This window comes from Streptomyces sp. SID3343, assembly GCF_009865215.1.
Taxonomy (GTDB): Bacteria; Actinomycetota; Actinomycetes; order Streptomycetales; family Streptomycetaceae; genus Embleya.
Genome location: NZ_WWJX01000336.1, coordinates 1 through 57,671 on the forward strand (window position 1 = coordinate 1; position 57,671 = coordinate 57,671).

The following is a 57,671-nucleotide window of genomic DNA, read 5'->3' on the forward strand; positions in this document are numbered from 1 at the left end:
GCACCGACGGCACCGACGACGCCTCCCCGGTGCTCACGCCGCCTCCTTTCGGCGCATCCCGGCCGGGTTGCCCGCGAGGTACTCGCGGCAGAAACGAGCCAGCGGACCGCGCGTGCGCTGCCCCGGCGGATCGCCCCGCTCGCCGGCCGCCGCGAGTCCCGCCTCGGGCCGCAACTCCCCCGCCAGCGGCAGCCCCAGGCCCCGCGCGACGGCCTCGGAGCCCAGCCCCGAGGGACTCGGCTGCCGCACCACCACCCGCACGTCCCGAAGCAACGGCCGGATCCGCTCCACGGCCTGAGTGGCGGCCGCGAGCGCCCGCACTTCCGCCGGCACCACGAGCAGCCCCGTGTCGCATTGGCGCAGCGCCTCCTCGCCGACCGGATCGGTGTGTCGAGGCACGTCCAGGACGGCCAGGCCGTGTCGTCGGCGCACCGCCCGCACCACCGAGCGCATCGTCTCCGGAGGGATCCGGGCCGGTGGTTCGCGATCCCACGACAGCACGGTCAGCCCGTGCAGGTGCGGCAGCGCGTCGGACAGCGCACCACCGTCGATCCGGCCGCGCGCCCCGGCCAGGTCGGCCCAGCGCAGCCCGCGCTCGTCCTCGCCGCCGAGCAACACATCCAAGCCCCCGCCGAGCGGGTCGACGTCCACGAGCGCGGTGGCGAACCCTTTGCGCACGGCGGTCATCGCGAGCGCACACGCCAACGTGCTCGCACCGCTTCCGCCGCAGCCCCCGACCACCGCGATCGTGTGTGCGTCGGGCCCGGTGCCCTCGGCCACGTCGCCGAGCCGGTCCACGATCCAGTCCTGGGCGTCGGGCAGGAAGACCACGTGATCGGCGCCCGCCTCCACCGCCCGCCGCCACACGTCGCCGTCGTCCAGGTCGTCGCCCACCAGGACCACATCGGGCCGGCGCGGTATCGCGCACCGAGCCAGTCCCGCGGTCACGTCGTCGCCGACGATCACCAGGGCCGCCTTCGACCACGCGGCCCGCGACGCGCCCGCGTCGGGCTGTACCTCCGGTTCGATCCCGGCCACCGCGCACAGCCGCAGAAGTTCGTCGAGCAGGACGGGATCGCCGGTCACCAACAGCGGGCGACCCGGTCGTGGCGACGGTGGTGAGGACGGCGAGGGTGGCGAGAGCGCCGGCACGGAACCTCCAGGGGTCGGGGAGGTCGGTCGACGCCGGTCCTCCGAAAACTGACCCCACCGTCGCGGTCGTCGCGGACTCGGCCGAGCGGGTGGTTCATGCCTGTGGACAAGGTGGTGGTTGTGGATGGGGGATTCACTCGTGCGAGGGACGACAGGAAGGTTTGTGTCCGATTCGCCGGCATGATTCGACCGATTCACGCCTGCGTACGCGGTGTTTTGAAAGTGGGTACCCATACCCGGCCGGCGATCCCGACCCCGGATCACCGCATGTACGCGCGTAGTTCCCGTCCCGAGCCCGCGCGATCCGAAGAGTTGCCGCGTCTTCTTCACGACCTCCGCGCGCGAAAAGTGGAAAAAGCGATACCGCGACATTCTTGGATTGCCCGTTCAGGCCGGGCGCGCGGCTTTCGGATTCCATCGCACGAGGGGCGAGAGAACGACACGGCAGTTGCCGGAACGGCCTCACCGGAGTCGAAGCCCGGCGTGAAAACATGGCCATGAAGGTCGAAATCAGGCCGCTCCCGGAGAACATCACGGGAAACGATCGCCGCGGCGGTTAGCCGGACAAAGACCGACGCGCGCCCGCACATGGGTACAAAAAAAGCCCCGGGACAAGCGACGACCCCCGCCGGGGGGGAGAGCGGGGGTCGTCTCCGCGGCCGACTCGGGGGGGGAGGAGTCGGACCGGGTTAGCACGGTCGCGAACGATCCGTGACTTCCAGGATGTACCCGAGAGGGTTCTCTAGCAAACCCACGGCGTGGGGTTTACGCCGAATGGCTGCCCTTATCCTCGTGAACTGTGGAAACCCAGGCGCCGAAGCGGACCGCAGCCTTCTTCGACCTCGACAAGACCATCATCGCCAGGTCCAGTGCGCTGGCGTTCAGCAGATCCTTCTACCACGGCGGACTCATCAATCGCCGCTCCGTGCTCAAGAGCGCCTACGCACAGTTCGTGTTCCTCGTCGGCGGGGCGGACCACGATCAGATGGAGCGTATGCGCGAATACCTCTCGGCACTGTGCCGAGGCTGGGACGTGCAACAGGTGCGCGAGATCGTCGCGGAAACCCTGCACGACATGATCGACCCGATCATCTACGACGAGGCCGCGTCGCTGATCGAGGAACACCACGCGGCCGGCCGCGACGTCGTGATCGTCAGCTCGTCGGGCGCGGAGGTGGTCGAACCGATCGGCGACATGCTCGGCGCGGACAAGGTGGTCGCGACCCGCATGGTGGTCGAGGACGGTCGCTACTCCGGCGACATCGACTTCTACGCGTACGGGCCCAACAAGGCCGCGGCGGTCAAGGAGTTGGCCCGTACCGAGGGCTACGACCTGACCGCGTGCTACGCGTACAGCGACTCGATCACCGACTTGCCGATGCTCCTGGAGGTCGGCCATCCCTACGCGGTCAACCCCGATCGCGGGTTGCGCCGCGAGGCCACCGGTCGGGGCTGGCCCGTCCTCGTGTTCAGCCGCCCGGTCGCCTTGCGACAGCGGGTGCCGTCGCTGTCGGTGCCCTCGCGCCCGGTCCTCGCGGCGACCGCGATCGGCGCGGGGGTCACCGCTGCCGGCTTCGTCTGGTACCTCGCCAGGAAGCACCGCTGACGTGCGACGGGGCGCGCGCCGGGGTCGTCCGTACGACGAGCCACGCCGGCCGTCGGCCGCAAAAGCCGACATAGGCGAAAAGTAAAGATCTTGGGACAGGGGTTCCGCCGGCCGTGGCAAGCCACTAGAAAAGGGATCAACGGCCCGTACGGCCCTCGCTTCGGCGGACGGCCCATCGGGACCGAGCACGACCGCCGGGAACCCACGTGCGACCGACCCTCGTAGGGGTCGAACGCGTCGGAGCACCGGGGATGTTCGTCCCCCCGTGGACGCGCATGCTCGGGCCGACCGTCATATCGGTGCACGCCTTGGTACCCCGATGGGAGTGACAAAACGGCGGCGTCCCCACGGGCGCCGCCGTCTCGTGTCCGAAGGTCCGAAAGGTTCGAGGGTCCACGGATTCACGAGCCCACACATGCGCGGATGTCAGATCCCGCGCATGACCGCCTCGCAGACCGCGACGCTCTCGCGCGCGCCCAGCGTGGTCGCCTCCGAACAGTGCACGATCCACCGCGCGACCCCGTCGGCGGTACCGCTCGTGTACGCGCGCAGCGCCTCGTCGTACGCCTCGCGCCCGAGTTCCAGGTGACCCACCTCGGGCACGGCCGCGCCCTTGGGGTCCAGGCCGCGGCCGATCAGGACCATCCGCTGGGCGGCACGGGCGATCAACCCGTTGCCCCACCCGAACGGCCGGACGGCCAGGATCTCCGCGTGCGTCACCGCGGCCACCACGAGCGCGGGCGCGGTCGAGGGGGCGGTCAACAACCGGGCCAAGCCGTCGAGTCGGGCCGCGACCTCGTCGGCCGACGGAAGGTCCCCGGGCAACTCGCCGTCGCGACGCGGTCGGCCGAGCGCCTCGGCGGGCACCGAGTCGGCCGCGGCCACCACGTGCAGGCGGGCGAGCACCTGCAACGGGCTGTGCGCCCACGTACCCGTCAGCGGACCGATCTCGGCGGACAGTCGCAACGCGCCCGCGACCACCGCGCCGCCGTCCTCGACCGAGGACGAGTAGTCGGTGCGCCTGCGGATCTCCTCCAACGACCAGTCGGCGCCTTCGAGCGCCGCGCTCGCGCGGGCCCCACGCAGCGCGGACTCGGCACTGACGTCCTCGCTTCGCCGGCGCATCGTGCGGTGGCCGAGCAGCTTGTCGACGGCCTTGCGGGTGTCCTCGACGGACTCCCGCACACCGGGAAGAGCGGCCAGCACGGCAAGGGGATCGGTAGCGGTACTCACCCGGCCGACCCTACGCCGACCCCGATCCGGGCACCGCCCCGACCTTGTCGCAGCCCACCGAAGCGCGTGCGTGATTACTGTGCGACTTGACGCGCGCACGGTGAGCGACGGATGATCGTATCGAAAACGATTGTCAAACCCGTCAAGAGGGGACCGCCCGTGAAGATCGCCTTCGTCGGCAAGGGAGGCAGCGGCAAGACCACCCTGTCCTCGCTGTTCATCCGCCACCTCGCGACCACCGGCCGCCCCGTGGTCGCGGTGGACGCCGACATCAACCAGCACCTCGGCGCGGCCCTGGGCCTGGACGAGGACCGGGCCGCCGCACTACCGGCCATGGGCGGGCAACTCCCGGCGATCAAGGACTGGTTGCGCGGCGACAACCCCCGCATCGGGTCCGCCGCCGAGATGGTCAAGACCACGCCGCCCGGGCGCGGTTCGCGCCTGGTCCGACTCGGCGACGACAACCCGATCCACACGGCGTGCGCCCGCGAGGTCCCGGGCCTGCCCGGCCTGCGCCTGATGGCGACCGGGCCGTTCGAGGAGTCCGACCTGGGCGTGGCGTGCTACCACTCCAAGGTCGGCGCCGTGGAGATGTACCTGAACCACCTCGTCGACGGCGCCGGCGAATACCTCGTGGTCGACATGACCGCCGGTTCCGACTCGTTCGCGTCCGGCCTGTTCACCCGTTTCGACATGACGTTCCTGGTCGCCGAGCCCACTCGTCGTGGCGTCGGCGTCTACCGGCAGTACCGCGACTACGCGCGCGACTGGGGCGTCTCGCTCGCCGTCGTGGGCAACAAGGTCCAGGGTCCCGACGACGTCGAGTTCCTGCGCGAGCACGTCGGCGACGACCTGCTGACGTGGACCGGGCAGTCCGAGTTCGTGCGGGCCCTGGAGAAGGGCCGCTCCCCCGCCTTCGAGTCGCTGGAGCCGACCAACCGGGCCGCGCTCGACGAACTCGTGCGGGCCGCCGACGCGACCTACGAGCGCCGCGACTGGGAGCGATACACCGCGCAGATGGTCGAGTTCCACATCAAGAACGCGCACAGCTGGGCCAACGCCAAGGCCGGCCGCGATCTCACCGAGCAGGTCGACTCCGCCTTCGTCCTGGGCCCGCACGCGATCTCCGCGTCGGTCTGAGCCCCGCCCCGAACACCCGACCGAGCCGCCTGACCCTGAGCCCGGGCCCGGCGCCCGACCCCAAGGCCCGGCCGCGGCGCCCGACCAAGCGCCCGACCGACCTCGACCCCGAGCACGCCGAAGGGCGGCCCGCCCACCCGGGACGGACCGCCCTTCACCCACGCCCGGCGCGGCTCAGTCCTGCGAGCCCGCCGACTTCTGCTCCGACGAGATCTGGTCCATCACCGACGAGTCGGTCAGCGTCGTGACGTCGCCCAGGGTGCGCCCCTCGGCCATGTCGCGCAGCAACCGGCGCATGATCTTGCCCGAGCGCGTCTTCGGCAGCTCGGTGACGACCTGGATCCGCTTGGGCTTGGCGATCGGGCCGAGCACCTTGCCGACGTGGTCGCGCAGTTCGGCGACCAACGCGTCGGAGGACGCGCCGGCCGAGCCGCGCAGGATCACGAATGCCACGATGGCCTGACCGGTGGTGGCGTCGGTCGCCCCCACCACGGCCGACTCGGCGACCTTCGGGTGCGACACGAGCGCCGACTCGACCTCGGTGGTCGAGATGTTGTGGCCCGACACGAGCATCACGTCGTCGACCCGGCCGAGCAGCCAGATGTCGCCGTCCTCGTCCTTCTTCGCGCCGTCACCGGCGAAGTACAGGCCCTCGAAGCGCGACCAGTAGGTGTCCTTGAACCGCTGCTCGTCGCCCCAGATCCCGCGCAGCATCGACGGCCACGGCTCGTCGAGCACCAGGTAGCCGCCGCCACCGTCGGGCACCTCGGTCGCGGTGTCGTCGACGACCTTCGCCGAGATGCCCGGCAGCGCACGTTGGGCGGAGCCCGGCTTGGTCGACGTCACGCCCGGCAGCGGGCTGATCATGATCGCGCCGGTCTCGGTCTGCCACCACGTGTCGACGATCGGACACGTGCCGCCGCCGATGTTCTCGCGGTACCAGATCCACGCCTCGGGGTTGATCGGCTCGCCGACGCTGCCCAGGACGCGCAGCGAGGACAGGTCGAAGCCCGCCGGGATGTCGTCGCCCCACTTCATGCAGGTCCGGATCGCGGTGGGCGCGGTGTACAGGATGGTGACCCCGTACTTCTGCACGATCTCCCACCAACGGCCCTGGTGCGGCGAGTCGGGCGTGCCCTCGTACATGACCTGCGTCGCGCCGTTGGAGAGCGGACCGTAGGTGATGTAGGAGTGCCCGGTGACCCAGCCGATGTCGGCCGTGCACCAGTACACGTCGGTCTCGGGCTTGAGGTCGAACACCGCGTTGTGGGTGTAGCTCGCCTGGGTCAGGTAGCCGCCGGACGTGTGCAGGATGCCCTTGGGCTTACCCGTGGTGCCCGACGTGTACAGGATGAACAGCGGGTGCTCGGCGTCGAACGCCTGCGGCTCGTGCTCGTCGGACTGCGCGTCGACGAACTCGTGCCACCACAGGTCGCGACCCTCGGTCCACGCGACGTCCTGGCCGGTGCGCCGCACCACGAGCACGTTGCGCACGTCCGGGCACGACGTCACCGCCTCGTCGATCGCGGGCTTGAGCGCCGACGGCTTGCCGCGCCGGTAGCCGCCGTCGGCGGTGATGATCACCCGCGCGTCGTTGTCCACCACACGTGAGGACACCGCGTCCGCGGAGAAGCCGCCGAACACCACCGAGTGCGGTGCGCCGATACGCGCGCACGCGAGCATCGAGATCACCGCTTCGGGGATCATCGGCAGGTAGATCGCGACCCGGTCGCCCGCTTCGACGCCGAGCGCGGTCAGCGCGTTGGCCGCCTTGGAGACCTCCCGCTTGAGGTCGGCGTAGGTCAACGTGCGGGTGTCGCCGGGCTCACCCTCGAAGTGGATCGCCACCCGGTCGCCGTTGCCCGCGTCGACGTGCCGGTCGACGCAGTTGTAGGCCACGTTCAGCGTGCCGTCGGCGAACCACTTCGCGAACGGCGGGGTCGACCAGTCCAGCGTCTCCTGCGGCTCCCGCACCCACGACAGTCGTCGGGCCTGCTCGGCCCAGAAGCCGAGCCGGTCGGCCGACGCGTGCTCGTACGCGTCGGCCTTGACGTTGGCGTCGGCAGCGAGCGCCGGCGGGGGTGCGAAGCTTCGCTCCTCGCGCAGCAGGTTCGACAGTGCCTCGCCGGCCTGACCCCCGGTGTTCCGGTCTGCGTTGCTCACGCGTTCTCCTCCGTGCTGCCGCTGCGGTGTTGTCTTCCGCCGTAGCTCATCAGGGACCGGACCGAGCCGGCAAGAGGAGGACGGGGAATGGTTTAGACCACTTGTGCGAATCGAGCACATCATGGCCGACCGCGCGATCGTATGGGGACCTACCCCGCGTTGAGGGCCGGAAAAGTGTGATCTTCGGCGCCCGGCGCGGGAGCCCCCGATTCGGCCCGTTCGGCGTCCACCGGTCCGAAGTCGCCGCGCACCGCGTCGTACAGGTACATCCGAGCGGACGCGAGATCGAAGTACAGCCCGAACAACCGCAGCCGCCCCGCGGCGACCGCGTGCGCGACCACCGCGTGGTCGAGCAGGTTGTCGAGTTGCTGGACCACGTTGGTCAGGCACAGTTGCTCGGCGGATGAGACCTGATGACCCGTCAGCGTCGGGACGGGACCGGTCGTGAAGCGCGCGAGCGACGCGTCGCCGTGGCGCAACCAGCGATCGAGGTGTGGCGTGCCGCCGTGGACAGCGGCGCCGTCGGCCCGGGCCGCCTTGTCGAGCAGTGCGCTCATCGCGCCGCAGCCCGAGTGCCCGCACACCGTGATGCCGCGCACACCGAGGACGGATACCGCGTACTCGATCCCGGCGCCCACCGACGCGTCGTCGGTGATCGAGTCGGCGGGTCGGGCCCCGCCGCGCGGTACGAGGTTGCCGACGTTGCGGACGGTGAACAGGTCGCCGGGGCCGCTCGCGGTGATCAGGTTGGGCACCACCCGCGAGTCGGCGCACGTGATGAACAACTGCGCGGGCCTTTGCCCTTCGAGCGCGAGCCGTGCCAGGAACGGTTGGACCAGTGGCGCGGTGCGCCTGCGGAACTCGCGGTCGCCGGCGACCATGGCCTGCGACGCGGTGTCGTCCTCGCGCGGACACTCGCGCTGCCAGTGCCACCACGGCGCGAACCAGCGCGGCGACGGCGTGAGCCGGGACCGCCGCGGTCCCGGCATGCCACCGGCGGCCCGCTCGTAGCACCCGTCGTGGATCTCCTCGATGTCCACCCGCCCACCGCGCGCGACGTAGCCGGCGCGCCACGAGTGCACGGCCTCGAACGCGGCCTGGTCGAGATAGTCCACGGTCATGTCGACCACGATGTGCTCACCGGGCGGCAGTTTGCCGAGCACACGCGAGAGCCGCGGCACCGACAAGAACGTGAGCGACCCGTGCACCTCCACGTGCAGCACGCCGGCACCCGGGTACACCCGCACCGTGCTGCGGCTGAGCCGATACAGGGCGGTGCCGAGGGCGACCACGACGCCGACCAGCACGCCCTCCAGCACACCCGCCAGGATCACGCCCGCGATCGTCGCGGCGTAGGCGGCGAACTCGCGGTGGCGGTGTACGTGTCGGATGTGCGCGAGGCTGACCATCTGCAACCCCACGACCATCACGAGCGCGGCGAGCACCGCGAGCGGGATGCGCTCGACGAAGGAGGCGAGCAGGCCCACGAACAACATCACCCACACACCGTGCAGGATCGTCGAGGCCCGAGTGGCCGCACCCGCGCGGACGTTGGTGAGCGAGCGGATCGCGACACCGGTGACGGGATAGCCGCCGATCGCCCCGGAGACCACGTTGCCCACACCCTGCCCGATCAGTTCGCGGTCGAGCCTGGCAGGGGGCCCGTGGTGCAGCCGATCCGCCGCGGTGGCCGAGAGCAGCGACTCCATGCCCGAGACCAGAGCCACGCTGACGACGCCGACGAGCATCGCGAGCCACGCGCCGCCGGATGGCAGCACAGGAGTCACGAACGTCACCGAGGACAGGTCGACGCGGGGCGCGTCCAGTTGCAGCACGCTCGCCGTCACGGTGGCCGACGTCACCGCGACCAACGCCGCGGGCACCTTGCGCAGCGCCGCGAACCGGCCGGGCAGCCGACCGACCACGGGCCACACCAGCACGAGTACGACGGTGATCACACCCACCGCGACCGCCGGGGCCCGCAGATCGCCGACCTGACTGGGCAGTTCGCGCGCGTTCTCCCAGGCCGACCGCTGTGGCGCGCCGCCGAGCACCACGTGCAGTTGGGCGAACGCGATCACCACGCCGATGCCGGCGACCACGCCGTGCACGATGGCCGGCGACAGCGCGAGCGTGGCGCGCGCGACCTTGGCCACACCGAGCAGGATCTGAAGCAGGCCGGAGCAGACCGTGACGAAGCACGTGACCCGCCAGCCGTAGGTCTGCACGAGCCCGGCGACGATCACCGTGAGGCCGGCGGTGGGGCCGCTGACCTGGAGCGGGGCGCCGCCGAGCAGGCCGACCACGATGCCGCCGACGACGGCGGAGATGATGCCCGCGCTCAGCGGCGCGCCGGCCGCGAGCGCGATGCCGAGCGACAACGGCACGGCGACCAGGAAAACCACGAACGAGGAGCCGAGGTCCGCGCGCAGCGAAGCCGTTCGAGACGGCGCCGCGGGCGGGGCAGGCGTGATGACAGGGGCAACGGGCATGTCCGTGTCCTCCGGGGTCAGTCATGTCAGTCATGTCATGGCGGGCATGGCTGCCGCGAGGGTGGCGGCACGCGCTGGGGTCGGACCTGGAGTAATCGGCCGGATAGGCCAAGTTCACTCTAAGTGTTTGTCTTGTTACGGTAAGGCTATCCTCTTCGGAATGTAAAAAATGCACCCACATGGGTGATACGGCATATTCACATCCAACATCTTCCGCACTGTGTGTGATGACCCGTAACCTCCCCGGAGTGGGGGTGGTGCCGTGCAGGTGCTCACGCTGTTCGCGACCGGGCTGGGGGCGGGGTTCGTCGCGGGCGGCGCGTCCTGCGCCGCCGTGCAGGGCGGTCTGCTCGCGGGCGCGGTCGGCCCGTGTGGTGAGCCGACCGCCGACTGCGGCACGGCGCGCTCGCGCGAGCCGGTTCCCCGAGCTCTGGCCGCCTTTCTGGGCGGCAAGCTCGTCGCCCACACCCTGCTGGGTGCGCTGCTCGGTCTGCTCGGCGCCGCGGCCCAACCCACGCCGAGCGCCCGCGCGATCCTGCTCTTGGGCGCCGGCGCCCTGATGGCGCTGTTCGGGCTCGCGATGACGGGTGTGCCCGGGGTCGGCCGCCTGCTCCCGCGCGGTCTTGCCCGCGGCGCCGGGCGTGGGCCGGTCCTGCTCGGCGCGGCCACCGTGCTGGTTCCGTGCGGGGTCACGCTCGGCATGGAGTTGGTCGCGGTCACCGCCGGGGACCCGTTCGGCGGCGCGGCGGTGCTGGCCGGCTTCGTGATCGGCACGATCCCGCTGTTCGCGGTGCTGGGCGTGCTCGTCGGCGCGTCGGGGCGGGTTCTGCGCGGGCGACTCACCGTCGTGGTGGGTGTGTTGGTGCTCGCGATCGCCGCGTGGACGATGGTCTCCGGGCTCCGACTGGCCGGGTGGTGGACCCCGGCCGCGACGGGCGCCGTCGACCATTCGGCCGCGTCGACGGGACCCGATGGAGTGCAACGCGTCCTGGTCCGGGTCGGGGACCAGGGCTATCACCCGGCCCGCGCGCTGGCCCGCGCCGACGTGCCCACGGTGTTGATCCTGCGCACCCGCGACACGAGCGGGTGCACGCGCGGCTTCGTCCTGCCCGCGCGTGGCGTGCAGCGCGTACTGCCCGTGAGCGGCGAGACGCGGATCGACCTGGGCACGCCACACGTCGGCACCATCACGTGGACGTGCTCGATGGGCATGTACGGCGGCCGGGTGGAGTTCCGCGCCGACCCCTGAGCGATCGCTCCCTCGTACCGGTGCCCGATCGTCCGCGACACCCGGAGCCCTCTACGGTGATGTGTCCGCGCTCACGCGTCCCGGACGATCCCTCGGCGGATCCGATGGGAAAGCCGTCCGGGGAGGCACGCAACCGGGTGCCGCCCGCGTGCGTATGTATCGACAGGGAATACATCCGGTCTCGCATGTCCATGGGAAGAGGTGAACTGTGCGAACTGTCCGCGGCGCTGCGGTGCTCGTCGTTGTCGCAGTCCTGGCCGCCATCGGTTTCGTGGTTTTCGCAAAGGACGGGAAAGATTCCGGCAACTCCTCTGCAAAAAACCCCGGCAACGGAACTCCGAGCACTCCGGGCAAGAGCAAGGACCCGGACAAACCGACAGGCCCGGTGAAACTCATCGGCGACGGGTCGACCAGCGACACGGGTCCGCAGCCGAACCAGCCCAAGGTGGAGAAACTCAAGCCGGGTGAGAAACCGCCACAGTTCGTCGTGTTCTCGTGGGACGGCGCGGCCGAGGACGGAAACAAGCTGGTCTCGGAGTTCCTCAAGCTTTCCGAGGAAAACAAGGCCCAGATGACGTACTTCCTGAGCGGCATCTACACGCTTCCGAAGGCCAAAAAGGCGCTCTATACCGGACCCAAGCACTCGCCGGGCGCATCGGACATCGCCTACATGTCCGATGAGACCATCCGCAACACGATCATCATGATGCGCGAGGTCTGGCTCAAGGGCAACGAGGTCGGCACCCACTTCAACGGCCACTTCTGCAACAGCGCCACGAGCGTGGGCAAGTGGAGCCCCGAGGAGTGGAAGACCGAGACCGACGAGGCCGTCAAGTTCGTCCAGAACTGGAAGACCAACACCGGTTTCAACGATCTCCAGCCACTGCCTTTCGATTACACGCCCGGCAAGGAACTCATCGGCGGCCGGGCACCCTGCCTGGAGGGCCAGTCCAACCTGATGCGAGCTGGCAAGACGATGGGGTTCCGCTATGACGCGAGCTCTCCCGGTGGTTTGCAGGTGTGGCCCAGGCGCGGTAAGGAAACCGGTATCTGGGACTTCCCGCTCCAGTCGCTGCCGTGGCCCGGTAGCCCCACCAAGTCGCAACTCTCGATGGATTACAACATCAAGTTCGAGCAGGAAGCGATCCACGGGAAGTACGACGAATCCAAGAAGGCCGACTGGGAGAAGGAAGCCCACGAGTTCTACATGGGCGGTTTCGAACGCGCCTACACGACCAACCGCGCCCCGCTGTTCATCGGAAACCACTTCGAGGACTGGAACGGCGGCATTTACATGAATGCCGTGCGGGACACGGTGAAATCGGTCTGCACAAAGCCCGACGTGCGCTGCGTGAGCTTCCGTCAGATGACCGATTGGATGGAGGGCCAGGACCCCGCGGTGATCGCCAAGCTGCAGACGCTGGGCGTGGGCCAGGCCGTCCCGGACTGGAGCAAGGTCGTGATCGCTTCGGCGGAGGCTCCCAACGCCCCTGCGGCCGGGCGGCCGTTGAACGCCGAGCCGCAGGCCGTGCTGCCGCGCCGCCGGAGCTGATCCGACGCGGGCGGCCCGATCGAGTCGCGGCCCCGGATCGGTGGGCGGATTTCTTTGCCCACCGATCCGGGGCTTTCCTCGTCGTCACGCGTCGTGTCGATACACTGAAGGAGATCGGGGCGTTTTTTGCTGCCCCAAGGATCGTGGGTCCTCCGCAAGAGGACATGCCGGGAAGTCTGGTCGGCGCTGTTTTGTCGTTTTCGCACAGCGGTATACGCGTGCGAACCGCAGCCGACCAGGAGGTCTCGTGGGTGCCGAATCCGCACCGCGCAACAAATACTTTCGGCGCCCGTCCAGCCTGGCCGAGCGGAATTTCATCGCCGACGCCCTGCGCACCGAGACCGTGGGCGGCGCGCTGCTGTTGATCGCGGCCGTGGTCGCGGTCGTCTGGGCGAACACCGCGTGGAGCGACGCCTACAACGATCTGCGTGATTTCCGGATCGGCCCCGAGTCGCTGCACCTGCACCTGTCGCTCGGTGCGTGGGCCGCGGACGGGCTGCTCGCGATCTTCTTCTTCGTCGCCGGCATCGAACTCAAGCGCGAACTCGTGGTCGGCGACCTGCGCAACCCGGCCCAGGCCGCGTTGCCCGTGGTCGCCGCGGCGTGCGGCATGATCACGCCCGCGCTGTTCTACTTCGCGGTGAACTCCACCGGCGGCTCCCCCGACGGCTGGGCGATCCCCACCGCGACCGACATCGCCTTCGCGCTCGCCGTCCTCGCGGTGATCGGCACCAACCTGCCCAGCGCGCTGCGCTCGTTTCTACTCACCCTCGCGGTCGTGGACGACCTCGGCGCGATCCTGATCATCGCGATCTTCTTCACCGACAAGGTCGACTTCCTCGCGCTGGCCGCGGCGGCCGCGCTCCTGGTGGTCTTCTACCTGCTCCAGCGGTTCCGGGTGCGGGGCTGGTGGTTCTACCTGCCACTCGCGTTGGTGACCTGGGCACTCGTACATCAAAGCGGCATCCACGCGACCGTCGCGGGCGTCGCGATGGGCCTGCTGATGCGCGTGGTCCCGGACGAGAACGAGAAGACATCGCCGGCCGAGCACGTCGAACACCTCGTTCGGCCCATCTCCGCGGGCCTGGCGGTGCCGATCTTCGCGCTGTTCTCGGCCGGCGTCGCGGTCTCCGGGTCGGTGCTCGCCGACGTGTTCACCGAGCGTCCCTCGCTCGGCATCATGATCGGTCTGATCGCCGGCAAGGTGGTCGGCATCTTCGGCGGCACCTATCTCATCGCCCGCTTCACCCGGGCCCAACTGAGCGACGACCTCGCGTGGTCCGACGTGTTCGGCATGTCGATGCTGGCCGGTATCGGGTTCACCGTGTCGCTGCTGATCAGCGAATTGGCCTTCACCGACGACCACGGACTCACCGAACAGGCCAAGGCGGCGGTCCTGGTGGGTTCGCTGCTGTCGGCCGCCACCGCGTCGGTCGTGTTGCGGATACGCAACAACACCTACGCGCGTTTGTGCGCCGAGGAGAACCGCGACGACGACGGCGACGGCATCCCCGACGTGTACCGCGTCGACGCGGATCGACTGCGGGACGAGAAGCTCGGCCCCGGCTGATCTTTTCTTTTTTCCCATCCGAAACACGCGTTACGCCGCGCCCCGGTGGATACGGATCGCCGGCGCAGGGCATGATCGGGGTCGGATTACCCACCCCCACAGGTACGAGGAGTGACCATGGCAGGCACCGACAGGTCCCCGGCCCAGGACGTGCCCGTCGACACGCAGCGGTCCATCGGCGAACTGTTCTCATCCGCCAGCCGCGACATGTCCACGTTGGTGCGCAGCGAGATCGCGCTCGCCAAGAGCGAAGTCAAGGTCAGTGTCGTCAACGTCGCCAAGGGCGGCGGCGCGTTCGGCGCGGCGGCGTTCGTCGGGGTGTTCGCGTTCATCTTTCTGAGCTTCGCCGTCGTCTACGGCATTCACGCGCTCGGTTTGGGTGTCGCCTGGAGCTTCCTGATCGTCGGCGGTTTCTATCTGCTGCTCGCGGGCGGTCTCGCCGCGTACGGCATCAAGTCCTTCAAGCAGGTGCGTCCTCCGGCGCGGACGATCGCCACCACCAAGGACACGGTCACGGCCCTGAAGAACGTCGGCTGAGCGACCGCGGTCGACCGCGGCGCCAACCACCGCCGCGCCGCCGCACGAGATCGGCGCGGCGGGACATCGGTATCGACGCGACGTGACATCGACATCGGTGTCGGGTGGCGTCGACATCGACAAAAAGGCCACGGCACCGAAAGCGCGATTGTGGAGTGTGCAACCCTGCTCGGCATGACGGTTCCCGAGAGCACCGTGGTCAACGTGGCCGGGCCCTGGACGCACCGCGACATCGCCGCCAACGGCGCGCGGTTCCACATCGCCGAACTGGGCGAGGGGCCGGTCGTGTTGTTGCTGCACGGCTTCCCGGAGTTCTGGTGGACGTGGCGCCACCAGATGGAGGCCCTGGCCCGGGCCGGATACCGCGCCGTGGCGATGGATCTGCGCGGCTACGGCGGCAGCGACCGCACCCCGCGCGGCTACGACCCGATCACCCTCGCGCTCGACGTGACCGGGGTGATCCGCTCACTCGGCGAGCCCGACGCGATCGTGGTCGGTCACGACCTGGGCGCCTATCTGGGGTGGACGGCCGCCGTGTTGCGGCCCAAGGTCGTCCGGCGCCTGGTGGCGGTGTCCATGCCGCACCCCCGCCAACTGCGCAGCGCCCTGCTGACGGATCGTCGACAGATGGCCGCCAGCTCGCACGTCTTCGGCTTCCAGCGGCCGTGGGTGCCCGAACGCTCCCTGATCCGCGACGGCGCCGCGACCGTCGGCGACATGCTGCACGCGTGGTCGGCTCCCGGGTGGCCCGACGAGGAGACCACCCGGCGCTATCGGCAGGCCATGCTGGTGCCCGGCACGGCTCACTGCGCGGCCGAGCACTACCGGTGGCTGATCCGTTCGATCCCGCGCCCGGACGGCATCCAGTACTCGATCCGGATGAAGGCGCCCGTCGAGGTGCCGACCCTGCACCTGCACGGCGCGCTCGACCCGGTGATCCTGCCCCGCACGGCCGCGGGCTCGGGACGCTACGTGGAGGCGCCGTATCGCTGGCGGCTCCTGGAGGGCGTCGGTCACTTCCCACACGAGGAACAACCGGCGGTGTTCACCGAGGAACTTCTGGGTTGGTTGAAGGACCCGGAACCCGAACGCTGAAGTTCCGACAGTCGTTTCGCCCCTTTGTTGTGCGATCTTGACAGGTATATCCGACACATCGGCACAGATCGCCCCAGGGGGGTCGGGCGTTGATTTCCGAGCCGCCGAATCGGCGAGATTACTCCGTCGGTGTGCCGGGTAGGCGCCCCCCTATGAGCCGGATGTACAACGCTCCGAGCATGGTGGCGGGGGCCGGGGACACCCGGTCGGAGACGGCAGAGAACCTCATGGTTGATATCGGTACCCCTGGCCCGCACGGATTCGAGGCCGGCCCGCGTGCGTTCGAACACAGGCGAGGGGCGCCCGTCGGCGCGGTTGCCGACCGGGGGGATCATTTTCCCGGATTGGTGGGGATACTGCGTCGACGAGCACGCTGGTTGACGTTGCGGCTGCGCTTCCCGCGATGACACACCGGTCGTCGAATTCGTGATTGTCGCCTGATCGTCCTTTTTCGGTTTCTCGGATGTCGCGTTTCACGCAAAGGTCGTGAACCACAAAAGGGCGATCGTGGCGATCATCATCACGGGCACCAGGACCAGCGTCTCGACGCGGTTTCCGGTCCGGCTGACGAGAGCGACCTCGAAGCGGGTGCCCAATGGCCACAGCAGCGGTATCCCCTGCTTGGTCAGGAAGTCGCCGAGCAGGTGTGCGACGCAGCCCAGGACGATCACCATCGGTAGCCAGTCGGGTGCCGACGGCATCCAGTGGTCGACCACCGCGGTACCGCCGCCCGCGAGCGCGACGATGGTGATCCACGACGCGAGCCCCTTGCCCGGCGGACAGATGTTCAGCGCCCGCAGCGCGAGCGCGAGCAGCAGGAAGACCACCGAGAGCGTGAAGGGCCGCCCCAACCGCTGCACCCCCGCGAAGGTCAGCAGCCCGGCCAGGACCACGAAGGCGATCGAATGCGTCGCGTGTCGGTGCCCGCCGGAGACCTTCGCGACGAACCCGCACACCGCCTTCGACACGGGACCCAGGAAGTTGGCGATCGTGCCGTTGTGGTGGTCGAGGTCGGGCAACAGCGCCGCGCCCGCCGTCAGGAACGTGCCGATCACGATCTCGGAGGCCGACAGGTGGTTGTGCCACAACTGCTGCGGCAGCGTGGGCCCCGCCGCCGCGAAGGCCAGCGCCCCACTCACCGCGTGCGAATGCCCGAGCATTGCCCCACCCCGCCCTGCCGCAACGACCCACCCGTTCGGACGTTCGGACGTCTGCCCCGGGGGGTGGTGATCATGCGTCACATGGCGCAGCTCTGCGTGTCCACCGCCTTGTCGCTCGCGGCGCCCGCGTCGGCGTCCGCGCGTACCTCCTCGACGGTGAGCGCGTAGCCCGTGGAGTCGTCGTCGAGCGACTTGGCGAAGATGACGCCCGCGACCTTGCCGTCGGGCGAGATCAGCGGTCCGCCGGAGTTGCCCTGGCGCACCTTCGCGAACAGCGAGTAGACGTCACGGCTGACCGTGCCGCGCTTGTAGATGTCCGGACCGCCGGCCTGGATCCGCGCCCGCACCCGCGCGGCCTCGACGTGGAAGCCGCCGTTTTCCGGGAAGCCGACCACGATCGCGTCCGCGCCGCTGTTCACCTTCGGCTCGAACTGCAACGGAGTCGCCTTGAGCCCGGGCACCTTGAGCACCGCGATGTCGCGCTTCCAGTCGTAGAGCACGACCTCGGCCTGATACTCGCGGCCCTCGCCGCCGATCTGCACGGTGGGCTTCCTGACCCCGCCGACCACATGGGCGTTGGTCATCACCCGCTGCGGGGCGTACACGAAGCCCGAACCCTCGATGACCTTGCCGCAGCTCTTCGCGGTGCCGACGATCTTGACGATGCTGTTCCTGGTCTCCTGCACCGCCGGCATCGACAGCAGCCGCGGATCCGGCGGCGGGACCTGGGGGATGTCCTCGCGGACGAACGGGCTGAAGACCTGCGGGAAGCCGTTGCGGTCGAGCAGGTTCCCGAACGACGAGAACCACGTGTCCGCACCCTGCGGCAACACCTTCTGCACGCCCCCGAGCACCTGGGACGAGCGCACCTCGCGCGAGACGGTGGGCATCGACGCGCCCGCCACCGACGAGCCGATCAGCCACACCACGATCAGCAGCGCGCACACGCTCACGATCGAACCGCCCGCCGCGTCCACCAGCCGGGCCGGCCGCCAAGTGACGTACTTGCGCAGCCGGTTGCCCGCCGCGGTGGTCAGCGCCTGAAACGCCGTCGCGAGCACGAGCACGACACAGATCGCCGCGATCGAGGGGCCCAGACCCGGGTCGAAGCGGTCGAGCAGCGACGGAACGAGCCACATGCCCAGCACGCCGCCACCGATGAAGCCCAGGAACGACAACACGCCGACGATGAAGCCCTGCCGGTATCCGGAGATGGCGAAGGCGACCGCGGCGGCGATCAGCAACAGGTCCAGGACATTCACGCGATCACGTTCTCACGGGCGAGGCCGCGCTGTCCGCAGCCGTGCGGATCGGTGGCACGGCGATGACAAGGCTGTGTCCGAAGACCTCGACGGCGCGGGGGTCGGCGGCGGTCTCCTACGGTCGGCCGCCGCCCGCCCCTCAGTCCTCGACGGTCGGCTCGGAGGCGGTCTCCTCATAGCGGTCGAAGCCGCGTCGGGCCAACCTGCTCTCGGTCTCCGACAACGTGACCTCGCGCCGGGTGTCCCACGGACGCTCCCAACCCGTGTAGTGCAGCACGCGGTCGATCAGCCCCGCGGTGAAGCCCCACACCACGAGGTCGTGCACCAGGAACGCGGGTCCCAGGTGACCACCGGGGTGCCGCAGGCGGGCCCGGTTGGCGGGATCGGCGAGATCGGCGATGGACACCCGCAGCACTCGGGCGACCTCTTCGGGCGCCCCGGGGGCGACCTCGCTCTCGTGTTGCCACCACGCGAGTACGGGCGTCACGACGAAGTCGCTGATCGGGATGTACAGATCGGGCAGTCGGCCGAACACCCGTACTCCGCTGGGGTCCAGGCCGACCTCCTCCTGCGCCTCGCGCAGCGCGGTCCCCTCGGGGCCGTCGTCGCCCGGGTCCACCGAACCACCCGGGAAGGCGGGTTGGCCGGCGTGCGAGCGCAGTGTCGCGGCGCGTTGGAGCAGCAGCAGATCGGGGCCGTCGGGGCCCTCGCCGAACAACATCAGCACCGCGGACCGTCGGCCACCCTCGGCCGGCGGCAGGAAGCGGCTCAGTTGCTCCGGGCTGATCGACTCGGCGGCCCGCGCGACCGGGCGCAGCCACTCCGGCAGTTCGGCTTCGGCCCAGATCTCGATTCCGGTCCCGGTTCGGGTCACCCGGCGTCCTCCTCGTTGTTCGACGCGCCCGGGTCACTCGGGACGTCTTTCGCCGCGTTTCGGGTCGGGCCCTTCGTCGTATCTTTCGCCACGGCGAGCACGGGCAGCGCCGGCGGCTTGAGCCGCTGGCCCGGCTGCCCGGCCATCTCGTACTTGAGCAGGGCCTTGGCCTTGACCGGATCCGTCTCGCCCTCGCCGTAGGCCGGGCACAACGGCGCGATCGGACACGCCCCACAGGCCGGCTTGCGGGAGTGGCAGACCCGGCGGCCGTGGAAGATCACCCGGTGCGAGAGCACCGTCCAGTCCTTGCGCGGGAACAACGCCGCGACGTCCTTCTCGACCTTGATCGGGTCCTCGTCGGTGGTCCAGCCGAAGCGCCGGGCAAGCCGGCCGAAGTGCGTGTCCACGGTGATGCCCGGGACGTCGAACACCTCGCCCAGGACCACGTTGGCCGTCTTGCGGCCCACTCCGGGCAGGGTGACCAGGTCGGCGAGCTTGCCGGGCACCTCGCCGTCGAAGCGCTCCAGGAGGGCCTGCGAGAGGCCGACCACCGAGCGGGTCTTGGCCCGGAAGAAGCCGGTCGGCTGGATGATCGACTCCAACTCGGCGGGCTGGGCCGCGACCATCGCGGCGGCGTCGGGGTAGCGCGCGAACAGCGCCGGCGTCACCGTGTTGACCCGCCGGTCGGTGGTCTGCGCGGACAGGACGACCGCGACGAGCAGTTGGAACGCGTCGCCGTAGTCGAGTTCACAATGCGCGCCCGGATATATCTCGCCGAGTTCGCGATTGATCCGCCGGGCGCGCCGCACGAGTGCGGTGCGCGACTCCTCTTTCGCCGCCTTCGCGGTACGCCGCGGCTTGCGCGGGGCGGTCTCCGTCACGTTGCTGGGCACCCGGCCAGAGTACGCAGACGGGCGGGGCGTACGGTCGAGCAGTCCGCGCACGAATGATCACTGGTGTGACATGTCCGGTTACTGGGGATCCGCCCGTTCGTGATTCAGGACACCCCGCGTAATGATTGCAGTGGCACGTGCGTCAGACTGTGACCGATCGCACTGTTTGACCGTCCGGCATCATGGTTTCGACCAGGCCGGCCTAGGAGGAACCTCGTGGACGACGTTTTGCAGCGGGCTCCGCTGTTCGCGGCGCTCGAAGATGAGGATGCCGCCGAGCTGCGGGCCTCCATGACGGAGGTCGCGCTCGAGCGTGGCGACTCGCTCTTCCACGAAGGCGACCCGGGTGACCGGCTTTACGTGGTGATCGAGGGCAAGATCAAGCTGCACCGCAGCTCCAACGACGGTCGCGAGAACATGCTCGCGGTGCTCGGCCCGGGAGAGATGTTCGGCGAGCTCTCGCTGTTCGACCCGGGACCGCGTACGGCGACCGCCACCGCGCTGACCGATGTGCGTCTGCTCGGTCTGGGCCACTCCGACCTGCAGCCGTGGCTCACGGGTCGGCCCAAGGTCGCGGCGGCGCTGCTGCGCGCGATAGCCCGTCGACTGCGGCGGACCAACGAGAGCCTGGGCGACCTGGTCTTCTCCGACGTCCCCGGACGTGTCGCCAAGGCGCTCCTCGACCTGTCCCGCCGCTTCGGCGTGCCGGCCGACGAGGGCATCCACGTCGCCCACGACCTGACCCAGGAAGAGCTGGCTCAGCTGGTCGGCGCCTCCCGGGAGACGGTCAACAAGGCCCTGGCCGACTTCGCCAGCCGAGGGTGGCTGCGGTTGGAGGCCCGCGCGGTGGTCCTGATGGACGTCGAACGCCTCTCCCGCCGCTCGCGGTAGCCGTTTCCGTACGCACCTGTGGGCCCGCCGGTTCTCCGGCGGGCCCACAGTGCGTACGGGCCGAGGTGTCGGCGGGCCGAACCGTCGACCGGGCGAGGAGCCCGCGGGCTCAGGTGTCGGCGCGCTCGGCCAGATACTCCAGTTGGGCCCGTACCGACAGCTCGGCGGCCCACCACAGGGAGCGGTCCACGTTCGCGTAGACGTGCGCGACCACCTCCGGCGCGGTGGTGATGCCTGCGGCCACCGCAGCCTCCACCTGGGCCAACCTGGCCGCGCGGTGGGCCAGGTAGAAGTCGAGCACCCCCGCCGCGTCGTCCAGGATCGGGCCGTGCGCGGGCAACACCGCGCCGATCTCGCCGGTCTCGGCGAGCGCGCGCAGCCGGCGCAGCGAGTCCAGGTAGTCGCCGAGCTTGCCGTCGGGATGCGCGACCACCGTCGTGCCGCGGCCGAGCACGGTGTCGCCGGTGATCAGGAACCGGTCCTCGGCGACCACGAAGCACACCGAGTCACCCGAATGGCCGGGAGTGGCCAGCACGCGCAGGTCCAGGCCGCCGTCGTCGATCACGTGACCGTCGGTCAGGTCCTCGCCGCCGTAGCGCCACTGTGGATCGACCGCGTGCACGATCGCGCCGGTGAGTGCCTTGAGTCCGGCGACGCCGGCGGAGTGGTCGGGGTGCCCGTGGGTGAGCAGGATGCGCCCGACCCGGCGTCCGTCGGCCTCGACCGCGGCGACGATCGCGCGCAGGTGGCCCGCGTCGTCGGGGCCCGGGTCGATCACGACCGCGGTGTCGGATCCGGGTTCGGCCACGATCCAGGTGTTGGTGCCGTCGAGCGACATCGCGCTCGGATTGGGCGCGAGCAGACACGTCACCCGTTCGCTCGCCGCCCCGCCGATGCTCGCGCGGGGGTTGCCGGGCAGGGGCTGTGCGTTCATGGTCGCCATCCTGTACCCATCCTGTTCACCGGAGCCGTTCACCCGTGCTGTTCACGTGTGCCGCCCATCCGTGCCGTCCCCCTGCGCCGTTTGTGGCCGGTTCCTCATCCGAGGCCGAACGGATCGGGGATACCCGGCCATTCGAGCACGAGGCGGTCGCCGTCGAACCGGCCGGTGGCCATGATCGGGGTGATCTCGCGACTCGTCGAGGCGGCGAGGGCCGCCGCCGCGTCGGGCAGTTCGGCCAGGTGACGCAGCGTGTCGATGGTGGGCGGAAGCATCGCCATCTCCTGCGCCTTGTGCTGCGCGAGGGCGTCGACGGGGCGGGCCCAGGTCACTCGGTCCGCCTCGCCGGACACGTCGCGCGTGCGCTGACCCCGCGGCAGGGCCGCGACGAAGAACCAGGTGTCGTAGCGCCGGTCCTCGAACTCCGGAGTGATCCAGCGCGCCCACGCGCCGAGCAGGTCGGAACGCAGTACGAGGTCGCGGCGCTCCAGGAACTCGGTGAGCGTCTGCTCGCGCGCGACCAGGGCCGCGCGGTCGGCCTCCCAGTCGTCGCCGGTGGTGTCGGACACGACGGTGTCCGCGTCGGGGCCCGCGAGCAGGACCCCGGACTCCTCGAAGGTCTCGCGGACGGCCGCGCACACGATCGCGCGGGCGTCCGAGGCGCTGGTGCCGAATCGCTTCGCCCAGGCGGCGGGCTCCGGGCCGGCCCAGGCCACCGAGTGGTCCGCGTCGCGCGGGTCCACACCACCGCCCGGGAAGGCGTACATGCCCGCCGCGAACTTCATCGTGGTGTGCCGGCGGAGGAGGTATGCCTGCGGCCCGTTCGGACGCTCGCGCAGGAGCACCACGGTCGCCGCCCGGCGAGGGGGGTTGGGCTCGGCCTCGCCGGCCATGATCGCGCGGGCTCGCGTCACCCAGGACTTCGGCAGGCCGGCCGCCGCGTTGTCCGACGGCGGGCTGGTACGGGTGCTCCCCGGCTGCGTGCTCTCCGATTGCGCCATGGGCCGGATCGTACGCCTGACCGTGTCAAGTTCCATCCCCGGCCCACAAGCGATCGAACCCGACCCACAACGGGTCGGGTTCGATCGTCCGTGCTGTCTCTCGCGTGTTCTCGCCTGCGCCGGCTCGCAGGTGCGCTGTCACGCAGGTGCGCCGGCTCGCAGCCGCGCGGGTACACCGTCGCGCCGGTTCATCGTCGCGCCGGCGGAGGGAATCGGTCAGACGACCTCGACGAGGATCTCCACCTCGACGGGGGCGTCCAGCGGCAGCACCGCCACGCCGACCGCGCTGCGGGCGTGCCGACCGGCCTCGCCGAAGACCTCGCCGAGCAGTTCGCTCGCGCCGTTGATCACGCCGGGCTGGCCGGTGAAGTCCGGTGCGCTGGCCACGAAGCCGACGACCTTGACCACCCGGCGGACCAGGGACAGGTCGCCGAGTTCGGACTTGACCGCCGCGAGCGCGTTGAGCGCGCACTGGCGGGCGAGCTGCTTGGCCTCCTCGGCGGTGACCTCGGCGCCGACCTTGCCGGTCGCGGGCAGCTTGCCGTCGATCATCGGGAGTTGGCCCGAGGTGTGGATGTAGTTGCCGGTGCGGATCGCCGGCACATAGGCGGCGACCGGCGGCACCAGGCCGGGCAGGGTCAGGCCCAGCTCGGTGAGGCGCTGTTCGGGGTGTACTTCGGTCACTGCGCCGCCACCTGCTTCGCGCGCTTCATGTAGGCCACCAGGCTCTCCGGGTTCGGGCCGGGTACGACCTGCACGAGCTCCCAGCCGTCGTCGCCCCAGTTGTCCAGGATCTGCTTGGTCGCGTGAACCAACAGGGGGACGGTCACGTATTCCCACTTCGTCATGTGTGGAGACTTTAGACGCAGACGTCCGGTGGTTCGACGGGGCGCCACGCCACCGGGCTGGAGAGCACCATCGTGCTGGACGGTTTGCCGTGGTCGGCGAGCCGGTCGATCAACGCCTGGAAGTCCTGCATCGTCGCCACCGCGACCATCAACAGGCAGCAGGCGTCGCCGGTGACCCGGTGCACCTGCAATACCTCGGGCCACTCGCGCACGGTGTCCGCGTCGCGGCGCAGCAGGCAGCTCGGGCCGTAGCAACTCATCCGCACGAGCGCGACCACCGCGCGCCCGGCCGCCGCCGGGTCGACGTGCGCGTGATAGCCGGTGATGACGCCGGCTCGCTCCAGCCGGCGCACCCGGGTGGCGACCGCGGGCGCGGAGAGGTTGATCCGCCGGGACAGTTCGTTGAGCGAGGTCCGGGCGTCGCGTTGTAGCTCCGCGAGCAATCCGCGGTCGATCGCGTCCATGTCGGTCCCTTGTTCACGGTTGTGAGGTCGTGCCCCCCGACACGTTGCGATCGTAATTCCAAACGATCCCAGGAGTGTTCGACGGCCATTCCCAACCGAACGGTCGCACGATTTCATATGGTCATTCCACGCCGGGACCCTCGGGCCCTTCGGGGTGAACCGAGGCCCGAAGGCCGAGCGCCGCCCCGTATTCCGGCACGCACGTCAGCGCGCCGCATCGCCGCGCACGAACCGGAGGTGCTTCGCGATGGCGCGCATGGGCGCACGCGTACACAACCGGCAAGCGCGACATCGTGGAGCTCGGCGCGGTCCGAACGGACATCTGCGAGCGCCGGACACGGTGGCGCGAGCGACATCTTGCGGCCACACTTCGAGCGCTGGGAAACCGGCCGGGCGCAGGCGGCTCGGCCGGAGCATCTTGGTTGGGCAGACCGTACGCGTGCGCGTTTTTCCCGAATTGTGGACCATGCGCACCTTGGTCGAACCATCGAAGGCCGAATCATCGAAAGCTGGTGGGGCATGTCCGATTCCTTGCTGAACGTCGTCGCCGACGGTTCGTCGGCTCACCTCTCGTCCTTTCGAACCCGAGCCGCGGAACTCGACGCGGCCGATCCGTTGGCGCACGTGCGCGAACGGTTCCTGCTGCCGACCGGGGTGATCTACCTCGACGGCAACTCGCTCGGCGCGCTGCCCGCAGCCGTACCCGAGGCCCTGAACGACGCCGTGCACCGGCAGTGGGGCACCGACCTGATCCGCTCGTGGAACGCCAACGGCTGGTGGGAGGCCCCGGCCCGGATCGGCGACTCGATCGGCGCCATCGTCGGCGCCGCCCCCGGCCAGGTGGTCTGCGGCGACTCCACGTCGGTCCAGATCTTCAACGCGATCACGAGCGCGTTGCGGATGCGGCCGGGGCGCACCGTGGTCCTGGCCGACCCCGACAGCTTCCCGACCGACCTGTATCTGGCCGACTCGGTCGCGAACCTGCTCGGCGCCGAGGTTCGCCGGGTACCGGTGGCCGACGTCGCCGGCGTGTTGCGCGCCGAGGGCGACGCGGTCGCGGTGATCGCGTACAACCACGTCGACTACCGCAGCGGCGAACTGCGGGACATGCGCGGCCTCACCGCCGCGGCGCACGACGCGGGCGCGCTGGCGATGTGGGACCTGTGCCACTCCGCGGGCGCGTTCCCCGTCGACCTCGACGCCAACGCCGTCGACCTGGCGGTGGGCTGCGGCTACAAGTACCTGTCCGGCGGTCCGGGCGCGCCGGCGTTCGTCTACGTCGCCGAGCGCCATCTCGCGGACTTCGCACCGGCCCTGACCGGCTGGCACGGACACGCGAACCCGTTCGGCATGGAGGCGGGGTACACCCCCGCCCCCGGCATCGAGCGGGCCCGGATCGGCACGCCGCCGCTGCTGTCGATGCTCGCGCTGGAGGCCGCGCTGGGCGCGTACGAGGGCGTGGACATGCGGGCCGTGCGGGCCAAGGGCCTCGCGTTGACCGACCTGTTCATCGAGTGTGTGCACGCGCTCGGCCTGGAGACGCTCACCCCGGCCGAGCACGCGCGGCGCGGCAGTCAGGTCGCGGTTCGCCACCTCGACCCGCACGCGGTGATGGCGGCACTGATCGACCGCGGCGTGATCGGCGACGTCCGACCGCCCGACGTGCTGCGGTTCGGCTTCAATCCGCTCTACATCGGATACGCCGACGTCGTGGAAGCGGCGCGACTCCTCGGGGACATCCTGGAGACGAAGGCGTACGAGGACGCGCGTTACGCCGTTCGGGCGACGGTGACGTGACTCGGGTCACCAGTGGGGGATCACCTCCGACCCCACGGGGACCGGGTCGTTAGGCTCGACTCGTGAGTTTGGGTGCGCGGTCACACGAGTCCGGGTTTTCCGCCCATGCGCCCGTATGGGGCAAGCCGACGGGGGCAGGTATCCGGGCATGCCGCGCACCCGCAACGACCGCCGTCCCGGCCGTCTCGGTCGGACCCGTTGGACGGACACGATGACGACGAGAGCGGCGGGCGCCCGCACGACCGACGACGCACGAGCGAACGACGACGCCGACGCGATCGACGACGCCCGAACGATCGACGACCCACCCCTCGTCGAGGATGCGCGCTTCGACGACGGGCACGGCGATTGGGAAGGTGTGCGCCTGCACGTCGTCAGCGGCAAGGGCGGCACCGGCAAGACCACCGTGGCCGCCGCCCTTGCGCTGGCGCTCGCCTCGGGCGGGCGCCGGACGCTGCTGGTCGAGGTCGAGGACCGCCAGGGCATCGCCCAGCTCTTCGACTGCCCGCACCTGCCCTACGAGGACCGCAAGATCGCGACGGCCCCCGGCGGCGGCGAGGTGTACGCACTCGCGATCGACCCGGAAGAGGCCCTGCTCGAATACCTCGACATGTTCTACCACCTGGGTCGGGCCGGAAAGGGCCTCAAGAAGCTGGGCGCGATCGACTTCGCCACCACGATCGCGCCGGGCCTGCGCGACGTCCTGCTCACCGGCAAGGCGTGCGAGTCGGCCCGACGGCGGGTGCAGGGCCGATTCGCCTACGACGCGGTGGTCATGGACGCGCCGCCCACCGGCCGCATCGCGCGCTTCCTCAACGTCAACACCGAGGTCGCCGGGCTGGCCAGGTTCGGTCCGATCCACACCCAGGCCGAGGCGGTGATGGGCGTGATCCGCTCCCCGCAGACCGCCGTACACCTGGTCACGCTGCTGGAGGAGATGCCGGTCCAGGAGACCGTGGACGGTGTCGCCGAGCTGCGCGCGTCGGGGCTGCCCACCGGCGGCGTCGTGATCAACATGGCCCGGCCGCCGTTGCAGGCCGAGGACGAGAGCGACACCGGGCGACGGCTCACCCCCGAACTCCTGGAGGCGGGCTTGGTCGCCGGCGGCATCAAGCCCACCCGGCCCCTGGTCACCGCGCTGCTCTCGGAGGCCGACGAACACGCGAGCCGCATCGAACTGGAGAGCACGGGACGCGCGCTGGTGCGCGGCCTGGACGTGCCGGTCTACGAACTGCCGCTGCTCGCCGAGGGCATGGATCTGGGCGGTCTGTACCGGCTGGCCGAAGCACTGCGCGAGCAGGGGATGGCATGAACAGGCTGGAGATAGACGAACTGATCGACGACCCGGGCACCCGCATCCTGGTGTGCTGCGGCTCCGGCGGCGTCGGCAAGACCACCACCGCCGCGGCGCTCGGCCTGCGCGCGGCCGAACGCGGGCGCGACGTGGTCGTGTTGACCATCGACCCCGCGCGCCGGCTCGCCCAGTCGATGGGCCTGACCGAACTCGACAACACCCCCCGCCGGGTCGTCGACGTCGACGAGAGCAAGGGCGGCAGCCTGCACGCCATGATGCTCGACATGAAGCGTACGTTCGACGAGATCGTCGAACAGCACGCCGACCGCGAGCGGGCGCAGCAGATCCTCGACAACCCGTTCTACCAATCGCTGTCCTCCAGCTTCGCCGGCACGCAGGAATACATGGCGATGGAGAAGCTCGGCCAGTTGCACGCGACCGGCGAGTGGGACCTGATCGTCGTCGACACTCCGCCCAGCCGCTCCGCCCTCGACTTCCTCGACGCCCCCCAGCGCCTCGGTTCGTTCCTCGACGGTCGGCTCATCCGGATACTGTCCGCTCCGGCCAAGGTGGGCGGACGCGGCGCCCTCAAGTTCCTGTCGGCGGGCATGGGTTTGATGACGGGCGCGCTCAGCAAGGTCGTCGGCACGCACCTGCTCACCGACATCCAGACCTTCGTGGCCGCGCTGGACACGACGTTCGGCGGCTTCCGCAAGCGCGCCGACGCCACCTACAAACTGCTTCAGGCCCGAGGCACGTCGTTTTTGGTGGTCGCGGCGCCCGAGAAGGACGCGCTGCGCGAAGCCGCGTACTTCGTCGACCGACTGGGCACCGAGCGCATGCCGCTGGCCGGCCTCGTACTCAACCGCGTACACGCCACCCGCGCCGGCCGACTGTCGGCCGAGCGCAGCCTGGCCGCGGCCGAGGCCCTCGCGGAACGCGCCGACGGCGAGTCGGAGCAGCCCGCGGACCCGGTCGGCGACGACGCCCTGCGCCCCGCCGACCTGCGCCTGGTCGCGGGACTGCTGACGTTGCACGCCGAACGGCTTCGCGTGATCGACCGGGAGGAGCGCACGCGCACGCGCTTCACCTCGATCCACCCCGAGGTGCGGGTGGCCGAGGTTCCGGCTCTACCCGGTGACGTGCACGACCTGGCCGGCCTGCGCGTCATCGGCGAGAGTCTGGGGACGGGCTGACCGGGGCCGCCGTGCTCGGCGACTCGGCCGACTCGTCGGTACTCGGCGGGACCCTTTGCCACCTTGCCGACTCGTCGGCAGGCCGCCACCTCCTCGCCACCTTGCCGACTCGTCGGCACTCGGCGACTCGTCACCGCGCGGGGACTCGTCACCACCGCACCGGGACCCGGGCCTGACTCCCGGCCCCGGCGGGTCGTGACCTGCGGGCGCTCGTACGTCCTCGGACTTGCGCGGTCCTGGGACCCTCGGGCGCCGCGTCGTGCGAGCGGTGGTGTGGGCTCAGCCGGCGACGCGATACTCCTCGTCTCCGTGGATGTCCCGCTCGTACTCCTCGCGGGCGGTCTCAAGCAGTCGACGCCACGAGGTGATCAGCGGCCGACGGCGCAACAACGCGCGCCGCTCCCGCTCGGTCATGCCGCCCCAGACGCCGAACTCCACCCGGTTGTCGAGTGCGTCGGCCAGGCACTCGGTGCGGACCGGGCAGCCGGTGCACACCGCTTTGGCCCGGTTCTGTGCGGCCCCCTGTACGAACAACTCGTCCGGATCCGTACTCCGGCAAGCGGCTTGCGTGCTCCAGTCGGTAACCCAGCTCATGCTGGTGCCGTCCTCTCCCGATTTTCGAGGCTCCCCCAACGGCGGCGACGGGAATTCCCGTCGCCAAGCAGGACGGTACGAAACCCTGGGCACGCGCAACAGCCCCTGCGCGGGCGGTCATCGATGGCCCGGAAGGACTATGCGCAAATATGGACCCACCCGTCCGGGTGAATGCTCTTGCGTTTCCGGTCGCGGCCTCACTCAGAAGGAGGCACGTCGCTCACACGGAGGCGCGGAAGCGCGGCAAAAATCCGACATCCAGCCACATTCACTCTAAAGAGTGGAATGTGTGAGGGCAGCAATCCCTCGGCCGCATGGCAAGCTTAGGCGAAGTGCCTTGCCCGTGCGCGGTGTTTCGGCACGTAGGGTGTCGTCCATGGCCCGAACTTCCTCCGGCTCGGCCCGCCCGAAACGCGGTCCCTCCCGTCCCCGGTCCGCCATGGGCTTCGCGGGACGACTGTCCGCCTTCGTGGGGGCGAGCGTCCTCGCGGGTGCCCTGGTCGCGGGAATCGCGCTGCCGTTCGTGGGTGGCTTCGGCCTCTCCGCGAAGGCGGCGTCGGAAAACTTCGACGACCTGCCCAGCGATCTGGACCAACCCTTCCTGTCGCAGCCGTCGTACATCCTCGATTCCGAGGGCAACCAGCTCGCGATGGTCTACGACCGTTACCGCATCCTGGTCACCCACGACCAGATCGCACCGATCATGCGCCAGGCGATCGTGGCGATCGAGGACTCGCGCTACTACGAGCACGGTCCGATCGACCTCAAGGGCACCCTGCGCGCACTGATGCGCAACCAGCAGTCGGGTGGCAACGGAACCAAGCAAGGCGGTTCCAGCCTCACCCAGCAGTACGTCAAGAACATCTTCGTGGAGGAGGCCGGCGACGACCCGGCCGCGGTCGCCAAGGCTCAGGCCCAGGAGATCTCCCGCAAGATCAAGGAACTCAAGTACGCGATCGGCCTCGAACAACGGCTGTCGAAGGACGAGATCCTGACCCGGTATCTCAACATCACCTTCTTCGGCCGCCAGGCCTACGGCGTGGAGGCGGCGTCACAGCGCTACTTCAGCAAGCACGCCCAGGACCTGACCCTGCCCGAGGCGGCCACCCTGGCCGGCATCGTGCAGGCGCCCTCCGCGTTCGACCCGATCGGCTACCCCGTGGCCGCCCGGGACCGACGCAACATCGTGCTCCAGCGGATGGTCGAGGTGCAGGTCATCTCGCAGGCCGAGGCCGACGTGGCCAAGGCGACCGAGTTGAACCTCAAGACCCAACCGTTGCCCAACGGCTGCATCACCGCCGACAAGCTCGACGGCTCCGCGTTCTTCTGCGACTACGTCGAACGGGTGGTCAAGAACGACCCGGCGTTCGGCAAGACGAAGGACGAGCGCAACCAGTTGTGGCGTGAGGGTGGCCTTCGGATCACCACCACGTTGGACCGAAAGGCCCAAAAGTCGGCCTACGCCGCCGCAACCAAGGGCGTACTCCAAACGGACCGGGTCGCGGACTCCGTCGTGATGGTCGAACCGGGCACCGGCAGGATCAAGGCGATGGCCCAGAGTCGGCCGTACGGCTTCGCCGACGACGAGACCACGCTCAACTTCGCCGTCGACAACGCGATGGGTGGGTCGACCTTCGGGTTCCAGACCGGCTCGACCTTCAAGCCGATAACCGCTGCGGCGGCGTTGGAAAGCGGCATGAAGGTCGATCAGGAGTATTCGACCGACGCGAAGATCGACATGCGGAAGGAGAAATTCCGGACGTGTGACAAACCGACCATGGACCCGAAGTTCGAGCCGGAGAACGAGAGCAAGAACGAGGTCGGCACCTGGAACATGCAGACCGCGCTGGAGAAGTCGATCAACACGTACTTCGTCCTGCTGTCCAAGGACACCGGACTGTGCCCGATCGCGACTCTGGCCGACCAACTCGGCGTGCACGCGGGCGACGGCAAGCCGCTCCTGCAGGTCGGCAGCATGACGCTCGGCTCGAACACGGTCGCGCCGATGAACATGGCGGCCGCGTACGCGGCGTTCGCCTCGCGGGGCGTCTACTGCGCGCCGATCGCGGTCACCGAGGTGGCCAAGCTCGACGGCACCAAGTTGTCGGTGCCGCAGGCCGGCTGCAAGCAGGTGATGAAGCAGTCCACCGCCGACACGATCAACACCCTGCTCAAGGGCGTGATGGAGGACGGCACCGGCGTCCAGGCCGGGCTCACGGACCGCGACAACGCCGGCAAGACCGGTACCACCGACTCCCGCTTCGCGGCCTGGTTCGTCGGCTACACGCCGAACCTGTCCACCGCAGTGTGGGTCGGCGGTCCCAAGACCAACATCGTGATGAAGGACATCCGGATCGGCGGGGTCACCTACGACAAGGTCTTCGGCGGCGCGGTTCCCGGGCCGATCTGGAAGAACGCCATGTCGGGTGCGCTCAAGGGCCTGGACGACCCGAAATTCGTCAACCCGCCCGCGGGCACGATCCCGAGCAAGCCGGATCCGCGCAAGCGCGACGACAAGGGTGACAAGGGCGACAAGCCGGACCAGAACCGCCCGCCGACGACGCGTGACCCGCGAACGCCGGCGAGCAACGCCCCGACGACGCCGGGTCGACCGCAGTTCCCCACCAGGGCGCCCGACCCTCCGCGCACGCAGGATCCGCCGGGTGGCGGGGACAGCGGGGACACTGGGGGCGGGGGTACTGGGGGTGGCGGCGGGCACACACCCGATCCTCCGCAGAACACCACGCCGCCCGGCGGCGGGGGGTCCACGGGGCAGCCGACGAAACCACCGCCGTCGCACACGCGTCCGCCGGGGTGGGACGACTGAGTGAGTCGACTGACTGGGACGAGTGGTCGAGCGCTTCGGTGAGAACCGCTTGAGCCGGATTCTCTCTTTCCCTCTTTCCCTCTTCTCTCGTCCATGAGATCAAGACGCGACGATGGCGGTGCATCCCGATTCGGGACGCACCGCCATCGTCTTTCGTCAGGTGTGACCGGTCGGCCGGTCGGCCGGCCGGCCGGCCGGCGGGGTCAGGTGCCGAGCTGCGACTTGATCTCGGCGGCGATCCGGCCGCCTTCGGCCCTGTCCCCGACCTTGGGCCGGACGACCTTCATGACCTGGCCCATCGCCTGCGGACCACTCGCCCCGGTCGTCGCAATCGCGTCCGCGACGATCACCTTGAGCTCGTCGTCGGACAGTGGCGCGGGCAGATAGGCCGCGAGGACCTCACCCTCGGCCCGCTCTCGAGCGGCGGACTCGGTGCGGCCGCCGGTCTCGAAGGCCTCGGCCGCCTCACGACGCTTCTTCGCCTCGCGCACGACGACCTTGAGGACCTCGTCGTCGGACAGCTCACGGGCCTGCTTGCCCGCTACCTCCTCGTAGGCGACCGCGCTCAGCGCGAGACGCAGCGTCGAGGAGACCAGTTCGTCGCGCGACCGGATGGCCTCGGTGAGGTCGCTCTGCAAACGGCTCTTGAAGGTGCTCATGGCCCAAGTGTCGCAGCCGGCGTCCCCGCCGCCCCACCCAATTACCCGCCGGTACCCGCTCGCCGACACACGCGAGTGCGCCGACGAGACTGCCGAGGCCCGCTCTGCTCTGCGAGCATGGTGGGATGCGACCGCGTTCAGCCATCCCCCTTGCCGTAGCCGCCACCGGGGCCGCCTGCCTCACCTATGCGGCGGCCTACGAGGCCCGTTCGTTCCGTCTGCGTCGGGTCGAGGTGCCGGTGCTGCCCCGGGGGGCCCGCCCGCTTCGGATACTTCAGGTGTCCGACATCCACATGGTTTCCGGCCAGCGCCGCAAACAGGAGTGGCTGCGTCGACTCGACGCGCTGCATCCCGACTTCGTGCTGAACACCGGCGACAACCTGTCCGACCCCGACGCGGTACCGGAAACGCTCGACGCACTCGGCCCGCTGCTGAACCGGCCGGGAGCCTACGTCTTCGGTTCCAACGACTACTTCGGCCCCAAGCCCAAGGACCCCACGGGCTACCTGCGCCGCGACGACGGCACCCGCCGGCACGGCCCGGACAACCCGTGGACCGACCTGCGCGACGGCTTCGACGCGGCAGGCTGGGAAAACCTCAACAACGCCCGCGGCCGATGCAAGGTGGAAGGCCTGGACATCGAACTGGTCGGCCTGGACGACCCACACATCGACCGCGACCGCTACGAACAGGTCGCCGGCGGCCCCGACCGGTCGGCCGACCTGTCGCTCGCCGTCGTCCACGCCCCCTACCTGCGAGCCCTGGACGCGTTCACCGCCGAGGGCTACCCCCTCGTGATCGCGGGCCACACCCACGGCGGCCAGGTCTGCGTACCCTTCTACGGCGCCCTCACCACCAACTGCGACCTCGACCGCGGCCGCGCCAAGGGCCTGTCCAAGCACGCCTCCGGCGACCACGAGGCCTACCTCCACGTCTCCGCAGGCTGCGGCACCTCCCGCTACGCCCGCTTCCGCTTCGCCTGCCCCCCGGAAGCCACCCTGCTGACCCTGACACCCCGTCAGTCCACCGGCCCCACCCCCACCACCACCCCGCGATAACCGGATTTCGCCTGAGGCCCCCGACCCGCTAAGCTGAACGCGCAGCATCGGGGTGTGGCGCAGCTTGGTAGCGCGCTTCGTTCGGGACGAAGAGGCCGTGGGTTCAAATCCCGCCACCCCGACCAGCAGGTCAGAGGCCCTATCGGATGATTCCGGTGGGGCCTCTGATGTTGAGTACAGCACGAAGTACAGCAACCGTCCCGACCACCCCGAGCCTTCAGCGGTTGGGGGCAGACCTCTCCGGTCATTCCTGATGGCGACGGACGACCCCTGCCGCATCGAAGCGGGCCTCCGCGCGTCGATTGCGCCCCACACGGGGATACAACACCAAGTGTCCGCGATGACGACCCTGCCGCCTCCGCCGTACCCACAACAAACGAACTCACCGTGTGTATAACGAGCTGATACGAAACGTGAATCAGCTCATCGGTCGCAGCTCGACTGCACATGGCCAGCTCGCTTCCGCGTCTGTCCATATCGACGCGGTACACATCGGCGCGTGGAACGAGACGCCAGCCCTCCTGTTCGGCGCCGAACCCCCCGTCGACGGCCTGCACGCCGTCCACGCCTTGCACGCGCCCGGACAGCGCCCGCCGACACGTCGGCCCCTTCGACCGAAGGCGAACCGGTCGAGTTCACGCAAGCAAAAGCCCCGGCTCGGATGATAATGCGAAGCCCCGGATGGTAAGGGCGTGGACACCGCAGATGTCCCGTCACGACGCGGGCGACTACTTGAGCCACGCCCCGAACACGACGCACCACGGCGCGATGATCACGCCGGCCACACCACACAAAGTGGCGCCGGAAGGCTGCGTGAACACCGCGAATACACCGCCGATCGCCGTCACGCCCATCAGCACAATGGAAGCCGTGCGCAAGCGCTTGGGGTATGTGGCGCGCCGGCGGTGCTCGTCGTTGGTGTGTTCGTCGTGCATGCTGTCCCGCTTCGGTCGAGGTTCATCCTGACATTCGATCCCCCAGCCCTACCGGCGCCGAGGATGATGCAAGGTTGGCGGGAGTCCGCAGTGTTGCGGAACGGAAACACCCTCTGTTTCCACGGATGGAAACAGAAATCGAGAGAGGTACCCAGTCGATGTCGGACGCATGGGACAGGGACGGGGAGACCGCCGGACTGCACCTGGGGAATGGACACGATGTCCCCGGACTCAAGCCCCTACCTGATGAACTGGCCCCGGATCTACGCGAGTTTGCGATGGCGCTCCGTGGGCTGTTCAAGGCCACCGGGAAGAGCCTGCGTCAGTTCGCCGTGTACCACCATTTGAGCCCGCCTTCGGTATCCCGCTACCTGGCGGCGTTACGCATCCCGGAGAAAAGCTTCGTCGATGCCCTCCTGAAGTCGGCCTACCATGCCCTCGACCGGCCGTTGGATCTGGAGATGCAGGCGTACGTCTACCGCCTCCATCGGGAAGCGCTGCTTTCGGAGCAACCCGGTCGCTACCGGATGCAGTTGGCCAGTGATCGCCTGGAACAGGTTGTCCTGGAGCAAGAGCAAGCCGAACTCCAGATCCGAGAACTGCGAGCCAGTGTTTCCGACCGGAAACGCCTGCTGCGCGAACTCGAACGACGTATACACGACGTAGAGGACGCAGCCACTCGGCAACGCTTGGACCTTGCTGCCGAATTGGACGTCTGCCGCAGGGAACGGGACGCCCTGTCGCGACGCTGCGAGCAACTCAGCAGCGAGATCTTGGTCATGGAGGACGAACTCCGACTGACGAAGCGCGAACGCGACGAGGCCATGGAGCGCTGTGCCCACCTGGAGGCCCAACTCGCCCGTGTTCAAGCGGAGGTCGAGCGCGAAGAGAAGGAGCGGCGGGACCGTGAGGAACGACTGCGCCTGGTGGCGGCGAGCGGACTCGACCATCGCTACTTGGGCGAGTTGGAGCGGATTCACGCCGAAGCCGAACAGGTGCGTCTGCATGCCGCTCGGGACACGGCGGCCCTACATCACTTGCGCGACATGGCACAGGACGTGGCACGCCATCGCCTGCCCGCGCTGATTGAACAGGTAACCGAGAATCCAGAGAACATGTATGTATGGGTGCACTCCGTCGGCATCCATGAACGCGACGACATCAACCAGCTGGCACGAGCATTCGACGAGGTCCACCGCGAGGCTGTGCGACTCGCCACCGAGCAGGCCCTGTTGCGAGGCAACGTCAACGCCATGTTCGTCAACCTCTCGCGTCGCACCTCGAAGCTGATCCAACGTCATCTCACGCTCATCTCCGACCTGGAAAACCGCGAGGCGGACCCGGACCAGCTGGCCAACCTGTTCAAGCTCGACCACCTCGCGACCCGTATGCGTCGCAACAGCGAGAACCTCCTGGTGCTCGCCGGTGAGGAACCGGGCCGCAGCTGGACCCAGCCGGTGCCGCTACGGGACGTGCTGCGCGCCGCAGCCTCCGAAGTGGAGCACTATGAGCGAATCCAGTTGGGAACGCTGCCCGACAGCCTCGTTGCCGGTCGGGTTGTCAATGCTCTGGTTCATCTGCTCGCCGAGCTGCTGGAAAACGCGACCATGTTCTCCACGAGCCGCGTGCAGGTCGGCGGCTCTTTCCAGGCGGATAGCCGCCCGATAATCGAGATCCACGACAGCGGGATCGGCCTGACGCAGGAGGAACTCGCAGATACCAACGATCGGTTGGCACACCCGCCGGTCGTCGACGTGTCGGTCGCGCACCGCATGGGTCTGTTCGTCGTCGGTCGCCTGGCTACCCGGCACGACATCCACGTCCGACTCAGCCCGGCTGAAACAGGAGGGACCGTCGCGCTGGTAACGCTTCCCGTCGACGCGGTTCTACGGCCGAAGGCGTCCCGTCGCGGGAGCGCCCGGCACCCATCGACCTCGCCGTTTCAAACCGTGACACCTAACACGCACTGACCGGCGGCATCCGCCTCGGAACCGTCCAAGCCGCCCGAATCGCCGGAACGGCCAGATGTGTAGGTACTGGAGGCTGATCTGCAGCAGCAAAGTAACCGCGACCAGGCCCGCTAGCAGCGCCCGTCAACGAACCTGGCACCACCTCTGAACCGCGCAAGTTACCCCAGCAACCGGCCTGCGTCGGGACGAAGAGGCCGATGCGTTCACTTCGGTCGGATGGGAGAGCGCCTAACGAAGAGTCGTCGGCAGCGCGTGAATGTCACCGCGCGAGTCTGTGAGGTACAGCCGGTCATGGCCGGCTGCGGGGCGCCCCTGGCGGTCCGGGCTGAGAAGGAGGTCGCGGGAACGGCGCTTTTGACCACCTGAGAGCCTCCAGGCTGTCAATATCCCGGCTCGATCAGCGGTGAAGAGGGTGTCGTCCGCTGCAAAAGGTCGGGTGAGAACACGCCCCTTGCTCTTGCTTTCCCATTTCAGTTTGCCGCTTCTTGCGTCGAGCGCGACGAGTCGGTTGTCCACATCGCCGAAGATAACCAATCCGTTTGCCGTGGCGGGAGCAGCAGCGAGGTCGCCCACGGTATGGAAGTCCCACAGCGTTTTCCCGTTGGTCGGGTCGACAGCTACGATCCTCTGATGAGTGGGCTCAATCTGTTCGACCAAGTAAATGCTCAAGTCGGTGACAACCCATTCCGGGGAAAGCTGTCCTTCGGGATCATAGGTCCAAGAGTGGAGGGCGGTAGCATCCAGAACTGCCAAGACGCGTCGCCCGTTGCGGTTCGCAGCACCGGCCAACGGTCGTGACCGCTCGGTCATGACGATCACATGGCCTGCAGCCACTTCGGGAGCGCAGCCGACAACTGGTTGCCCCAGGCGTGACGACCAGCGAATTTCGTTCGACAGCAGGTCGATTGAGTGCACTAAACCTTCCGGGCCGAACGCGTACAGAACGTCTGCGCAGACATTCAGAAGACCGTCACAGACCTGCACTTGAGCAGATCGGCGTCGTCTCCCGGTCCGTAAATCGACGCTCTGCAACCAACGATCCTGGCCCGGGAAATGGGCGGCGCCACCGTGAAAGGCGGGACTGCCGGGGTACTTCATCTGAATCAGGGGATAGCGACGGCGCGACTCGGTGTCGAGCACGTGCAGCCGGTAGTTTTCATGCACGATGAACGTGCCGTCGAACAGGACAGGCTGACGAGCCGGGCCGGAAGCAGCCGAGACTCGCCAGGACACTTCGGGTTGGCGGCGCGGACGCGGGGCCGCAGTCCGACGGCTGGGCTCATCCTTGCCTGCCGCCCGCGAACGTTGCTGTCGGTGCTTCTTCTTCACCCTGGCCAGCGCGATGTCGTACTGCATCTCGCCGCCCATGCGAGGCGTCTGTTCGATCCCCTCCTCGTAGAGCCGCTCGGAGGTATACCTGAACAGTTCGTGAACGGTGATCAGACCATCGCCATTCAAATCGGCGTCACCACTGCGCAAACCCTCGACGATCATTTCGGTAAATCGTGAGAGTGCAGGTGTCTCCGCGCCAGAGTGATCACCTTCCCAGGCAAGCTCTCCTCGACTTCCTGCGGTGATGATGACATTGCCCTGGCCTGCCAGTGCCTTCTCGAAGCCTGCCGGAACGGCCCCTTTGGCGCCGGGGATGAACAACCCGCTGAAGCAGCAGTCCACCAGCGCGACGATGCTCCGGGCGCGGCACTCGCCCATCACATCGTGGACGAAGCTCGCGGAGATCGCCGAGTGAGCAGGGCGATCCGGATCGGTGTTCCCTACGGCGAAGTAGAGCTTCTCGCTTCGCTCGCTCACGACCCCGTGGCACGAAAAGTACAGCAACAAAGATCATCGCGTTCCGCAGTGACGAAGAACCCTTCGATCGCCTTTTCCAGCGTGGAGCGGTCGACGTCCATCAATTGCTGTACCTCGAATTGGCCAACCTCCGGGTCACGTAGAACCTCGGTCAACCTGGTGCAGTCCACCTCGGGCGAGAGCAGCGTAGGGAGCCTTGCATGCTCGTAAGTTCCCGTGCCGATGAGTAGGGCCCTACGGCGGCCATCGCCGAATGCCTGAGTGGTCACGAGGTCAGAGTCTGCATCTGATCGATGTCCGTCTCGTCCGCGTCAGCTGGCTCATGGGATGCCAAGAAGGCATCGATCAGGCGCTCTCGCTCAGCGATCGAGGCGTCGCTCAACTCGATCGTGCGACCGCCCAACTCCACCTTGATGCCACGGACCGGGCGATTCTTCAACCATGTGTCAACGAGTTGGAAGACTTGGCGCAGGACGAAAGGCGCGGCAGTGACGACGAGCGTGCCGGCGGCGATCAGTTGGCCGCTCTTCGCCCCTGATGGAACGTCGCCGGAGGAGCGCGCCAACCGCACATCTGCTACATCCAGCTCCAGTAGGGAGCGGCGCAACTGCCCGCGCAATCGGCGGAGTTCATTCTCATCTGTATCGGGGAGTCCCATCAGTTCCAACCGAACGGCACTATTCATCGCCACGTCCTGAGACTGCTGCTGATTGTAGTCAGAACTGTACTGGCAGTCATCAAGCGTCCGTTCCACTGCGGATCCCCAACTACGACCACGCCGCGCCACCCCGACGTGCAGGCATCCGCGCTCGCCATCGGAGTTTCAACGCCCCGTCATATTTGCAGTTCCTGGCAGGGACGCGTGCCCACCGTTGTCGCGTACGGCGCCGGCCCACCCCTACCGCAGCGTCCGTCAGGAGGGCCAGTGCCTCGGGGGGCGACGCATTCGGACCGGTGACCTGCGCGCGGTTGTGGCGCGAGGGGTCGATAGCCGTCAACGCCACCAAACGCTGCCCATCCGCGGCTTCAAGCTCGGCGATCGCGTGTGGCAGCGCCGCACAGACAGTGGCTATCGCGGTCCCGAGACCGATTAGGCCCCGTGCTTGTTGTTCTGGCGGTACTGGATTCGATGAAGACCCGACTCCGCGATCGCCACCACCTCCAGGGAGCGACTCATCTGCTTCGCATCATTTGTGATGATCGCGTGGAACCCTGCCGCCTTGGCCTTCGCAAACGGCCCGATGTCCTTCGTGCCGACCCAACCGTCCAACTCTTGGACGTGAACGATCTGGTGTGCTGCCAACAGGATGCGCACGATCTGAGACATGGGCCTGGGGACATTCTCATCCAGCAGCAGCTTCAAGCCACGACTTGCCTGGGGCCGTCGTAGCTGTCTACGTAGTCGCTGAAATCAACCGCATCGCGCGCAGCGGCAGCCGTGACTCCTGGGTAGAAATCACCGATCCGGCCTGCGGGTACACCGTCCCGCACCAAAGCAGCTACCTCCGCCGCCGGAATGCGGGTGCCGTGGATGACTGGATCGCCGCCACGCACTGCGGCGTCCACTGCAACGTGATCACGTGGATTCAGCAGGTCTGGAATGTGCCTGCCGTCCTTGTAGAAAGGCGCGAGGACATCCACCAGCTGATGGATGACCAGATTCCCGCCCCGGACACGGTGCCACCCGACACCCGCCCGCCGCCGTCCGCGCCGATCGCCCGGCAGCGGGTCAGCAGCGGTAGCGCCTGCTCCACCGGCAGCGGCACGGCGGTCACCCGGACCCGGCTCACGGACGAGCCGCGCGGGCGTACCACGGTGAGATCCTCCGGTTGCGCCCCGAGGTCCGGCGGTTCGCCGCCGAACGTCCAAAAGGCCATCCGTCCCGATAGGGGCGGATCTGCGGGAAGGAACACCGCCTCGCACACGGCGAGTTCGGGCAGCAGTGCGAACAGGCGCTCCCGGTCCGCAGCCGGGGACTCGGACCCGGCCGGGCCACCGGCTCCGGCCGCCCGGAAAACTTCGGGCTCTGCCGACGCTTCGATCTTCGCCACTGCAGCCACTTCTGGCACTACTCCACAGCTGTTCGGAACGGCGCGGATCCCGTCCACACCCTTGGCAGGCCAAGGCTAGCGGCACAGATGGGCGAATGTGTCAAGGGCAGCTTCGCCCACCCGGCGCAGTGCGCGGGGATGGCACCGGTACCCGGACGACTCGCACCTGCACGCTTTCACCGAACCCGGCTCCGGCCGCCAATTCGTCGACGTCGGCGCACCGTCGGGGTACGACTACGACCCCGGTCACGACGTCGACGAGGAGTCCGTGTCCATCGCCGAGGTGCTGCCCTACGAGCGCGGGCGGCTGGATTACACCTACGACTTCGGCGACGACTGGCGGCACCTGATCACCCTGGAGAAGATCCTCCCCGCGTCCACCGGCAACCGGCACGTCCGCTGCGCCGGTGGGCGCCGCGCCATGCCCGACGCCGAGGACACCGGCGGTGCCTGGGGACTGGCGGCCGTGATCGACGCCGTCACGGACCGCACCGCGCCGGCCCCCGAACCGTGGACCGACCTGGTCGAGACCCTGCGCGAGGAGGGGTTCGACCCCGCCGCCTTCGACCGCGAGGCGTTGGACCGGCAACTGGCCGTGCTGGAGCCGCGGCCGGCCACGGCCGGCGCGGCGTCCCGGTCGACCAAGGCCGTCCCCGACGGACAGCGCTGCTCCTGCGGAGAGATCCACGACGACGAGGACCTCGACGTGGAGTTCGCCCCGGTGCACCCCGTCTCCCTGGCACCGCTCGCGGACCTCGCCGCCGCCGCACGGGAGGTGCCGCTGATCGCGGCCACGCTCCGCCTGGCCCACTGGTGTCGGGACGGACGAGCCGTCACATCCCGGGACGTGCTCAAGCCCGCACTCGGCCGCCTGGCCGTCCAGGAACTCGAACTGTGGTCGCAGGACGACGAGCTGAGCACACTCCGGCCAGCGGAGCGTGACCAGCGGCTCGGACGCCTGCGCAGCTCCGGTGACCTGCCCTGCCTGGACGACCCGTGGCGGCTCGCCCTGTACACGGATTTGGTGCAGATCGGCGCGGGCACCGCACGACCCGGTACCGACCTGCCCGCCACGGCGGGAGACGAAGGAGTCCTGGAGGTCTGGTGCCGGGCGATCGACGGCGAACTCGCCGCCCTGGACGACCTCGAACGCCTCGGTCTGCCACCCGTGCTGTTGGCCGCCCTGGGCATGCGGAGCGAGGACGGCGACGGCTTGGCGGCAGCCGTACTGCGGGCACTGTACGAGGTTCCCGACGGCGAATGGCTGGACCCGGCGCTGTTCCTCCACGCACTCCGCGACGACGTTCCCGAGCAGGAAGCACGACTGGTCGAACTGCTCCTCCTGCGGATCCTCGACCAAGCGGCTGTCGTCCTTGCCGAGTATCGGGCGGCAGAGGTGGAAACCGGCCCGGACACGGGCCTTGAGCGCGACAACATCCTCCTGGGCGCCCTGGGCGCCCTGGGCGCCCTGGGTATCAAGGGGGTCACCGAAAGCAGCGATGACACTCCTGTGCCCGAGAGCCGACTCAGGCTGACCCCTCTGGGCCGTTACGGCGTGCGCGAATACCTCCTCACCGAGGGAATCCCCGCCCCGCTGATCGGTGAGTTGGCCGCCGCCGACGCCCCGACCCTGCTGGACGCGCTGCTCGACTACGACCAGGACGCCGCGCACGCCGAGATCACCGGCTGGATCAGCCACCGGGGCCAAGGCCCGGCCGCGGTCCAACTCATCGACTCCTGCGCCGGATTGGACGCCGACGCGGCCCTGCGTCGCCTGAGCGCGACAGCGGTACTGGCGGAACTCGACGAACCCCGAGCGCTCGCGGTCCTTCGCAAAGCCGCAGCCTCCGAGGTCCCCGGCTGCGCCCAGACTGCGGCGATCGCCCTGGCCGGCCACGGTGAGGCCCCCGAAGGGCACGGTCCACACCTCCGACTCTGGTGGCTCATCGACTATCTGTGGGGTCCGCTCGGCGTCGCCGACGAGGCGCTTGCCGAATTCCTCGACCGAGAAGCGGACTTGGTACTGCCCGTCCTGGCAGAGACCGCCGACGACCTATGGCGCTGCGACCACCCCGCCACCGGTGCCGTCCTGGAAGCGGCGGGGCGACACCTGAGGACCCGGGACAAGGCGCTGGCCAAGCGGCTGCGCAGGTCGGCGACGAAGGTCAACCCCAACCGCCGGCAATGACGCCGAACGGACAGCGAACCGGCCGGCAAAGCCTCACCGGCCGATGCGAGGCGGTGGAGCTACGGCAGCCAGCGGCCGGCCTGCTCGTGATCGACTCGGGCCGCATCGACGTACCAGAGGCCGTTCGGCTTGTCCCATCGAGCACCGAGCAGTTGCTTCGCCTCGTCCTTTTCCCCGAACGGAACCTGCAGGTAGAGCCGACCGTCGATGACGGCCCCCGGACGGATGCCGAGGGTCGATGTCGACGCAGAGGCATCGACGACATCACCAGTGGCGGCCGTGGTCACAGCGGCCACCATGCGCGGATTCCAGACCGGGCGATCCTTTCTCGCCCGCTCGATCACCCGACTGACCCGCTCGCATGTCGACGGATCCGTATAGCGCATCATCAGATCCGTCGGGCCGACGCTGGCCAACAGATTGAACGAGCCGTGCCACAGGACGGCTCGGTCGACGATGAGGACCTTCTCGTGCATACGTTCCCGAAAGTCCACTTCGCAGCCGACCGACCGAAGTTCCTCGATCCGCCGTTGATGGTGCCCTGCTGCCACGTCGTTACTCTGCTCCTCCGGGGACCTGGTGTATACGGTCACGCGGACGCCCGCATCGACGCGTGCACGCAACAGAGCGGACCAATTGCGAACCGGCTGCGGGTTGAGGAACGGGCAGTAGAGATCGATGCTCGTGGCGGCCCGCGCGATATCCCACTTCACCGCCTCGAAGACCTCGTCTGCGGGAAAGAACGCCGGTCGGGCCAGTTCCTCGGCTGAGAGCGTGGAGAGCTGAGCCGCCTCGCGAATAGGGACCAGTTGGTCGGCCGACATCACCTGGGCGTGGCTTTCCAGGTGGTCGAGCATGATCCGGGCCTCGCTGTGAGGTGGAAGATGCTGCCGCAGATGGTCGACGTCGGCAACGACGACCAAATGATCCTGGGCCCGGCTGAGAGCGACATTCAGCAGCCGGCAGGTGTGGGAGGACAAACCCGTCCCGCTGTAGAAATAGCCGGGGTCCCTTCCGGCACCGACGGCGGTGTCCAACACCACAATCGGGCGCTGGCTGCCCTGGAATCGGTGGACCGTGTCGACGAGACCCTCGTACTCCTCACCGAAGCGGTACTTCAGGCTGCCCTTCAACGCTTGGACCTGGGCACGATACGGGGCGATCACGGCCAATCTGTCGATTGCCCGTTCGCCCTTTCGGATGTCCGCGGTTTCCCACTTCCGGCCGGGAAGCACACCCTCGTACTGGAGTCCGCGTACCAGTTCATGGACTACCGCCTCGTTGACGGTGTTGGCTCGATAGTCGGGCCCGTCAATACGTTGTTTCGAGGTGTCCACGAGGATGACCGGCGCGTCGACCAGCGGGTTGAACGGAATCCGGCTTCGATCGTGGCGGCCGGTACCGAGTGGGGCGTCCGGATAGGCGACGGCGTTCACGAGGTCACAGATCGGCACCCGCATGCGGTATTGCGTATCCAAAGCCACCAATCGGGAGTCTTGGCAGACCTTTCCCGCAGCGGTCACCAACCCGGCCGCGTGAAAGGCGTCACGAGCGGCCCACTCCAGGGAGAACGCGCGCTCTTCGTCGGTTGCCTTGCGATCCCCGTCACCCTTGGTCACGGCCGGCAACTGCCGAAAATCCCCGGCGATGACAACGCGCTTTTGGGCGAGCCCGGCGGCAAGCCATGCCGACGGCAGGTCCACCATGCCTGCTTCGTCGACAACGACGACGTCGACCCGGTCCAGGAGCTTCCGCGATTGAACGGCCTTGGCGACGGTGGCCCCCATGACCCGGCACTTGGCACGTACGGTGTCCCTGAGTTCTCGTCGCCGCCGGTCCAGGTCGTTGATCTCCTTGTCCGCGGCTTCGGCCTGCCGGGCCAACGTCGCGCGCTGGGGAACGCCCACCAGTTGAGTCAGGGCGGTGTTCAGGCGCCTGCTCAGGTCGGAAACCTGCGCGGCGGTACGTCCTTTGTCCACCTTCGCGACCGCGGCACGCCGCTTCGCGTCTCCGGCGGTCGTCTCGGCTCGGGCGAGCTCATCACGCAGAGCACCAAGCTGGGCCTCCTTACGCTTGGCGAAGAGCCCGCCGGGGGTACCGAACTGCATGATCCTCAGCCGGAGTTGCGCTGCATCGGCCTCCGCACGTAGTGCGGCCTCCTCAGCCCCGGCGCCCCCCGCCGCAGCTTGGCTCTGAGCCGTCCGCGCCGACGACAGCTCCGCCTCCAGGGAACGTGCATCGTCGTGCAGGACTACGAGAGCGCGCGCGTGCTTGAGGGTTTCCGTGGCGCGGGTGAGCGCTTTCTCCAATGCCGCCGCGGTGCGGGCGGCGATCCGTTCCGCGTCCACGTACTCGCCGTACCGCTCGCGCAGGGAAGCCGCTTCGATGTCCCCCGCTCGCTGCACGAGCCCTTCGGCGAAGCCGTCCTGAGCTTGCAGCAGATCGCAGATGCGTTCCAGCGCTTGGTCGACCGCGATCCTCGTCGGAGCGAGGAAAAGGACATTGAGTCCTTGCCGGAAGCAGCCCTCGACGATGTGGCCGACGACGTCCGTCTTGCCCGTGCCGGGTGGCCCCCAGAGGAAGAGGACCTCGCTTGCCAACGCCTGCTCGACGGCCTGCCGCTGACGCGCGTTCAGTTGAAGGTCGTTCCAGTCGGCGACCCATTGACCCGCATTGGAGGCCCGTCCGACGAGCGGATTTCCCCGCCCGACGATCCAGCCGGCGCTCTCGGTCCTTATCGCGCTCCCCGCCTGCCCCACGGCTGCGAGCCGCTCTGCGACGATACCCAAACCGGCCGAGTCGTCCTTCCGGATCTGGGCGTTGGCCACAGACCGCCCCAGGTCTTCGGCAGCGACCAGCCGCACGGTTCCGTCGGGCTTACGGGACACCTCCGCCGTGGCCCACGGGCCGCGAGAGTTCGAAGCCCGCACCAGCACGGATGGGCTGTCGAGGGACGCATGCCACTTCTTGCATACGAACGTGTATTCGAATCGCCCATCGGAAGCCGAGAGAAGCCGGCCACCGGACAGCGGCACCTTCTGCGCGTTCTTTCCGTCATCGCGCCGCGCGGATCGGATCTCCGCATGGACGGCCGCCATCAGTTCCGTCACCGGATACGGTCGCTCGTTCTGTGTCATGTGCGTGTTACCCGATTCCTCAGGATCGATCAGTGACTGTGCATGCCAAGTGACGAGCGTTTCAGCGGGGCGACCAGGGATGTGGTCATGTGCTCAGGAAGCTCAGCAGCGTACGTACTTCCGCCTGCCAAGCCCGCAACTGATGTGCAGTCGGGCCGAGCTCGTAGTGGTGGTAGTGGCAGCCCACGCTGAGCATGCCCCACACGGCCTTCGCTCGACGGGCGATGTCCGCATCCGCGCAGCTGCGCAGGCACAGGAACTCGGCTCGCATGCTCCCGCCACCGGTATTGATCGGCGCGGCGAGCAGGGCATCGGATACCGCGGTCTCCAGCGCGGACCTCAGGGCAAACGCCGCGCCGCGGTGGCGGCTTGCGATCGTCGCCACCGAGGTGTCCGCGAGGAGCCGGTCGGCGGTCGTCAGCAAGTGATGGGCGGTGGTGTTCACGTCTGCGGCTCCTCCGGCTTGCGTACGGTGTGGGCAATGGCCGCGATGTCGTCCACGAACCGGTGCGGAGCCGGCATCGACGTGCCGGTGGGGTGGGCGCCCTCCAGGCACTGCAGCAGATGACCCACCGCGTTCGGGCCACAGCGCCTGCGCAGCTCACTGAAGACGTCGGCAGTCCGTGACGCGTCGCCGAACAGGCCCAGGGCAGCGATGTCCTTGAGCTTCTCGGCCCCTGCAATAGCATCCGCCACCTCGTGCTCCGGCCGCCCGGCCCGATGCAGTCGCAGCCACGCGGCCTCGGTGAACGCGATCTCCAACACCGTGCGGCAGATGCCGGGCAGCACGTGGGTCATGGTTTCCGGCGGAAGCTCGCTCGTACTGGCGAGAGCCCGCGCATCGGACAGCGCCTGCTCGATGGGATCGGTCGCCCGGTGGACCTTGACCACGGACTGATCGGCGCGCTCGACCTCGAACACCGTCACCGCGAGTTCCTGGGTCCGGAACGCCTGCCGCAACCGGGTGTCGTGCGTGAACACCACCACCTGCCGGCTCTCGCCGAGTCGGTGCAGGGCCTTGGCGAGTCCGTGCACCTTGGAGGGATCCATCGACTGCACCGGATCGTCGATGACCACGAATCCGAAAGGGCTGTCCGCCGCGGCCGCGCGCGGCAGGAAGAGGGACAGCGCGAGGGAGTGCAACTCCCCCTGGCTCATCACGCCGAGCGCCGATGCCTCTCGGCCGTCGATGGCAACATCCATCACGAGCTTGCGCACACTGGCCTTGTCGCTCCCGGTCAGGCGCACGGCGCACAGGTCGACGTTGCTCTGCTGCCGCAACTCCGCCCAGATCCGCTCGGAGTGTTCCACGAAGGGCCGCAGCCGCTCCTCACGCAACTCGCCGGAGACCTCCTTGAGCCACTTCCGGGCCGCCTTGACCTGACGCAGTCGGGGCTTGCCGGCATGGGCCGCCCGCGCCCGGTCGAGCCAACCCGCCAACCGCGCGACGCACCGACGCCAGCCCTCGTCCAGCTTCTCCAGTTCTCGAGCCGCTTCGTCGCGGAGGGAGGAACAGGCATCGGCCAGGACCAAACCGTTGAACTCGACGCGAGCAGCCAGGTGTTCGGGGTCCGTGACACTGCGGGCCGCCGTCCACTCCTGCCACGGCTCGATCAGCGCCACCGGGAGCCAGGCGGGGGTGGGGGCGATGAGATAGCGCACGGCTTCCACCGCGTCCCGCAGCTCGTCGCGCGCGGCCTGGGAGGTAGCGGCCTCCGCGCGCAGGAGGTCTACCTGCACGGCTGTCCGCTCGGCCCACGCTTCGTCCAACAGGCGGTCGGAGCCGCATACGGCACACGCGCTCTCCTCGGGGTGCCGACGACGGTGTTCCAGAGCCATCGCCAACAGTTCACCGCGCTGACGGGCGTCCTCGGCACCAGTCGCCTGCGCGTCCTCCAGCGCGGCCCGCGCCGCCCGCAGCCGGTCCACGGCCGAGCCGACCTCTTCGAGATCGGGACCGATCAGCGCGGCGGTCGCGCGCAGCCGGCCGAGGTGGTCGTCGTCCACGCCGGGCAGGCCGTCGACAAGCGCCGCCAAGCTGTCGAAATCCGGGGATGCGACGTTGGCGAGGGCTTCGATCGCGGCCGCGGCCCGGGGATCGTCCAGCGCGGACAGCATCTCGACGAGCTCGGAAAGTTCCGCCTCGGCGTTCTTGATCGCCGCGTTCAGCTCCTTCTCGTCGGCCGCGAGCCGGCTGTCCGCGACGTTGAGCCGTCCCAAGCCCAGGATGGTGGCCACCGCGTCGTACATCTCGCTCGGCTTGCCACCGATCATCCGATCGAGATCGGAGTACGACAGGAACGGCCGGTGGTCGATCAGCGCCTGCTCCCAGCCGACGCGAGCGAGGTCACCCCTGCCGTGTCCCGGCCGCCTGAGCTCGGCTTCGGAGACCGTGACATCGTCGCCGACCCAGGTGCGGGTCAGAGTGCTCGGGCCGGCATCGCCCTCGATCCGGAGCTTGACCTCGATCTTCGGCGCCCCGCCGTCGTGCAGGTTGCGCCAATTGCTGCGCCAGACCGGATGGCGTCCGTCCCAGCGGGTGTTCGCACCCGTGAACGCCATCTCGGTGCCTTCGGCGAGGCTTGACTTGCCCGAGCCGTTGCGCCCTGCGACGAGGATCACGCCCGGCTTGGCGGCAAGGGGAAGCCGCACCTTCGGCCCGATCCCCCGAAAGCCGGCGACGGTGACCGACTCCAGGTACACGCCGCGGGCAGTGGAGGTGGTGGCCTCGTCGGCTCCGAGGGCTTCCGAGAGGAGAACCTTGCTCGCTGCCGAGAGGGTCGACGTGTCGAGGCGGTCGTGCATGAGCCCGAGGAGCGTCGGCGGATTCGCGGAGGGTGCCGGCTGCTCGGGATTGCCGTCGTTCTCGTGCCGTTCGAGGTGTTCCGTCACGGTGCTCTCCAGTGATCCGGTGCCCGGTCGAAGGGACGCCGGCGCCCGTGCTCACAGGAGCATGGACCTCCCGTTTTGAGCGGGCCGGCACTACGGAACACTAAGGAGCCCGACTGCTTCGTGCCATTGATTCACTGATAACCCTGGTTATCGAACTCCCTTGCCATTGCCTCGATTTCGGCGAAAACGGTCTTGCCTGAATCTCCTTGTACGGACGTGCCCCAGCGGTCCGACACGGCATCGACGAGGATCAGACCACGACCGTTGTCGGCATCGCTTGGCGGAGGCACGCTTACGGGCTGTCGTGGATGGTGGTCGGAGACCTCGATCCGGATCACCCCCGTGCCGCTGTCGTAGGTGAGTCGCAGCGCGAAACCGCGCCCTGGCACGCATGCGTGAAGCACGGCGTTTGAGGCCAGTTCCGCCACGACCAGAGCCGCTGAGTCGGAGGCCGGACTGCCGTATGGGATGCCCCAGGTCGCCAGTTGGTACGTCGCGAGCCGGCGAGCGAGACGAGCCCCGCGCGGAGTGGCCGAGAAATCCTGGGCGAACACATGTGCGGTGAGGGCGACTTGGGTCGATGAGTCTGTCATGCCCCTCAGCGTTGGCGGCTCACCGTCACCGCCGACAGGCACGAAACCAGGACAAGCGGATCTGTACTGGTTCACGATATGGATTGGGTGAGCGACTCACCGTAACAATGGCTCGATTGGGTGCGTTTGCGGAGTACGGGAGCGGAAGGTGAGCGGCGATGACGGCGGACAGTGGCGGCGGCACGAACCATGAGCCCGAGATGTCGGACAGTCTCAAGACGTTCGGTGCGGTACTCAAGGCCCTGAGAGACGAATCCGGGCTGACGCAGGAGGAGTTCGCTCCCCGTGTGCGGTACTCCGCGCACTACATCGCCAAGATCGAACAGGGCAAACGCTTCCCGCCTCGGGACCTTGTCGATCGCTCCGAGGACGTGCTGGGGGCTACGGGGGCGCGGGTATTGAAGGCGGCGGCGAAGAGCCTGACTCGCAAGGCGGGGTTGGCCTCTTGGTTCCGGCAGTGGGCGGGGATCGAGGAGGAGGCGTTGTCGCTGTACGCGTATGAATGCCGGGTTGTGCCGGGGTTGCTGCAACCCGAGTCCTACATCCGCGAGCTGTTCAAACGCAGACTTCCTCTCCTGTCGGAGCGCCAGCTTGAGCAGCAGGTGACAGCTCGACTCGACAGGCAACAACTGTTGGCGGAGCGTCCCACCACCACGTTCTGCTTCATCATCGAGCAGGCCCTTCTGGAGCGTCGCTTGGGCGGGCTCGAGGTGACTGGGGCGCTTCTGGACCACCTCGTGGAGCAAGGGCAACGACGCAACGTAGAGATTCAGCTCATGTCGCTGCGGCAAGAAGACCATTACGGCTTCGAAGGCCCCATGTACCTCGCCGAGACCACCGATAGTCAATGGTTCGGTTACCTCGAAAGCCATGAGAGCAGCATGTTGATCAGCGACCCGAAAGCAGTCAGCGCGATGCTTCAGCGCTATGGAAAGATGCGCTCACAGGCTCTCAGCCATCAGGCGACCGCGCTCCTGCTGGAGCAGATGCGAGGAGAACTATGAGCAAACCCGAACTGCAATGGTTCAAGAGCAGCTACAGCGGTGGCGGCGGTGACAACTGCATCGCGGTGGCTGTGCGCCCCGAGACGATCCACGTCCGGGACTCCAAGGACACGCAGATCCGTCCACTCGTCGTCTCACCGACGGCTTGGACGACCTTCATTGCCGACGTCGCAGACGCCCGCGTCTGAGTACGCGCAAGCACAACCGAGCCCGGGGCGGACCACCGGATGCGGCGGTCCGCCGGAGCGCGAGGGTAGCCCAGCCGCTACTTCGCTCCCGGTGCCCACTCCTTGGCGAAGGTCTCCATCTGCTTGAGGACTAGGTCGACGGCCTCCCGTTCCTCCTCGGGCGGGTAGTCGAACATGGCTAGTACCCGGCGGATGCGAGTGCGGAGCTTGGCGCGCACGGGCTCACGGGAGAGCCAATCGACCGAGAGGTTCTTCTTGATGTCGGCGACGAGTGCCCGCGCGATCTGGGCGAGCTTCTCGTCACCGCCCGCCATCAACTGGGCCATGTCACGGTGCGCGACCGCATCGTAGAAGGCCAGTTCGGCGTGATTGAGCGGCGGGTCGAAGCGCTCGCCGCGGCGGGCTTCCTCGGATACCTCACGGGCCATCGCCGCGAGTTCGGCGATGACCTGGGCGCTGGTGAGCTGCTGGAGCATGTAGCGCCGCATCAGGTCGTTCAGGCGTGCGGAGAAGCTCTCGTGCCGAACGACGTTGTGCTTGGTCACCTCGCGCATTTTCTTCTCGATCATGCGGCGGAGTGCCTCCGTGACCAGGTGCGGCGTCTCGGAGTTCTCCAGCTTGCGCAGCTGGGCCTCGTTGAGACGGGTGATGTCCAACCGGCCGAGGCCGGCCTCTTCGTAGAGGTCGGTGATCTTGTCCGCGTCGACAACCGAGGCGGCGAGCGCTTCGAGGTAGCGTTCTACCTCGGCAGTCAGGGGCCGGCCGGTCGCCTCCCGGTCAGCAGCATCGAACTTGACCATCCAGGCCCGAACCTCTTTGAAGAACGCGATGTCCCTTCGCCAGTCGGCCAGTTCCTCGCAACGCTCGGAGATTTCGCGGCTGGCCGCGCAGATGGCGTAGTAGCGGTCCAAGAGAGCTGCACTGTCCTTGAAACGAACGGAGAGCGGCCTCTCCTTGGGCCCGACCTTGTTCCCTGGGGTCCTGGGGTCTCGCAGATAGCTGGAGGTCAAACGCAAGGCGCGCTTGCGGTGCTGAGGCCGGCCGGTGTCGGCCAGCAACTCTTGCCAACGCGAGCCGACCAACAGGCCCTTGATGATGGCCAGTTCGTTCTTGACCTCGGTGATGGCCCGCTCGATGTCCGCGCCGAGCGTCCGGTCCTCGCGGTCTTGAGGCGAGTACTCGGCCAGCGCCTTGGTGAGGTTGTCCGTCAAGGGCGCGTAACCAACGAGGAGGCCGTCCTGCTTGCCGGCGAAACGCCGGTTCACGCGGGCGAGGGCCTGCATCAGGTTGGCGCCCCGCATCGGGCGGTCCATGTAAAGGGTGTGAATGGGCGGCGCGTCATAACCGGTGAGCAGCATCGAGTGCACGATAAGTAGTTCGAGCTGGTCGTCGGGATCCTTGGCTCGCGCCTGGATGACCTTCTGCTGCGACTTACGCAACGCGTGCTTACGGAGGTGAGGGAGATCCGTGCGCTCACTGTGAAAGACGATCTTCATCACGCCCTGGTCGACCTCGTTGCTCGTCCACTCGGGACGCCGCTCGGCCAACGCGTCGTAGATCCTGACGCAGATCTCCCGGGTGGCGCCCACGATCATCGCCTTGCCGGGGCCGCCGATATCCGGCTTTACCAGCTCCCGGCGCGTCTCCCAATGAGAAATCAGGTCGTCCGCGAGCGTTGCTATCCGGTCCGGCGCGCCATAGACCGTGTCCATGGTGGCGGAGTTCCGCACGGCGCGCCGGCGCTCGGCATCATCCATACCCTCGGTGAGCTTGTTGGCCTTTTCGTCAATATCGGCCGCGTCGACTCCGGGCGGCAGGGATACGTCGATGACCCGTGGCTCGTGGAAAACCCGGACGGTGGCCTCGTCGTCCACGGCGCGCTTGAGGTCGTAGATGTCGATGTACTCGCCGAACACCGCGCGGGTATCCGCGTCCTTCTTGGAGATCGGGGTGCCGGTGAAGGCGATGAGCGTGGCGTAGGGAAGGGCATCGCGCAGGTGACGGGCGTACCCGTTGAGGCTGTCGTAGTGCGAGCGGTGCGCCTCGTCGACGACGACCAGGATGTTGCGGCGGTCGGAGAGCCGCGGATGCTCGATGCCCGCGTCCTTCTCTTCCTTGGATATGCCGAACTTCTGCAAGGTCGTGAAGATGATCCCGCCGGTGCGGCGATTGAGCAGCTCGGTACGAAGCTGCTCGCGGGTCGTGACCTGAAGCGGCTCTTGTCCGAGGAGGGTCTGACTGTCCTGGAAGGTGTCGTACAACTGGTCATCCAGGTCGTTGCGATCGGTGACGACGACGATCGTGGGGTTGTTCAAGCCGGGATGGCGGGAGACCAGTGCAGAGGTCTCCACCATCTCCTCGGACTTGCCTGCGCCCTGCGTATGCCAGATCACGCCTGCCTGGCCATTGCTGTGCGACGCAGTGACGATCGCGTCCACGGCCTTGGTAACCGCGAAAAACTGGTGCGGCTTGGCGATGCGCTTGCCAGTGGGCGTGAAGTTGACAAAGTTGACGACGAGGGAGAGGAAGCGGGGATGGGTGAACAAACCGTGCAGCGCGAGGTTCAGCGCTTCCGGATCGTCGGTGTAGTCGGGCGCGGCGGTGTCAACTCGATCGCCGTCCTCATCCACGTTCCAGGGCGCGAAATGCTCGTACGGGGTGAAGACCGTGCCGTACTTCGCGGTGATGCCATCCGATACCAAGGCCAGCACGTTGTAGCGGAACGCAATCGGGAACTCGTCGACGTAGGTCCTGAGTTGCGCGTGCGCATCCTTCAGCGTCGCGCTCTCGGCGGCGGCACTCTTCAGCTCGATGACGGCGAGGGGCAGACCGTTGACGTACAGGACGATATCGAAGCGGCGGTGGCGGCCGTCGCTGTCCCTGACGGTGACCTGGTTTGCGGCGAGGTAGGAGTTCGCGTCGGCGTCGGTGAAGTCGACCAGGCGCACGGTGGGGGTCTGCTCAGCCCCGAAATCGTCGATGTAGGTGAAGCGGATGCCGGAGGTGAGGTGTGCGTGCGCCTGCTTATTTTCCGGGTATGCCTCGGTCGAGGTGGGATCAGTCGCGATCCGGAGGGCCTCGTAGACAGCAGCGGCGGGAAGCTCAGGGTTCAAGCGCTCGATGGCTGCCGTGAGCTGGTCGTGCAGGATCAGGTCGTCCCAGTTCTTGCGGCGCCCGGAGCCGGGGCCGATCGTCTTGCCTTCCTTCACCTCCCAAGCAAGCTCGGCGAGCTCATCCATGGCAAGGCTTTCCCAAACGGACTCGCTCATCTTGCCGTCGTACTCGGCGCTACCGTCATCGGTCATACCGCGTCCTCCACGATGCGCTCCGCTGCACGGACGCGAAGCTTGCCAGACATGAGTTGCGGGAGCAGGGTCTCGCGAAGAGCGGCAAGGGTGAGACTCTCTTGATCACGCTGATGTTTGAGTTCAAACAAGGGTCGAACTCTGTTAACGAACGTGCTCGCCTCGTGGGTCGCAGGCACTCTCAGACGCGTGGCTAGCGCATTGGTGCGATTCAGACCGGGGACAGCCGAGTCCGAGTTCATGCGCTCCAATTTGAGATCCTGAAGCGCAAAGTACATGTACTCCATTGGAATTTCCGACCTTTTCAATGAAACATAAAAGGTGGTATCAATGGGGAAAAAACTTTCCTGGGACCAGTAAATAGCCCCCACGGTTCCCTTTCGGCCTACGATCACCCCCGGGCCGGGTACCAGGATTTCATCATGCGAACCAGCGATCCCTCCACTTCCGTAAACCGGAACCGATCCTTGTTTGCGCTTTACGGAAGGAAGTGATTTACCGTACCTAAGATCGATTACACTGCCCAGTTCCGAGGTCTCTATAGCGGCCTTCGAAATAGACGCATATAGGGCCTGACAGACATCGATGGAGGCAGTGATGACTCGATCGTTCACCGCGATCTTGTCGTTCAGCGCCCCAAGTACGGCAGCGATATCCCTTTGTTCAGCCAATTCGGGAATCCTGATGGGCCACTTAGGAAGGTCGACGAGCGGGATTCTATCGACAGTCGCTCCGTGGATTTTTCGAGACCGGATTGTTTCCTGGAAAGACGGCGCCAGATAAGCAAAGAGCAGAAACTCGGGAATCACAACGTCTCGCTTCGGACGCAAGATACCCATTCGGCGCCCCAGACATGCCCTGATACCTCCCGGCATGAGGGCCGCATCGCCTAGACGGGTTTCATAGGAAAACAGAATGTCTCCTGACTCAGGAATGACCCGTCGAGTCCACCTGACAAACTCTTCTTCGGATACGTGCGCGGACTCGCTTAGGTCAAGCCTTCCCCGATCCAAACTGGAAATACTAAGAAACCAGGGACCTTCCTTCGTTTTCTTCGGTGTGGCGTGGGGCCCATCAAATACCTGGGCAATGTCACCGACCTGGTAGGTGCGCCACTCAGTCATTGATTCGTCCCAGCTGCTGGCGCACTCCAACGTCAAGCCGCGCAGACTCGTCCAGAAGGGCCAACAATTCCTTCGTCAGCCGCGAAATTTTTTCCTCCGTAGGCTCTGCTTCCGGATCGTACTCGACCTCCGCTGCCCCAACGTAGCGCCCGGGTGCAAGCACATGGTCGTGCTTCTCGATCTCTCCCAGTGTCGCGCTATAGCAGAATCCCGGCTCGTCCTCGTATGAAAGCCCCATATCCCTAGCGGACTTCGTCCCGCGCCACGCGTGGTACGTATCGGAGATCTTTGCCAAATCCTCGTTCGTGAGGACGCGCTCCGTGCGATCAACCATCGTGCCCATCGCCTGCGCGTCGATGAATAGCACCCGACTGCGCCGATCGTCCAACGCCTTCAAACCCTGGGGGGACTTATCCTTCGTTAGGAACCATAGGCATGCCGGAATCGCTGTCGTCCGAAACAAGTTTCCTGGCAGAGCCACCATGCACGCAACCAAGTCTGCCTCGATCAACGCAGCCCGGATCTCGCCCTCGCCCGACTGCTTCGACGACATGGAGCCGTTGGACAAGACGACGCCCGCGCTCCCCCGGTCGCCGAGCTTGGACACGATGTGCTGCAACCACGCGTAGTTGGCGTTCGACTGCGGCGGGACGCCGAACCGCCAGCGTCGGTCGTCCGTCCTCCGCGCCCAGTCGGACATATTGAACGGCGGGTTGGCCATCACGAAGTCGGCCTTGAGGTCTGGCAGCTTGTCATCCGCAAAGGTGTCGGCCCACCGCTCGCCGACGCCCTTCGGATCCATGCCGTGGATGGCGAGGTTCATCTTCGCCAGTCGCCACGTGCGCTCGTTGGCCTCCTGGCCGTACACGGCGATGTCGTGGGTGTGGTCCCGTCCACGCCGCTTGGCGACGAACTTGCCACTCTGGACAAACATGCCGCCGGAGCCGCAGGCCGGGTCGTACACCCGGCCCTCGTAGGGCTCCAGCACCTCCACCAGCAGTTTCACCACGCTCGCCGGCGTATAGAACTCTCCTGCGCGCTTGCCTTCCGCGCGGGCAAACATCTCCAGGAAGTACTCGTAGACCTCGCCGAGTACGTCCTGGGCGGGCTTGTCGCGGTGCCCGGTGAAGCGGGCATCGCTGATGAGGTCGACCAGTTCCTTCAAGCGCTTCTGGTCAACGTTGTCACGGTTGAAGATTTTCGGGAGAACGCCGGTGAGGTTCTTGTTGGCCTTCATCACATCATCCATGGCGTCGTCGAGGAGCTTTCCGACTCCGCCTTCCGCACTGCTCGCGTTCTCCGCGATGTAGTCCCAGCGGGCGGTGGCAGGCACCCAAAAGACGTTCCGCTCGGTGTACTCGTCCCGGTCCTCCAGGAACGGGGCGCGCCGATGTTCCGGCATCTCCGCGATCTCGGGGTCGGCAGCCAACTCCGCTTGACGTTCGGCGAACGCGTCGGAGACGTACTTCAGGAAGACCAGGCCGAGGACGAATTCCTTGTACTGAGCGGCGTCCATCGAACCGCGGAGCTTGTCCGCGGCCTTCCACAGGATGTCCTGGATGTCCTTGGTGCTGGAGACGCCGGGCAGTTCGCCCTGTCCGGCGGCGGCTCGCTTGCGCGGGGGCATTGTCTCTTCTTTCCGGTTACCGGCCGACGAAGGGTTGTCAGCGGTCAAGGGGCTTGCAGTACAAGGCATTGCGTTCAGCTACGACCGAGGGTCAGCGTCCCGTCCGCGAGGCCGGCAATGGTCAGTCGCCGAGCCTCGGCCAGCGCGTCGGTCTGCGCACGCAGCATCCTCTCCCGGCGCTCCGTCTCGGCCAACATCGCGTCGAAGCGCTCGACGTCGTCCGGGTCGAGGTCGGGAAGTTGGTACTCCTCGATGCGCCGAGCAGCACGAACCGCACCAGGGCTGCGGCCGGTGTTGCGCGCAGCCCCGAGTAGCGCGGCCAGGACCCGCGGGGTCAGCGGACGAGCGGCGTTGGGGTTGACCCGCAGAGCACGAGCCGGGAAGACGACGACACCAAATCCCTCATCGTCAACATGGAGGGCAAGTCGCGGCGCCAACGTGTACATGACATCCCCGGGCTCGGTGAGCGCCACGCGGTCATAAGCCGCAGCCAGCACCAAGCGATCCACCCGACGAGATCCGATGGAACTGCCACCGGTGATCTCCTCGGGCCCGAACACCGTGTGATGGCCGTCCTTCGTCACGTGCTGCTCGTTGACGCGATACCCCCGAAGCCTGGCAACCCTGCCTTCGGCGACCAGCGCACCCAGGGTGGTCCGCCGTGGCATCCGCCGACCGTCACGGCGCAAGACGCCACCCCAGTACGGGCCGTGCTCGTCCTCGTACGACCGGGCCTCGTTCGCCGCCCGCTCAAGACGCGCCTCGGCTTCGCCGATGAAGGCGGGGCGCTCGGTGACCGTACGCGACAGGATCGCGGAGGTAGGAGGCCCAAGCGGAGACAGCGGACCACCGAACGTGCGCTCCAAGTCGGCAATGTTCGCCGCACGCCCGAAGCGGGGATCGTGTCCGTCCAGATCACGAAAGCCCTCGGCGCGCCACAAGAGAACGTCCTCGGCCAGTCGTGCGCACACACCCTCGGTCAGCGGCTCGGCACTGATGTCGGCCAAGAGCACCTTGCCCTCCGTCGCCGAGACCGGACCACGGGTGAGAATCCACAGCGCCGACCGGTATCCGGGCCGGAAGGGCAACGCTCCACCGGGCAGGGCGATCACCGCCTCCACGACGTTTCCGCGCAGCAGCGCCGACCGCATGCGGGATTCCTCCGTACCTCGCAGAGCATCTACGAGGGCATCAGCAGGACCCAACACGAGAGCGGTCGCGCCCGGTCGGAGCAGATCCGCGATGCCCTCGACGTCCTCCAGCACACTGAGCACCGAGCGATACTCACCAGGTCGGTACGG

Annotated in this window: 46 protein-coding genes, 1 tRNA gene and 1 pseudogene (1 of these 48 running past the window's edge); 18 read left to right on the forward strand and 30 right to left on the reverse strand. The window is 68.0% G+C overall.

Going from position 1 to position 57,671, the window contains the following annotated elements; translation table 11 throughout:
- Positions 1–33 precede the first annotated feature (33 nt).
- The gene (gene ssd / locus GT354_RS11055) at positions 34–1,086 is read right to left on the reverse strand and encodes a septum site-determining protein Ssd (RefSeq protein ID WP_161356107.1); all 1,053 of its coding nucleotides are present in this window, start codon (positions 1,084–1,086) and stop codon (positions 34–36) included.
- Between the two features lie 865 nt (positions 1,087–1,951).
- Here ssd and GT354_RS11060 point away from each other — a divergent pair.
- Positions 1,952–2,758, forward strand: a complete 807-nt coding sequence (locus GT354_RS11060) for an HAD-IB family hydrolase (protein ID WP_161356108.1) — start codon at positions 1,952–1,954, stop codon at positions 2,756–2,758.
- Between the two features lie 426 nt (positions 2,759–3,184).
- On the opposite strand, the gene GT354_RS11065 is transcribed toward GT354_RS11060, so the two are convergent.
- Positions 3,185–3,991: a Fic family protein gene (locus GT354_RS11065; protein ID WP_161356109.1), complete on the reverse strand. Its 807-nt coding sequence runs from the start codon at positions 3,989–3,991 to the stop codon at positions 3,185–3,187.
- 159 nt (positions 3,992–4,150) lie between these two features.
- On the opposite strand from GT354_RS11065, the gene GT354_RS11070 reads away from it, so the two are divergent.
- Entirely contained in the window at positions 4,151–5,131 is a 981-nt protein-coding gene (locus GT354_RS11070) for an ATP-binding protein (RefSeq protein WP_161356110.1), read from the forward strand.
- 174 nt (positions 5,132–5,305) lie between these two features.
- Here the strand turns inward: GT354_RS11070 and acs are convergent, their stop codons facing one another.
- The gene (gene acs / locus GT354_RS11075) at positions 5,306–7,294 is read right to left on the reverse strand and encodes an acetate--CoA ligase (protein WP_161356111.1); all 1,989 of its coding nucleotides are present in this window, start codon (positions 7,292–7,294) and stop codon (positions 5,306–5,308) included.
- A gap of 149 nt (positions 7,295–7,443) precedes the next feature.
- Entirely contained in the window at positions 7,444–9,786 is a 2,343-nt protein-coding gene (locus GT354_RS11080; RefSeq protein WP_161356112.1) for a SulP family inorganic anion transporter, read from the reverse strand.
- Positions 9,787–10,048: 262 nt separating this feature from the next.
- Between GT354_RS11080 and GT354_RS11085 the strand changes: the two genes are divergently transcribed.
- The 5 genes from GT354_RS11085 to GT354_RS11105 all read left to right on the forward strand — a co-directional run bounded on the left by GT354_RS11085 (position 10,049) and on the right by GT354_RS11105 (position 15,789).
- Complete coding sequence (locus GT354_RS11085; protein ID WP_161356113.1) at positions 10,049–11,035, forward strand: sulfite exporter TauE/SafE family protein; 987 nt, start codon at positions 10,049–10,051, stop codon at positions 11,033–11,035.
- Positions 11,036–11,243: 208 nt separating this feature from the next.
- On the forward strand, positions 11,244–12,587 hold the full coding sequence (locus GT354_RS11090) for a hypothetical protein (protein WP_202511750.1): 1,344 nt from the start codon (positions 11,244–11,246) through the stop codon (positions 12,585–12,587).
- Between the two features lie 298 nt (positions 12,588–12,885).
- Entirely contained in the window at positions 12,886–14,157 is a 1,272-nt protein-coding gene (gene nhaA / locus GT354_RS11095) for a Na+/H+ antiporter NhaA (RefSeq protein WP_202511761.1), read from the forward strand.
- Between the two features lie 117 nt (positions 14,158–14,274).
- Entirely contained in the window at positions 14,275–14,694 is a 420-nt protein-coding gene (locus GT354_RS11100; protein WP_161356115.1) for a phage holin family protein, read from the forward strand.
- Positions 14,695–14,868: 174 nt separating this feature from the next.
- Positions 14,869–15,789: an alpha/beta hydrolase gene (locus tag GT354_RS11105; RefSeq protein WP_161356116.1), complete on the forward strand. Its 921-nt coding sequence runs from the start codon at positions 14,869–14,871 to the stop codon at positions 15,787–15,789.
- A gap of 473 nt (positions 15,790–16,262) precedes the next feature.
- On the opposite strand, the gene GT354_RS11110 is transcribed toward GT354_RS11105, so the two are convergent.
- From GT354_RS11110 to nth, 4 genes are all read right to left on the reverse strand, one after another.
- Complete coding sequence (locus GT354_RS11110; protein WP_161356117.1) at positions 16,263–16,949, reverse strand: metal-dependent hydrolase; 687 nt, start codon at positions 16,947–16,949, stop codon at positions 16,263–16,265.
- 77 nt (positions 16,950–17,026) lie between these two features.
- The gene (locus GT354_RS11115) at positions 17,027–18,211 is read right to left on the reverse strand and encodes a MarP family serine protease (protein ID WP_161356118.1); all 1,185 of its coding nucleotides are present in this window, start codon (positions 18,209–18,211) and stop codon (positions 17,027–17,029) included.
- Positions 18,212–18,350: 139 nt separating this feature from the next.
- Positions 18,351–19,085, reverse strand: coding sequence for a CoA pyrophosphatase (locus GT354_RS11120; protein WP_161356119.1), 735 nt, complete (start codon positions 19,083–19,085; stop codon positions 18,351–18,353).
- Positions 19,082–19,978, reverse strand: coding sequence for an endonuclease III (gene nth / locus GT354_RS11125; protein ID WP_346011974.1), 897 nt, complete (start codon positions 19,976–19,978; stop codon positions 19,082–19,084). The genes GT354_RS11120 and nth overlap by 4 nt, the downstream gene beginning before the upstream one ends.
- Positions 19,979–20,194: 216 nt before the next feature.
- Between nth and GT354_RS11130 the strand changes: the two genes are divergently transcribed.
- Positions 20,195–20,869 carry a Crp/Fnr family transcriptional regulator gene (locus GT354_RS11130; protein WP_020554920.1) on the forward strand — a complete coding sequence of 225 codons (675 nt, stop codon included), beginning with the start codon at positions 20,195–20,197 and terminating at the stop codon, positions 20,867–20,869.
- 109 nt (positions 20,870–20,978) lie between these two features.
- Here GT354_RS11130 and GT354_RS11135 read toward each other — a convergent pair whose 3' ends face one another.
- From GT354_RS11135 to GT354_RS11150, 5 genes are all read right to left on the reverse strand, one after another.
- Positions 20,979–21,803: an MBL fold metallo-hydrolase gene (locus GT354_RS11135; RefSeq protein ID WP_161356120.1), complete on the reverse strand. Its 825-nt coding sequence runs from the start codon at positions 21,801–21,803 to the stop codon at positions 20,979–20,981.
- Between the two features lie 104 nt (positions 21,804–21,907).
- The gene (locus GT354_RS11140) at positions 21,908–22,702 is read right to left on the reverse strand and encodes an NUDIX domain-containing protein (RefSeq protein WP_161356153.1); all 795 of its coding nucleotides are present in this window, start codon (positions 22,700–22,702) and stop codon (positions 21,908–21,910) included.
- A 324-nt stretch (positions 22,703–23,026) separates the two neighbouring features.
- Positions 23,027–23,494 carry a RidA family protein gene (locus tag GT354_RS11145; protein WP_161356121.1) on the reverse strand — a complete coding sequence of 156 codons (468 nt, stop codon included), beginning with the start codon at positions 23,492–23,494 and terminating at the stop codon, positions 23,027–23,029.
- Positions 23,491–23,658, reverse strand: a complete 168-nt coding sequence (locus GT354_RS52535) for a DUF4177 domain-containing protein (protein WP_202511752.1) — start codon at positions 23,656–23,658, stop codon at positions 23,491–23,493. Before GT354_RS52535 ends, GT354_RS11145 begins: the two co-directional genes overlap by 4 nt.
- An 11-nt stretch (positions 23,659–23,669) precedes the next feature.
- Entirely contained in the window at positions 23,670–24,122 is a 453-nt protein-coding gene (locus GT354_RS11150) for an Lrp/AsnC family transcriptional regulator (protein WP_161356122.1), read from the reverse strand.
- Between the two features lie 519 nt (positions 24,123–24,641).
- On the opposite strand from GT354_RS11150, the gene kynU reads away from it, so the two are divergent.
- The 3 genes from kynU to GT354_RS11165 all read left to right on the forward strand — a co-directional run bounded on the left by kynU (position 24,642) and on the right by GT354_RS11165 (position 28,409).
- Complete coding sequence (gene kynU, locus GT354_RS11155) at positions 24,642–25,919, forward strand: kynureninase (RefSeq protein ID WP_161356123.1); 1,278 nt, start codon at positions 24,642–24,644, stop codon at positions 25,917–25,919.
- A gap of 148 nt (positions 25,920–26,067) precedes the next feature.
- Entirely contained in the window at positions 26,068–27,231 is a 1,164-nt protein-coding gene (locus tag GT354_RS11160) for an ArsA-related P-loop ATPase (RefSeq protein WP_161356124.1), read from the forward strand.
- On the forward strand, positions 27,228–28,409 hold the full coding sequence (locus GT354_RS11165) for an ArsA family ATPase (protein WP_161356125.1): 1,182 nt from the start codon (positions 27,228–27,230) through the stop codon (positions 28,407–28,409). The genes GT354_RS11160 and GT354_RS11165 overlap by 4 nt, the downstream gene beginning before the upstream one ends.
- 279 nt (positions 28,410–28,688) lie before the next feature.
- Here GT354_RS11165 and GT354_RS11170 read toward each other — a convergent pair whose 3' ends face one another.
- On the reverse strand, positions 28,689–29,003 hold the full coding sequence (locus tag GT354_RS11170) for a WhiB family transcriptional regulator (RefSeq protein WP_161356126.1): 315 nt from the start codon (positions 29,001–29,003) through the stop codon (positions 28,689–28,691).
- Between the two features lie 376 nt (positions 29,004–29,379).
- Here GT354_RS11170 and GT354_RS11175 point away from each other — a divergent pair, with 376 nt between their 5' ends.
- The gene (locus GT354_RS11175) at positions 29,380–31,830 is read left to right on the forward strand and encodes a transglycosylase domain-containing protein (protein ID WP_346011976.1); all 2,451 of its coding nucleotides are present in this window, start codon (positions 29,380–29,382) and stop codon (positions 31,828–31,830) included.
- A 203-nt stretch (positions 31,831–32,033) separates the two neighbouring features.
- On the opposite strand, the gene GT354_RS11180 is transcribed toward GT354_RS11175, so the two are convergent.
- Positions 32,034–32,489: a GatB/YqeY domain-containing protein gene (locus GT354_RS11180; RefSeq protein WP_161356127.1), complete on the reverse strand. Its 456-nt coding sequence runs from the start codon at positions 32,487–32,489 to the stop codon at positions 32,034–32,036.
- 125 nt (positions 32,490–32,614) lie between these two features.
- Here GT354_RS11180 and GT354_RS11185 point away from each other — a divergent pair, with 125 nt between their 5' ends.
- Entirely contained in the window at positions 32,615–33,547 is a 933-nt protein-coding gene (locus tag GT354_RS11185) for a metallophosphoesterase (RefSeq protein ID WP_161356128.1), read from the forward strand.
- Between the two features lie 48 nt (positions 33,548–33,595).
- A tRNA-Pro gene (locus GT354_RS11190) sits at positions 33,596–33,672 on the forward strand.
- A gap of 603 nt (positions 33,673–34,275) precedes the next feature.
- Here GT354_RS11190 and GT354_RS11195 read toward each other — a convergent pair.
- On the reverse strand, positions 34,276–34,482 hold the full coding sequence (locus GT354_RS11195; protein WP_202511753.1) for a hypothetical protein: 207 nt from the start codon (positions 34,480–34,482) through the stop codon (positions 34,276–34,278).
- A gap of 1,025 nt (positions 34,483–35,507) precedes the next feature.
- Here GT354_RS11195 and GT354_RS53780 point away from each other — a divergent pair.
- Positions 35,508–36,362 (forward strand): annotated as a pseudogene (locus tag GT354_RS53780) (ATP-binding protein); the annotation flags it as partial.
- 318 nt (positions 36,363–36,680) lie between these two features.
- Here GT354_RS53780 and GT354_RS56450 read toward each other — a convergent pair.
- The 6 genes from GT354_RS56450 to GT354_RS56460 form a co-directional block, all read right to left on the reverse strand.
- Positions 36,681–38,261 carry a PQQ-binding-like beta-propeller repeat protein gene (locus tag GT354_RS56450; protein WP_346011977.1) on the reverse strand — a complete coding sequence of 527 codons (1,581 nt, stop codon included), beginning with the start codon at positions 38,259–38,261 and terminating at the stop codon, positions 36,681–36,683.
- On the reverse strand, positions 38,258–38,530 hold the full coding sequence (locus tag GT354_RS53790) for a caspase family protein (RefSeq protein WP_237534614.1): 273 nt from the start codon (positions 38,528–38,530) through the stop codon (positions 38,258–38,260). Before GT354_RS53790 ends, GT354_RS56450 begins: the two co-directional genes overlap by 4 nt.
- Positions 38,527–39,015: a hypothetical protein gene (locus GT354_RS11210; RefSeq protein WP_346011978.1), complete on the reverse strand. Its 489-nt coding sequence runs from the start codon at positions 39,013–39,015 to the stop codon at positions 38,527–38,529. The genes GT354_RS53790 and GT354_RS11210 overlap by 4 nt, the downstream gene beginning before the upstream one ends.
- A 336-nt stretch (positions 39,016–39,351) precedes the next feature.
- Positions 39,352–39,624, reverse strand: coding sequence for a DUF5615 family PIN-like protein (locus tag GT354_RS53795; RefSeq protein WP_237534615.1), 273 nt, complete (start codon positions 39,622–39,624; stop codon positions 39,352–39,354).
- A complete protein-coding gene (locus GT354_RS56455) occupies positions 39,621–39,902 on the reverse strand; it encodes a DUF433 domain-containing protein (RefSeq protein ID WP_346011979.1) in 282 nt (93 codons plus the stop codon). Before GT354_RS56455 ends, GT354_RS53795 begins: the two co-directional genes overlap by 4 nt.
- Positions 39,848–40,312: a hypothetical protein gene (locus tag GT354_RS56460; protein ID WP_202511770.1), complete on the reverse strand. Its 465-nt coding sequence runs from the start codon at positions 40,310–40,312 to the stop codon at positions 39,848–39,850. Before GT354_RS56460 ends, GT354_RS56455 begins: the two co-directional genes overlap by 55 nt.
- A 97-nt stretch (positions 40,313–40,409) precedes the next feature.
- Here GT354_RS56460 and GT354_RS11230 point away from each other — a divergent pair, with 97 nt between their 5' ends.
- Positions 40,410–42,500, forward strand: coding sequence for a plasmid pRiA4b ORF-3 family protein (locus GT354_RS11230; protein ID WP_161356131.1), 2,091 nt, complete (start codon positions 40,410–40,412; stop codon positions 42,498–42,500).
- Positions 42,501–42,559: 59 nt separating this feature from the next.
- Here GT354_RS11230 and GT354_RS11235 read toward each other — a convergent pair whose 3' ends face one another.
- The 4 genes from GT354_RS11235 to GT354_RS11250 all read right to left on the reverse strand — a co-directional run bounded on the left by GT354_RS11235 (position 42,560) and on the right by GT354_RS11250 (position 49,122).
- Entirely contained in the window at positions 42,560–45,637 is a 3,078-nt protein-coding gene (locus tag GT354_RS11235; RefSeq protein ID WP_161356132.1) for an AAA domain-containing protein, read from the reverse strand.
- Between the two features lie 85 nt (positions 45,638–45,722).
- The gene (locus GT354_RS11240) at positions 45,723–46,082 is read right to left on the reverse strand and encodes a hypothetical protein (protein ID WP_161356133.1); all 360 of its coding nucleotides are present in this window, start codon (positions 46,080–46,082) and stop codon (positions 45,723–45,725) included.
- The gene (locus GT354_RS11245) at positions 46,079–48,529 is read right to left on the reverse strand and encodes a hypothetical protein (protein ID WP_346011980.1); all 2,451 of its coding nucleotides are present in this window, start codon (positions 48,527–48,529) and stop codon (positions 46,079–46,081) included. Before GT354_RS11245 ends, GT354_RS11240 begins: the two co-directional genes overlap by 4 nt.
- A 131-nt stretch (positions 48,530–48,660) precedes the next feature.
- Positions 48,661–49,122 carry an ATP-binding protein gene (locus tag GT354_RS11250; protein WP_202511755.1) on the reverse strand — a complete coding sequence of 154 codons (462 nt, stop codon included), beginning with the start codon at positions 49,120–49,122 and terminating at the stop codon, positions 48,661–48,663.
- Between the two features lie 158 nt (positions 49,123–49,280).
- Between GT354_RS11250 and GT354_RS11255 the strand changes: the two genes are divergently transcribed.
- On the forward strand, positions 49,281–50,126 hold the full coding sequence (locus GT354_RS11255; RefSeq protein WP_161356134.1) for a helix-turn-helix transcriptional regulator: 846 nt from the start codon (positions 49,281–49,283) through the stop codon (positions 50,124–50,126).
- Positions 50,123–50,314 carry a DUF397 domain-containing protein gene (locus GT354_RS11260; protein WP_161356135.1) on the forward strand — a complete coding sequence of 64 codons (192 nt, stop codon included), beginning with the start codon at positions 50,123–50,125 and terminating at the stop codon, positions 50,312–50,314. Before GT354_RS11255 ends, GT354_RS11260 begins: the two co-directional genes overlap by 4 nt.
- 77 nt (positions 50,315–50,391) lie before the next feature.
- On the opposite strand, the gene GT354_RS11265 is transcribed toward GT354_RS11260, so the two are convergent.
- The 4 genes from GT354_RS11265 to GT354_RS11280 all read right to left on the reverse strand — a co-directional run.
- Positions 50,392–53,619 (reverse strand): type I restriction endonuclease subunit R, encoded by a 3,228-nt coding sequence (locus GT354_RS11265; protein WP_161356136.1) that lies wholly within the window; start codon positions 53,617–53,619, stop codon positions 50,392–50,394.
- Entirely contained in the window at positions 53,616–54,743 is a 1,128-nt protein-coding gene (locus GT354_RS11270; protein ID WP_161356137.1) for a restriction endonuclease subunit S, read from the reverse strand. Before GT354_RS11270 ends, GT354_RS11265 begins: the two co-directional genes overlap by 4 nt.
- A complete protein-coding gene (locus GT354_RS11275; RefSeq protein ID WP_161356158.1) occupies positions 54,736–56,370 on the reverse strand; it encodes a class I SAM-dependent DNA methyltransferase in 1,635 nt (544 codons plus the stop codon). Before GT354_RS11275 ends, GT354_RS11270 begins: the two co-directional genes overlap by 8 nt.
- 74 nt (positions 56,371–56,444) lie before the next feature.
- Positions 56,445–57,671 carry the 3' portion of a hypothetical protein gene (locus GT354_RS11280; RefSeq protein WP_161356138.1) on the reverse strand. Its footprint extends 852 nt past the window's final position, so the window shows 1,227 of its 2,079 coding nt (coding positions 853–2,079); its start codon lies beyond the right edge, outside the window — the gene reads right to left on this strand; it ends in the stop codon at positions 56,445–56,447.

What these genes read in the sequence shown, in the direction of transcription:
- GT354_RS11080 (WP_161356112.1), bottom strand. Translation starts at nt 9,786, where the DNA reads ATGCCCGTTGCCCCTGTCATCACGCCTGCCCCGCCCGCGGCGCCGTCT.
- GT354_RS11100 (WP_161356115.1), top strand. Translation starts at nt 14,275, where the DNA reads ATGGCAGGCACCGACAGGTCCCCGGCCCAGGACGTGCCCGTCGACACG.
- GT354_RS11105 (WP_161356116.1), top strand. Translation starts at nt 14,869, where the DNA reads ATGACGGTTCCCGAGAGCACCGTGGTCAACGTGGCCGGGCCCTGGACG.
- GT354_RS11110 (WP_161356117.1), bottom strand. Translation starts at nt 16,949, where the DNA reads ATGCTCGGGCATTCGCACGCGGTGAGTGGGGCGCTGGCCTTCGCGGCG.
- GT354_RS11135 (WP_161356120.1), bottom strand. Translation starts at nt 21,803, where the DNA reads ATGAACGCACAGCCCCTGCCCGGCAACCCCCGCGCGAGCATCGGCGGG.
- GT354_RS11140 (WP_161356153.1), bottom strand. Translation starts at nt 22,702, where the DNA reads ATGGCCGGCGAGGCCGAGCCCAACCCCCCTCGCCGGGCGGCGACCGTG.
- GT354_RS52535 (WP_202511752.1), bottom strand. Translation starts at nt 23,658, where the DNA reads ATGACGAAGTGGGAATACGTGACCGTCCCCCTGTTGGTTCACGCGACC.
- GT354_RS11150 (WP_161356122.1), bottom strand. Translation starts at nt 24,122, where the DNA reads ATGGACGCGATCGACCGCGGATTGCTCGCGGAGCTACAACGCGACGCC.
- kynU (WP_161356123.1), top strand. Translation starts at nt 24,642, where the DNA reads ATGTCCGATTCCTTGCTGAACGTCGTCGCCGACGGTTCGTCGGCTCAC.
- GT354_RS11160 (WP_161356124.1), top strand. Translation starts at nt 26,068, where the DNA reads ATGCCGCGCACCCGCAACGACCGCCGTCCCGGCCGTCTCGGTCGGACC.
- GT354_RS11165 (WP_161356125.1), top strand. Translation starts at nt 27,228, where the DNA reads ATGAACAGGCTGGAGATAGACGAACTGATCGACGACCCGGGCACCCGC.
- GT354_RS11170 (WP_161356126.1), bottom strand. Translation starts at nt 29,003, where the DNA reads ATGAGCTGGGTTACCGACTGGAGCACGCAAGCCGCTTGCCGGAGTACG.
- GT354_RS11175 (WP_346011976.1), top strand. Translation starts at nt 29,380, where the DNA reads ATGGCCCGAACTTCCTCCGGCTCGGCCCGCCCGAAACGCGGTCCCTCC.
- GT354_RS11180 (WP_161356127.1), bottom strand. Translation starts at nt 32,489, where the DNA reads ATGAGCACCTTCAAGAGCCGTTTGCAGAGCGACCTCACCGAGGCCATC.
- GT354_RS11185 (WP_161356128.1), top strand. Translation starts at nt 32,615, where the DNA reads ATGCGACCGCGTTCAGCCATCCCCCTTGCCGTAGCCGCCACCGGGGCC.
- GT354_RS11195 (WP_202511753.1), bottom strand. Translation starts at nt 34,482, where the DNA reads ATGCACGACGAACACACCAACGACGAGCACCGCCGGCGCGCCACATAC.
- GT354_RS11235 (WP_161356132.1), bottom strand. Translation starts at nt 45,637, where the DNA reads ATGACACAGAACGAGCGACCGTATCCGGTGACGGAACTGATGGCGGCC.
- GT354_RS11250 (WP_202511755.1), bottom strand. Translation starts at nt 49,122, where the DNA reads ATGACAGACTCATCGACCCAAGTCGCCCTCACCGCACATGTGTTCGCC.
- GT354_RS11255 (WP_161356134.1), top strand. Translation starts at nt 49,281, where the DNA reads ATGACGGCGGACAGTGGCGGCGGCACGAACCATGAGCCCGAGATGTCG.
- GT354_RS11260 (WP_161356135.1), top strand. Translation starts at nt 50,123, where the DNA reads ATGAGCAAACCCGAACTGCAATGGTTCAAGAGCAGCTACAGCGGTGGC.
- GT354_RS11265 (WP_161356136.1), bottom strand. Translation starts at nt 53,619, where the DNA reads ATGACCGATGACGGTAGCGCCGAGTACGACGGCAAGATGAGCGAGTCC.
- GT354_RS11270 (WP_161356137.1), bottom strand. Translation starts at nt 54,743, where the DNA reads ATGACTGAGTGGCGCACCTACCAGGTCGGTGACATTGCCCAGGTATTT.
- GT354_RS11275 (WP_161356158.1), bottom strand. Translation starts at nt 56,370, where the DNA reads ATGCCCCCGCGCAAGCGAGCCGCCGCCGGACAGGGCGAACTGCCCGGC.